This window comes from Micromonospora sp. NPDC085948 (genome assembly GCF_040686315.1).
Lineage (GTDB): Bacteria > Actinomycetota > Actinomycetes > Mycobacteriales > Micromonosporaceae > Micromonospora.
On record NZ_JBFBJW010000001.1, the window covers coordinates 556,373 to 613,564 of the forward strand.

The 57,192-nt window shown below is 71.6% G+C and carries 52 protein-coding genes, 1 tRNA gene and 1 pseudogene (2 of these 54 only partly in view); 19 read left to right on the forward strand and 35 right to left on the reverse strand.

All coding sequences use genetic code 11. The features are described 5' to 3' along the window. The 5 genes from AB0O48_RS02660 to AB0O48_RS02680 form a co-directional block, all read left to right on the forward strand. Positions 1–760, forward strand: the 3' portion of a protein-coding gene (locus tag AB0O48_RS02660) for a cytochrome ubiquinol oxidase subunit I (RefSeq protein WP_365062501.1). It extends 494 nt beyond the left edge of the window; the window shows 760 of its 1,254 coding nt (coding positions 495–1,254); its start codon lies off the left edge, out of view; its stop codon occupies positions 758–760. Positions 761–778: 18 nt separating this feature from the next. Continuing rightward, a complete protein-coding gene (locus AB0O48_RS02665; RefSeq protein ID WP_357241467.1) occupies positions 779–1,786 on the forward strand; it encodes a cytochrome d ubiquinol oxidase subunit II in 1,008 nt (335 codons plus the stop codon). After that, positions 1,783–3,459 (forward strand): thiol reductant ABC exporter subunit CydD, encoded by a 1,677-nt coding sequence (cydD, locus tag AB0O48_RS02670; protein ID WP_357241464.1) that lies wholly within the window; start codon positions 1,783–1,785, stop codon positions 3,457–3,459. The genes AB0O48_RS02665 and cydD overlap by 4 nt, the downstream gene beginning before the upstream one ends. Beyond that, positions 3,456–5,321: a thiol reductant ABC exporter subunit CydC gene (gene cydC, locus AB0O48_RS02675; protein ID WP_365062503.1), complete on the forward strand. Its 1,866-nt coding sequence runs from the start codon at positions 3,456–3,458 to the stop codon at positions 5,319–5,321. The genes cydD and cydC overlap by 4 nt, the downstream gene beginning before the upstream one ends. 69 nt (positions 5,322–5,390) lie before the next feature. Further along, positions 5,391–6,065: a permease prefix domain 1-containing protein gene (locus tag AB0O48_RS02680; protein WP_357241458.1), complete on the forward strand. Its 675-nt coding sequence runs from the start codon at positions 5,391–5,393 to the stop codon at positions 6,063–6,065. Positions 6,066–6,183: 118 nt separating this feature from the next. Here the strand turns inward: AB0O48_RS02680 and AB0O48_RS02685 are convergent, their stop codons facing one another. Further along, positions 6,184–6,525 carry a helix-turn-helix transcriptional regulator gene (locus tag AB0O48_RS02685; RefSeq protein ID WP_365062506.1) on the reverse strand — a complete coding sequence of 114 codons (342 nt, stop codon included), beginning with the start codon at positions 6,523–6,525 and terminating at the stop codon, positions 6,184–6,186. A 160-nt stretch (positions 6,526–6,685) separates the two neighbouring features. On the opposite strand from AB0O48_RS02685, the gene AB0O48_RS02690 reads away from it, so the two are divergent. After that, positions 6,686–7,645, forward strand: a complete 960-nt coding sequence (locus AB0O48_RS02690) for a DNA primase (protein WP_357241452.1) — start codon at positions 6,686–6,688, stop codon at positions 7,643–7,645. 39 nt (positions 7,646–7,684) lie between these two features. Next, positions 7,685–10,162: a transposase gene (locus AB0O48_RS02695; protein ID WP_365063255.1), complete on the forward strand. Its 2,478-nt coding sequence runs from the start codon at positions 7,685–7,687 to the stop codon at positions 10,160–10,162. A 254-nt stretch (positions 10,163–10,416) separates the two neighbouring features. Here the strand turns inward: AB0O48_RS02695 and AB0O48_RS02700 are convergent, their stop codons facing one another. The 4 genes from AB0O48_RS02700 to AB0O48_RS02715 all read right to left on the reverse strand — a co-directional run bounded on the left by AB0O48_RS02700 (position 10,417) and on the right by AB0O48_RS02715 (position 15,506). Further along, entirely contained in the window at positions 10,417–11,010 is a 594-nt protein-coding gene (locus AB0O48_RS02700) for an ATP/GTP-binding protein (protein ID WP_007455465.1), read from the reverse strand. Position 11,011: 1 nt separating this feature from the next. After that, the gene (locus AB0O48_RS02705; protein ID WP_124820399.1) at positions 11,012–11,386 is read right to left on the reverse strand and encodes a DUF742 domain-containing protein; all 375 of its coding nucleotides are present in this window, start codon (positions 11,384–11,386) and stop codon (positions 11,012–11,014) included. Between the two features lie 98 nt (positions 11,387–11,484). Then, on the reverse strand, positions 11,485–11,889 hold the full coding sequence (locus tag AB0O48_RS02710) for a roadblock/LC7 domain-containing protein (protein ID WP_030329023.1): 405 nt from the start codon (positions 11,887–11,889) through the stop codon (positions 11,485–11,487). Next, entirely contained in the window at positions 11,886–15,506 is a 3,621-nt protein-coding gene (locus AB0O48_RS02715) for a nitrate- and nitrite sensing domain-containing protein (protein ID WP_365062509.1), read from the reverse strand. The genes AB0O48_RS02710 and AB0O48_RS02715 overlap by 4 nt, the downstream gene beginning before the upstream one ends. Positions 15,507–16,009: 503 nt before the next feature. Here AB0O48_RS02715 and AB0O48_RS02720 point away from each other — a divergent pair. Beyond that, the gene (locus AB0O48_RS02720; protein WP_357241446.1) at positions 16,010–16,303 is read left to right on the forward strand and encodes a hypothetical protein; all 294 of its coding nucleotides are present in this window, start codon (positions 16,010–16,012) and stop codon (positions 16,301–16,303) included. A 6-nt stretch (positions 16,304–16,309) separates the two neighbouring features. Here the strand turns inward: AB0O48_RS02720 and AB0O48_RS02725 are convergent, their stop codons facing one another. Then, positions 16,310–17,383, reverse strand: a complete 1,074-nt coding sequence (locus AB0O48_RS02725; protein WP_357241443.1) for an adenosine deaminase — start codon at positions 17,381–17,383, stop codon at positions 16,310–16,312. 148 nt (positions 17,384–17,531) lie between these two features. On the opposite strand from AB0O48_RS02725, the gene AB0O48_RS02730 reads away from it, so the two are divergent. Beyond that, positions 17,532–18,380 (forward strand): putative RNA methyltransferase, encoded by an 849-nt coding sequence (locus AB0O48_RS02730; protein WP_365062512.1) that lies wholly within the window; start codon positions 17,532–17,534, stop codon positions 18,378–18,380. A 2-nt stretch (positions 18,381–18,382) separates the two neighbouring features. Here AB0O48_RS02730 and AB0O48_RS02735 read toward each other — a convergent pair whose 3' ends face one another. The 3 genes from AB0O48_RS02735 to AB0O48_RS02745 all read right to left on the reverse strand — a co-directional run bounded on the left by AB0O48_RS02735 (position 18,383) and on the right by AB0O48_RS02745 (position 21,309). Continuing rightward, positions 18,383–19,063 (reverse strand): DUF4272 domain-containing protein, encoded by a 681-nt coding sequence (locus tag AB0O48_RS02735; RefSeq protein ID WP_357241437.1) that lies wholly within the window; start codon positions 19,061–19,063, stop codon positions 18,383–18,385. Positions 19,064–19,174: 111 nt separating this feature from the next. Then, entirely contained in the window at positions 19,175–20,455 is a 1,281-nt protein-coding gene (locus AB0O48_RS02740) for a thymidine phosphorylase (protein ID WP_357241434.1), read from the reverse strand. A 149-nt stretch (positions 20,456–20,604) separates the two neighbouring features. Further along, positions 20,605–21,309 carry a cytidine deaminase gene (locus AB0O48_RS02745; protein WP_357241432.1) on the reverse strand — a complete coding sequence of 235 codons (705 nt, stop codon included), beginning with the start codon at positions 21,307–21,309 and terminating at the stop codon, positions 20,605–20,607. A gap of 89 nt (positions 21,310–21,398) precedes the next feature. Between AB0O48_RS02745 and AB0O48_RS02750 the strand changes: the two genes are divergently transcribed. Continuing rightward, positions 21,399–21,992 carry a TetR/AcrR family transcriptional regulator gene (locus AB0O48_RS02750; protein WP_365062515.1) on the forward strand — a complete coding sequence of 198 codons (594 nt, stop codon included), beginning with the start codon at positions 21,399–21,401 and terminating at the stop codon, positions 21,990–21,992. A 4-nt stretch (positions 21,993–21,996) separates the two neighbouring features. Beyond that, a complete protein-coding gene (gene gap / locus AB0O48_RS02755; protein ID WP_357241425.1) occupies positions 21,997–23,007 on the forward strand; it encodes a type I glyceraldehyde-3-phosphate dehydrogenase in 1,011 nt (336 codons plus the stop codon). 89 nt (positions 23,008–23,096) lie between these two features. Here gap and AB0O48_RS02760 read toward each other — a convergent pair whose 3' ends face one another. The 6 genes from AB0O48_RS02760 to AB0O48_RS02785 form a co-directional block, all read right to left on the reverse strand. Continuing rightward, positions 23,097–24,377, reverse strand: a complete 1,281-nt coding sequence (locus AB0O48_RS02760) for an ABC transporter permease (RefSeq protein WP_357572706.1) — start codon at positions 24,375–24,377, stop codon at positions 23,097–23,099. Positions 24,378–24,380: 3 nt separating this feature from the next. Next, positions 24,381–25,745, reverse strand: a complete 1,365-nt coding sequence (locus AB0O48_RS02765) for an ABC transporter permease (protein WP_357241419.1) — start codon at positions 25,743–25,745, stop codon at positions 24,381–24,383. Then, the gene (locus tag AB0O48_RS02770; protein WP_357572736.1) at positions 25,742–27,349 is read right to left on the reverse strand and encodes an ABC transporter ATP-binding protein; all 1,608 of its coding nucleotides are present in this window, start codon (positions 27,347–27,349) and stop codon (positions 25,742–25,744) included. Before AB0O48_RS02770 ends, AB0O48_RS02765 begins: the two co-directional genes overlap by 4 nt. A 187-nt stretch (positions 27,350–27,536) precedes the next feature. Further along, positions 27,537–28,604 (reverse strand): BMP family ABC transporter substrate-binding protein, encoded by a 1,068-nt coding sequence (locus AB0O48_RS02775; RefSeq protein WP_357242367.1) that lies wholly within the window; start codon positions 28,602–28,604, stop codon positions 27,537–27,539. A 277-nt stretch (positions 28,605–28,881) separates the two neighbouring features. Next, on the reverse strand, positions 28,882–29,223 hold the full coding sequence (locus tag AB0O48_RS02780) for a hypothetical protein (RefSeq protein ID WP_357242364.1): 342 nt from the start codon (positions 29,221–29,223) through the stop codon (positions 28,882–28,884). Positions 29,224–29,324: 101 nt separating this feature from the next. Then, positions 29,325–30,335 (reverse strand): hypothetical protein, encoded by a 1,011-nt coding sequence (locus AB0O48_RS02785; RefSeq protein ID WP_365062518.1) that lies wholly within the window; start codon positions 30,333–30,335, stop codon positions 29,325–29,327. 95 nt (positions 30,336–30,430) lie between these two features. Between AB0O48_RS02785 and AB0O48_RS02790 the strand changes: the two genes are divergently transcribed. The 4 genes from AB0O48_RS02790 to AB0O48_RS02805 all read left to right on the forward strand — a co-directional run bounded on the left by AB0O48_RS02790 (position 30,431) and on the right by AB0O48_RS02805 (position 34,478). Then, a complete protein-coding gene (locus AB0O48_RS02790; protein ID WP_365062520.1) occupies positions 30,431–31,036 on the forward strand; it encodes a TetR/AcrR family transcriptional regulator in 606 nt (201 codons plus the stop codon). Between the two features lie 149 nt (positions 31,037–31,185). Next, a complete protein-coding gene (locus tag AB0O48_RS02795) occupies positions 31,186–32,232 on the forward strand; it encodes a LacI family DNA-binding transcriptional regulator (protein WP_357241410.1) in 1,047 nt (348 codons plus the stop codon). Between the two features lie 32 nt (positions 32,233–32,264). Further along, positions 32,265–33,899 (forward strand): glycoside hydrolase family 13 protein, encoded by a 1,635-nt coding sequence (locus tag AB0O48_RS02800; protein WP_365062522.1) that lies wholly within the window; start codon positions 32,265–32,267, stop codon positions 33,897–33,899. A 207-nt stretch (positions 33,900–34,106) separates the two neighbouring features. After that, a complete protein-coding gene (locus tag AB0O48_RS02805; RefSeq protein ID WP_357572712.1) occupies positions 34,107–34,478 on the forward strand; it encodes a VOC family protein in 372 nt (123 codons plus the stop codon). A gap of 12 nt (positions 34,479–34,490) precedes the next feature. Here the strand turns inward: AB0O48_RS02805 and AB0O48_RS02810 are convergent, their stop codons facing one another. From AB0O48_RS02810 to AB0O48_RS02835, 6 genes and pseudogenes are all read right to left on the reverse strand, one after another. Then, positions 34,491–34,928, reverse strand: coding sequence for a hypothetical protein (locus tag AB0O48_RS02810; protein WP_357241401.1), 438 nt, complete (start codon positions 34,926–34,928; stop codon positions 34,491–34,493). An 80-nt stretch (positions 34,929–35,008) separates the two neighbouring features. Continuing rightward, positions 35,009–35,377 (reverse strand): GntR family transcriptional regulator, encoded by a 369-nt coding sequence (locus AB0O48_RS02815; protein WP_357241398.1) that lies wholly within the window; start codon positions 35,375–35,377, stop codon positions 35,009–35,011. A gap of 17 nt (positions 35,378–35,394) precedes the next feature. After that, positions 35,395–36,321: a YhjD/YihY/BrkB family envelope integrity protein gene (locus AB0O48_RS02820; protein WP_357241395.1), complete on the reverse strand. Its 927-nt coding sequence runs from the start codon at positions 36,319–36,321 to the stop codon at positions 35,395–35,397. Between the two features lie 79 nt (positions 36,322–36,400). Then, positions 36,401–36,982, reverse strand: a complete 582-nt coding sequence (locus AB0O48_RS02825) for a 2'-5' RNA ligase family protein (protein WP_357241392.1) — start codon at positions 36,980–36,982, stop codon at positions 36,401–36,403. Positions 36,983–36,995: 13 nt separating this feature from the next. After that, entirely contained in the window at positions 36,996–38,021 is a 1,026-nt protein-coding gene (trpS, locus tag AB0O48_RS02830; RefSeq protein ID WP_357368459.1) for a tryptophan--tRNA ligase, read from the reverse strand. A 204-nt stretch (positions 38,022–38,225) separates the two neighbouring features. Next, positions 38,226–39,203 (reverse strand): annotated as a pseudogene (locus AB0O48_RS02835) (hemolysin family protein); the annotation flags it as partial. A 249-nt stretch (positions 39,204–39,452) separates the two neighbouring features. Between AB0O48_RS02835 and galE the strand changes: the two are divergent. Together galE and galK are read left to right on the forward strand one after the other, a co-directional pair. Continuing rightward, positions 39,453–40,385: a UDP-glucose 4-epimerase GalE gene (gene galE / locus AB0O48_RS02840; protein ID WP_365063259.1), complete on the forward strand. Its 933-nt coding sequence runs from the start codon at positions 39,453–39,455 to the stop codon at positions 40,383–40,385. Then, a complete protein-coding gene (galK, locus tag AB0O48_RS02845; protein ID WP_365062527.1) occupies positions 40,382–41,551 on the forward strand; it encodes a galactokinase in 1,170 nt (389 codons plus the stop codon). Before galE ends, galK begins: the two co-directional genes overlap by 4 nt. A gap of 126 nt (positions 41,552–41,677) precedes the next feature. On the opposite strand, the gene AB0O48_RS02850 is transcribed toward galK, so the two are convergent. The 8 genes from AB0O48_RS02850 to AB0O48_RS02885 form a co-directional block, all read right to left on the reverse strand. Next, on the reverse strand, positions 41,678–42,931 hold the full coding sequence (locus AB0O48_RS02850) for a GTP-binding protein (protein WP_357242358.1): 1,254 nt from the start codon (positions 42,929–42,931) through the stop codon (positions 41,678–41,680). A 74-nt stretch (positions 42,932–43,005) separates the two neighbouring features. Beyond that, positions 43,006–43,917 (reverse strand): sulfate adenylyltransferase subunit CysD, encoded by a 912-nt coding sequence (gene cysD / locus AB0O48_RS02855; protein WP_357241383.1) that lies wholly within the window; start codon positions 43,915–43,917, stop codon positions 43,006–43,008. A 75-nt stretch (positions 43,918–43,992) separates the two neighbouring features. Beyond that, complete coding sequence (locus AB0O48_RS02860; RefSeq protein ID WP_357241380.1) at positions 43,993–44,823, reverse strand: inositol monophosphatase family protein; 831 nt, start codon at positions 44,821–44,823, stop codon at positions 43,993–43,995. 135 nt (positions 44,824–44,958) lie between these two features. After that, entirely contained in the window at positions 44,959–45,552 is a 594-nt protein-coding gene (pth, locus tag AB0O48_RS02865; protein ID WP_357241377.1) for an aminoacyl-tRNA hydrolase, read from the reverse strand. 88 nt (positions 45,553–45,640) lie between these two features. After that, a complete protein-coding gene (locus AB0O48_RS02870; RefSeq protein ID WP_357241374.1) occupies positions 45,641–46,330 on the reverse strand; it encodes a 50S ribosomal protein L25/general stress protein Ctc in 690 nt (229 codons plus the stop codon). A 334-nt stretch (positions 46,331–46,664) separates the two neighbouring features. Beyond that, positions 46,665–47,645: a ribose-phosphate diphosphokinase gene (locus AB0O48_RS02875; protein WP_030329105.1), complete on the reverse strand. Its 981-nt coding sequence runs from the start codon at positions 47,643–47,645 to the stop codon at positions 46,665–46,667. A 58-nt stretch (positions 47,646–47,703) separates the two neighbouring features. After that, positions 47,704–49,263 carry a bifunctional UDP-N-acetylglucosamine diphosphorylase/glucosamine-1-phosphate N-acetyltransferase GlmU gene (gene glmU, locus AB0O48_RS02880; RefSeq protein ID WP_357241371.1) on the reverse strand — a complete coding sequence of 520 codons (1,560 nt, stop codon included), beginning with the start codon at positions 49,261–49,263 and terminating at the stop codon, positions 47,704–47,706. Between the two features lie 110 nt (positions 49,264–49,373). Next, positions 49,374–49,445: transfer RNA gene (locus AB0O48_RS02885), tRNA-Gln, on the reverse strand. 434 nt (positions 49,446–49,879) lie between these two features. Here AB0O48_RS02885 and AB0O48_RS02890 point away from each other — a divergent pair. Together AB0O48_RS02890 and AB0O48_RS02895 are read left to right on the forward strand one after the other, a co-directional pair. Further along, positions 49,880–50,845, forward strand: a complete 966-nt coding sequence (locus AB0O48_RS02890) for an acyl-CoA desaturase (protein ID WP_357241368.1) — start codon at positions 49,880–49,882, stop codon at positions 50,843–50,845. A 221-nt stretch (positions 50,846–51,066) separates the two neighbouring features. After that, positions 51,067–51,762 (forward strand): TetR/AcrR family transcriptional regulator, encoded by a 696-nt coding sequence (locus AB0O48_RS02895; RefSeq protein ID WP_357241365.1) that lies wholly within the window; start codon positions 51,067–51,069, stop codon positions 51,760–51,762. 7 nt (positions 51,763–51,769) lie between these two features. Here the strand turns inward: AB0O48_RS02895 and AB0O48_RS02900 are convergent, their stop codons facing one another. The 6 genes from AB0O48_RS02900 to rsmA form a co-directional block, all read right to left on the reverse strand. Continuing rightward, positions 51,770–52,246 carry a DUF4383 domain-containing protein gene (locus AB0O48_RS02900; RefSeq protein WP_357241362.1) on the reverse strand — a complete coding sequence of 159 codons (477 nt, stop codon included), beginning with the start codon at positions 52,244–52,246 and terminating at the stop codon, positions 51,770–51,772. 206 nt (positions 52,247–52,452) lie between these two features. Then, complete coding sequence (locus AB0O48_RS02905) at positions 52,453–52,908, reverse strand: DUF4383 domain-containing protein (protein ID WP_357241358.1); 456 nt, start codon at positions 52,906–52,908, stop codon at positions 52,453–52,455. A 101-nt stretch (positions 52,909–53,009) separates the two neighbouring features. Further along, positions 53,010–54,815, reverse strand: coding sequence for an ABC-F family ATP-binding cassette domain-containing protein (locus tag AB0O48_RS02910; protein WP_357241355.1), 1,806 nt, complete (start codon positions 54,813–54,815; stop codon positions 53,010–53,012). A gap of 120 nt (positions 54,816–54,935) precedes the next feature. Continuing rightward, a complete protein-coding gene (locus AB0O48_RS02915) occupies positions 54,936–55,886 on the reverse strand; it encodes a 4-(cytidine 5'-diphospho)-2-C-methyl-D-erythritol kinase (protein WP_357572718.1) in 951 nt (316 codons plus the stop codon). Beyond that, positions 55,883–56,467: a Uma2 family endonuclease gene (locus AB0O48_RS02920; protein WP_357241348.1), complete on the reverse strand. Its 585-nt coding sequence runs from the start codon at positions 56,465–56,467 to the stop codon at positions 55,883–55,885. The genes AB0O48_RS02915 and AB0O48_RS02920 overlap by 4 nt, the downstream gene beginning before the upstream one ends. Before the next feature lie 32 nt (positions 56,468–56,499). Beyond that, a protein-coding gene (gene rsmA, locus AB0O48_RS02925; RefSeq protein WP_357241345.1) for a 16S rRNA (adenine(1518)-N(6)/adenine(1519)-N(6))-dimethyltransferase RsmA crosses the window boundary here: on the reverse strand, positions 56,500–57,192 show its 3' portion. 177 nt of this gene lie beyond the right edge of the window; only the last 693 of its 870 coding nucleotides appear in the window; its start codon lies beyond the right edge, outside the window; its stop codon occupies positions 56,500–56,502.

The window sequence follows — 57,192 nt, forward strand, 5'->3', positions numbered from 1 at the left end:
CACCGACTTCGGCGCGCTCCTCACCAACCCCACCCTCGGCATGGCGTTCGGGCACGTGGTGTCGGCCGCGTTGCTGATCGGCGGGATGCTGATGGCGGCGGTCAGCGCGTGGCACCTGATCCGGCGTACCCCGGACTTCGCGCTCTTCCGCACGTCGCTGCGGATCGGCCTGGTCACCTCGGCGTTGGCGATCAGCCTGGTGCAGGGCTTCGGTTTCGCCCAGTTCGGTCCGGTCGGCAGCGTGCAGCCGACCAAGTTCGGCGGCAACGGGCCGGAGGCCCAGGCGCAGATCACCGAGTGGACCGCTCGGTTCGGCCCCGGCGACTACACCCCACCGGTGCTGGCCAGCGTCGGGCTGGGCTTCATGATCCTGACCGGACTCACGCTCGGCTGTCTCTGGTTGCTGCTGCCCCTGCTCTTCCGCGACTGGATCGTCCGGCTGCGCTTCCCGCTCTGGCTGATCCTGCTGGCCCTGCCGCTGCCGTTCGTCGCGGTGATCCTCGGCTGGATCTCCCGGGAGGTGGGCCGGCAGCCCTGGGTGGCGTACGGGCTGCTCCCCACCGAGCAGGCGGTCTCCCCGGTCGGCGCCCCGGTGATGCTGGCCTCGCTCGTCGGTTTCAGCCTGCTGCTGGGGGCCCTCGCCGTCACCAACTGGGTGTTGCTCGCCCGGTACGCGAAACGCGGCGCGGTCGACCCGGCGCTCGGCCGCCCGCCGCTGCCGCCCGGCGAGCCGGCCTGTCCCGAACCCGCACTCGTCTGAGGATCTGAGGAGAAGACCGTGGACCTCGCCTGGTACGCCCTGCTCGGCCTCTTCTTCGCCAGCTATCTGGTGCTCGCCGGCTACGACTACGGCGTCGGACTGCTGCTCGCGCGGGGCGGAAGCCCGGCCGGGCGGCGGGCCTCGCTCACCGCGCTCGGCCCGTTCTTCCTCGGCAACGAGGTGTGGCTGGTGGCCGCCGTCGGCATCCTGTTCGGCGCGTTTCCGGTACTGGAGGGTGAGCTGCTCGCCGGCTGCTATCCGGCCGTCGCCGGCGCTCTGGTCGGCGTCATCCTGGTCACCGCCGGGGTGCAACTGCGCAGCCGGCACGCCGACGAGCGGATCCGCGCCCGCTGGGACCGCATCGTGACGATCGGCAGCGCACTCGCCGCACTGGGCTGGGGTGTGGTGCTCGCCGCGCTGCTCCAGGGCGTACCCCGTCAGGCCGACGGGCACGTCGCCGGGGTCTCGCACCTCGCCACCCCGTTCGCGGCCGCCGCCGGGCTGGCGATGGTCGCCCTGGTCGCCGTGCACGGTGCGACCTTCCTCACCCTGCGACTGCCGGCCGCCGAGGCCGCCGTGGTCGACCGCACGGCCCGCCGGCTGGTGCCGGTGGCGCTCACCGCGGTCGCGCTGGCCACCGTCGTGGGCCTGCTCTCCGCCCGGGTACGCGACGCGGTCCAGCGGCCGACGCTGGCCGTACTCCTGCCGGTGCTCCTCGTGGCGGCGCTGCTGGCGGCCCGCGCGGCGCTGGCGCGGCGGCGGCCGGGGTGGGCTCTGGTCGCCACCGGCGCGGCCCTGGCGCTGCCGGTGGTGCTGGTAGGCGCGGCCCTCTGGCCCTACGTGCTGGTGTCCACAACCGACCCCGGGGCCTCGCTGACGGTGGCCGACGCGGCCGCCAGCGCACCGACACTGCGGCTGCTGGGCTGGGTGGCGCTGCCGCTACTTCCGGCTCTACTAGGCTTCCAGGCGATGTGCTGGTGGGTATTCCGAGGACGGACCGACGGTAGGGCACCGGTGTACTGGTGAGCCGCCGTCCGTTCGACCCGCGTCTGCTGCGCCGGGTCCCCGCGGCCCGGCGCGATCTTGCCGTGCTCGCGGTGCTGGGTGTGGTCGCCGCCGGGTTGATCGTGGCGCAGGCCACCGCGCTCGCGTCGGTGCTGGCCACCGCCATCGACGGTCGGCTGGATCGGCAGGCGTTGGCCGGCTTCGTGATCGCGGTCGCGGCCCGCTCGGCGCTGGTCTGGGCGCAGGGCACGGTCTCGGCGCGGGTCGCCGCCACGGTCAAGGCCGCGCTGCGGGCCGACCTGCTCGGCGCGGTGGGCCGGCACGGCCCCGGCTGGGTGGCCGGGCAGCGGGCCGGTGAGATCGCCACCCTGGCCGGGCGCGGGTTGGACGCGCTGGACGCCTACTTCACCGGGTACCTGCCGCAGCTGGTGCTCAGTGTGACGGTGCCGCTGGCGGTGCTGGCCCGGGTCGTCTTCGCCGACTGGAGCTCGGCGGTGATCATCGCGCTGACCCTGCCGCTGATCCCGGTCTTCGGCGCACTGCTCGGCTGGCAGGCGCAGGCCGCCACCGAACGGCAGTGGCGGCGGCTGTCCCTGCTCGGTGGCCACTTCCTGGACATGGTCGCCGGGCTGCCCACGTTGCGCGCGTTCGGGCGCGCCCGGGCACAGACCGACATCGTGCGCCGGATGGCCGACGGGCACCGCGTCGCCACCATGAAGACGCTGCGGATCGCGTTCCTCTCCGCGCTGGTGCTGGAGCTGGTCGCCACCCTCTCGGTGGCACTTGTCGCGGTGCCGGTCGGCATCCGGTTGCTCGGCGGCGGGTTGGCCCTGCAGACCGCGCTGCTGGTGCTGCTGCTCACCCCGGAGGCGTACCTGCCGCTGCGGTCCGCCGGCAGCCGCTTCCACGCCAGCATGGAGGGGCTCGCCGCGCTGGACGAGGCGCTGACCATCTCGGCCGCGCCCGCCGCACCCCGCGCCGCCGAGGGCGCCACCACTCCCGACGCCCGGCGTGAGATCCGGTTCGAGGGCGTGACCGTGGCGTACGAGCGGACCACCGCGCTGCGGGACGTGACCCTGACCATCCGGCCCGGCGAACGGATCGCCATCATCGGACCCAGCGGCGCCGGCAAGAGCACCCTGCTCGGTCTGCTGCTCGGCTTCGTGACCCCGACCAGCGGTCGGGTCACCGTGGACGGGGTCGACCTCGCCACCGCCGACCCGGACGCCTGGCGTCGGCAGCTCGCCTGGGTACCGCAGCGGGCACATCTCTTCGCCGCCTCGCTGGCCGACAACATCCGGCTCGGCGCACCGGACACCCCACCCGACGTCCTGGCCGCGGCGGTGCGCGACGCCGCCCTGGACGACGTGGTGACCGGCCTACCGGACGGCCTGGACACCCTGCTCGGCGAACGCGGCCACGGGCTGTCCAGCGGGCAGCGGCAGCGGGTCGCGCTGGCGCGGGCCTTCCTGCGCGCCGCACCTGTGGTGCTGCTCGACGAACCCACCGCCCGGCTGGACACCGCCGCCGAGGCGGTGGTGCTCGACGCCACCCGCCGTCTGGTCGCCGGGCGGACCGCGCTGTTGGTCGCACACCGACCGGCGCTGCTCGCCGACGCCGACCGGATCCTGCGCGTCGAGGACGGCCAGGTCACCGAGTTGACACCCGAGCCGACCGGAAAGGTGTCCCGATGAGCGCGGCACCCGGGCCGGACCCGGCAGACACGACGCCGGCCGTCGACCCGACGCCGCTCGTGCCGGGCACCGCCGACACCGTGCCGCTCGTGCCGGGCACCGCCGACACCGCGCCGCGCGGGCGGGTCGCCGCCGAGCGGGCCGTGTTGCGGTTGGCCCGGCCGTACCTGGGCCGCCTCGTCGGCGCCGGGCTGCTCGCGGCGGCCACCGAGTTCGCCGGGCTGGCCCTGATGGCCACGGCCACCTGGCTGTTGATGAGCGCTGCCGGTCAACCCCCGCTGGACCGGCTCACCGTGGCGATCGTCGCGGTCCGGGCGCTGGCGATCAGTCGGGGCGTGCTGCGTTACACCGAGCGGCTCGCCGGGCACGACGCGGTACTCCGCATGATCACCGACGTCCGGGCCCAGGTCTTCGCCACCCTCGCGGCCCGCCGCAGCGCCGTACACCGCTCGGGAGACGTGCTGAGCCGGCTCGTCTCCGACGTCGAGGCAGTCCAGGACCTGCTGCTGCGGGTGTTGGTCCCGGGCTCGGCGGCGGCCCTGGTCGGTGTGGTGGCGGTCGCCGGGGCCGCGTTGATCTCGCCCCCGGCCGCCGGAGCGCTCGCCGTCGGCCTGCTGATCGCCGGCGTGGCGCTGCCCGCACTGGCCACCGCGGTCACCCGCCGCAGCGCTGCCGAGGTCGCCCCGCTGCGCGGCGCACTGGCCACCGACGCGATCGACCTCACCCACGGCGCTGCCGACCTGGCCGCGTTCGGGGCCACCGACGGTGCGCTGCACGCCGCCGAGGAGCGCGCCGGTCGGCTGGCCCGACTGGAACGACGGCTGGCCGCCACCGGGTTCGCCGTGGACGCGGCCGGGGTGCTGACCGCCGGGTTGACCGCCGCGGCGGTGGTGCTGGCCGCGCTGGCCGCCGACGTGCCCGGGGTGCTGGTGGGCGTCCTCGCCGTCGGCGCGCTGGCAGCCGTCGAGGTGACCCTGGCGCTGGTCGCGGCGGCCCGGCAGTGGACACAACTGCGGCCCGGCCTGGCCCGGGTGGCCACTCTGCTCGACGCCGGCCCGCCGAGTCGACCGGCCACCGACGGCAGCACCGACCTGGCCGGCCCATCCGAGCTGCGCTTCGATGACGTGACCGTGCGGTACCGGGCCGGCGCTGCACCCGCCCTGGACGGCGTCAGCCTGGACCTGCCGGCCGGGCGGAGGATCGCGGTGGTCGGCCCGAGTGGCGCCGGCAAGAGCACCCTGGCCGCCGTACTGACCGGCACCGTCCGGCCGGTGTCCGGCCGGGTCACGCTGAACGGTCAAGATCTGTCGGCGTACGCCGAGGAGGCCCTGCCCCGCGCGGTCGGCGGGCTGCTCGCCGAGGCGTACGTCTTCCATGCCACGGTGCGGGAGAACCTGCTGCTCGGACGGGCCGGGGCCGGCGAGGAGGAGTTGACCGCGGCCACCGCGGCGGCCGGCCTGCTCGAGTGGGTACGCGCCCAGCCGGCAGGTTGGGACACGCTCGTCGGCGAGGAGGGCGGGCAGCTCTCCGGCGGCCAGCGGCAGCGGCTGGCGCTGGCTCGGGCGCTGCTCGCGGCGCCGCCGGTGCTGGTACTCGACGAACCCACCGAGGGGCTGGACCCGTCCGCCGCGGACACGGTGCTCGCGTCCGCACTCACCGCCACCCCCGCCGGGCACTCGGTGCTGCTGATCACCCACCGGCTCAGCGGGCTCGCCGAGCTGGACGAGATCGTCGTCCTCGACAGCGGTCGGGTGATCCAGCGCGGTCGGCACGCCGAGCTGGTCGTCACCGACGGCTGGTACCGGGACCAGTGGCTGCTCCAGGCGGCGGCCGAACGGGGTTATCTGGCGCTCACGCCCTGACCGGGGTTCGGGGACGGACCAGGGTTCTCCCCGACGTCGGGGCTCCGGAGTCCGTGGCAGGGTGGTGGCATGCCGCGCTGTGAGGATGTGTCTGTCGACGAGCACCTGCGGGATCTGGCCGCCCGGTTGCAGGGGCCGGCGCGACTCAAGTCCGACCTGCTGACCGAGGCCCGGCACGGGCTGTTGGACGCCGTCGAGGCGTACGAGGAGAGCGGTGTGCCGCCCACGGAGGCGCAGCGCCGCGCGGTGGTCGAGTTCGGCTCACCGGCGCAGCTGCTCCCCTCCTGGCAGGCCGAGCTGGCGGTGGGCGCGCTGCGGGGCCTCTCGCTGCGGATGCTGGCCGTTGCCGGGGTGGGGGTGGCCGCCGGCGATCTGACCTGGCGTGGGGCGAGCTGGAGCGACGGCCCTCGCCCGCCAGCCGGTTACCTGCTGCTCTCCAACTCGGTCGACTGGATCTGGATGAGCACGCTGCTGCTCTCGGTGGCCGGTCTGCTGGTGGTCGCGGCGAGCGCCCGCTCGACACGGCCGGGCCTGCTCGTGGCGCAACGCGCGGTGGGCGCCGGCCTGACCGGCCTGCTGGCGCTCGCCATGGTGGCCGGCTGCGCCCTCTTCACCTGGTCCCTCAGCCTCTGGGATGCGGCACTGAGCTGGCCACCCATGATCATCGGCGCGGTGTTGGTGGGCGCTGCGTACTTCTCGCTGACCCGCGCGACGCGCGGCTGGCTGCTGGCCGTCGCCCGCTGACCCGCGCCGCCTGCCCTACCCCGCACGCTGGCCATGCCCGCCCGGCCGGCGCCGGCCGGACCGTTCTCGCCCGCGTCGGGCACGGCCCGGCCGGTCGACGCCAACTCGACGGACCGGGTCAGGCCGGGGTGACGGGTGGGCCGCCGGGATCGAGGAACCGGCCGACGGTCAGTTGGAACTCGTGCCAACCGGCGCGCTCTCCGGCCAGCGTGCGGCGGCCGGAGTCGGTGAGCTGGTACGTCCGCCGTTCCCGACCGTTGACCGTGCTCCAGGTGCTCGCCACGTGCCCCGCGCGTTCCAGGCGACGCAGCGCGGGATAGATCGTGCCGGTGGGCAGATCCAGGCTGCCATCACTGCGCTCACGCAGCGCCTCGATGATGGCGTAGCCGTGCTGCTCGCCCTGCTCCAGCACGGCGAGCAGCAGAGCGTCGAGATGGCCGTGCAACGACTGGGCCTTCATGCGTAGCTACGCTACTTGTCGATCGGCCCGTTCGCCAGCGCCAGCCGCCAGCAGGTCGAACCCGTGCGCCAGCCGGCCACCGGGGTGCGGGCATCGGTCACCCAGGGCCGCCGACTAGGGTATGTGCCCAGAGTCACTCGTCGGACAGAGACCCCGGCGGGTGGGCAACCCGAAGCACACGGAGGTCAGCGTGGCCCGCCAGTCGCCCCAACGGCCCGACGCCGACGAGCCCGAGCTCGACGACACCACCAGCGCGGCCGAGCCAGATGAGGCCGAGGAGACCGACCGCCCGTCGGCTTCGGTCGACCGGTCGCTCTGGGACGAGCTGCGCATCGATCCGGTGGAGATCGCCCTGCCCGCCGGCACCGGCTTCACGCTGCGGGCGTACCGGCCGGCCAGCTCGCTGACCCCGACCGACGTGACCGAACGCGACCAGGACGACCCGTTCCTGGCCCGCCGTCAGGTCGTCGAGGAGGAGGACGACGAGACCGTCGTCATCCTCGACGAGGACCTGGCCGACGAGTTCGCCGACAGCGACGAGGACGAGTCGACGCGCCGCCGCGACGCCACCACGGCCACGGCCGAGGACGAGGCGGAAGAGGCCGACGCGGACGAGGCCGACGACGAGGACGACGAGGAGGTGCCGGTCTTCCTCAGCAACCGGGGCAAGCTGCTGCTGTTCAAGACCCCCGAGTCGTTGGTCAGTTTCATCCGGTCCGGCGCTCCCAATGATCTGTCCCAACTGGACAGCTGGAATGAATTGGCCGAACGGGTGGAGCCGGCCGATATCGCTCCGCTCGACGAGGACACCTACGAACTCGACCTGGTCGTGGAGAACCTGCGCGGCGGTCACGACACCTGGGATTCGACCCTGCTGATCGAGGCCGGCGAGGTCGCACGTGACATCTCGTACGCATTGCGGCTGCCTGCGGTCCTGGACATGCTCTCCGCCGGTTCCAGCCTCGACGACCTGGACGAGGCGCTGCGGGCCACGGCCAACGGTGGGATCGGCGCCTTCATGGGTCGGCGGCGGCTGAAGAAGATCGGCGCGCAGACCGCGAGTTTGGGTTGGCGCACCATTGTCGGCAAGATCTCTGCGGTGGTGGACTGGCGCGACTGACCCGTACCGGGGAGCATCAGTTGCTGGCAGAGGAAAGACCTGTCCCGGGAGGAGGACGACGCCGTGGCGCTCGTGCGCGTTTACTGCGGTCTGGCCTCGGCGGATCCGGCTGACCGACCGGCCTCCGCCGGTTCGACGCTGACGTCCGCTGTGGTCGACGACGCAGGCCGTCTGCTGCATGTCTGCGAGATCAGCGACGACGCCGCTGGCTACGCCCAGCTCGTCGCGCTGCTCGTGGAGCGGTCAGGCGGGCCGAGCGGTGCGGCCATCGCCGCCGACAGCGACGACCACACGGTCACCTCGCTGCTGAGCGCGGCGGGTCGACCTTTGGCCATTGCCGACGACGACTCGGTGGACGACTTCGCCGAGCGGTTCGCCGACGACGACTCGTTGGAGGAGATGCAGTCGCCTCCGGCCGAACGACGGGCCGTCGGCCTGGCCCGCGCGTTGCAGGCGGGCGCGCTCTCCGCGGTCACCCTGCCGGCACCCCGGGACCTCGCCGGCTACAAGCAGGTGCTCGCCGCGCACGCCGCCCTGGCCAGCGGTCGACACTCCGCCGCCGTGGCGCTGCGTGAGGTGCTGCGTGAGCTCTACCCGGCGGCCCTGCGGGCGTACCCGGATCCGGCGGAGCCGGTCTCGCTGGCGGTGCTGGACGCGCTGCCCGAGCCGGGCATGCTCGGCGGCACCGTCGCCCGTGGCCGGGAGGTGTCGGTGGCGGCGGATGCGATCGCCGCGCACCTCGCCGCCGACGGGGTCGCCGACGCTGAGGAGATCAACGAGGCGGTCACCGCACTGCGGGTCGCCATCTCCGAGACGCCGCGCCGCGCCGCGGTCAACCGGGCGCTCACGTCCGCGGTGGCCGAGACGGTCCGCCAGGCCGTCGCCGCCGTGCGGGCCTGTGACGCGGGCTGTGAGGCGCTGGTGAGCGCGCTCGGCTCCCGGGTCAGCACGCCCGCCCAGGCGCCTGGTCGCCGTGCCGCTGCCCGTCGCGGCGAGTCGGTCGGCGAGTTGACCGGCCTGGCCGGCAACAACGCGGGGCTTACCGGCCTGGCCGGCACCGGCGCCGGTCTGCGGTCGGTCCGACCCACCCCGCCCGCGGTCGAGCCCGCGCCCGCCGTCGGACGGCGCAGCCGACCCGAGCCGATTCCCGGTAACGCACCGCTGGCGTCCCCCCGTCCACTCGGGCCGCCGCCGGTCGCCCCACCGCCGGTCACGCCTCCGCCGGTGGCACCCGCACCGGTGGCACCGGCAGCGATGGCCGGTCCGCCGACGCCCACGCTGCCCGGGCGCACCGAGCAGAGTTCCAACCGGATCGACGGTCCGACCAACCGACCGGTCTCGTCTCCGCCTCCCCCGCCGCCCGGGATCACTCCGATCGCACCCGCGCAGCGGGGCCTGGTGCCCCCGGCAGAGGCCGGTGAGCCGTTCCGGCCGACGCTGACCACCGCCGCGATCAACCACGCGCGCGCGGAACGGCAGCGTACGGTCATCCCACCCCGTCCGAAGACCAACGGCGAGCCCCGGCCGAGCCACCTGCAGCGCCCCGTCGACGAGCCGCCGACAGGCGGGTTCAGCGCCACCGATCTCAGCATTCCGGTGCCGACCCCCCGGCCTGGTCAGGAGTCGGCGCCGCCCGGCTCCCGCGCCAACTGGCCGCTCGTCAACAACCCGGAGGACCCGGCCGACAGTCCGCCGAAGAACCCGGCGGCCTACTCCTACGGCGGCGGCCGCGGCATCGACGCTGCCACCGACCCGGGTCGCGCCGACGGTCGGGTCACCCCGCCCTGGTTGGCGGACGACCTGCCCCAGGAGCCCCCCATGCTGCGGCTGGTGGAGCCACCGCCGCTCGCTGACCGGGCGCTGCGCGAGGGGCTCAACCCGCCCGCGGACCCGCACCTGGAGACGCCTCCACTGCGGTTGGTCGACCGGGAGCAGGCTGCCCGCAACAGCCGGGCAGCCGCACGGGCTGCCGAACACCGGCCACCGCCCCCGGTGGAGCACCGGCCTCCACCGCTGGAGCACCGGCCACCCCCGCTGGAGCACCGTCCGCCGCCGGTCGAGCACCGGCCCCCACCGGTCGCCGACGAGGGCGACGGCGACCTGCTGATCTTCGCGCAGGCCAAGTCGGCCTGGTTCGTGGGGCAGGCCGAGGAGACCGACCTGGACTGGTCGACAATGGCCGACACCGGGTGGCAGGCCGCCGAGCAGGCAGCTCGCCCCGCGGTGGGTGCCGAGACCAATGCCGGGCTGCCCAAGCGCGTGCCACAGGCCAACCTGGTCCCTGGTTCCCCGCTGCGCGAGGAGCGCCCATTGCGGATAGTGCGTGATGCGGCAAGCCTCGCGGAGAACACCACGGGCTACTTCCGCGGTTGGCGTCGAGGGCAGGAGATCGGCGGTTTCGCGGTAGGCGGTCGGCCGGGCCGCGAGGCAGCCGGCGGCTGGGACTTCAGCCGCGACCACGGCGACCGTGACGACGACCGGGAGTACGAGTACCGCTCCGCCGGCTACCAGTCCTGACCGTCAGCACTTTCCACCACACGAATCGCGCCCCCAGTCGGTCGACTGGGGGCGCGGTCGCGTCAGCGTGACGGGCCGGTGGACACGAAGACGCCGCCCCTCGAAGACCGCGGCAGAGACACGCCCCGAAGCGAGGCGGACATCTTCCAGATCTCAGGAGGGCGGCGTGTGGCGCCCGCCGGCACGAGCAGCACGACGGGCAGGGCGAAACGCCCGGTGGCGGCCGGAGCCACCACCGGGCCTGCGGTGCCCGATCAGGCCGGGGCCACCGCGCGCGTACGGCGCATGGTGAGCACGTACTCGACGAGCGAGATGAGCACGTGCTTCGTCGACTCCCGGTTACGGGCGTCGCACGCCACCACCGGCACGTCGCTCGAGATCGCCAAGGCGTCCCGAACGTCCTGCGGGTCGTGGTACTGCATCCCGTCGAAGCAGTTGATCGCCACCAGGTACGGGAGGCGTCGGTGCTCGAAGAAGTCGATCGCCGCGAAGCAGTCGGCCAGCCGGCGAGTGTCCACCAGCACGACCGCACCGATGGCACCCCGGACCAGTTCGTCCCACATGAACCAGAACCGGGTCTGACCCGGCGTACCGAACAGGTACAGAATCAGGTCACGGTCGATCGAGATCCGGCCGAAGTCCATAGCCACCGTGGTCGTCGTCTTGCCCGGCACCTGCCGGGTGTCGTCGACGCCCACGCCGGCGGAGGTCATGATGGCCTCGGTGGTCAGCGGCGTGATCTCCGAGACCGAGCCGACCAGCGTCGTCTTGCCGACGCCGAATCCACCGGCGATAACGATCTTCGCCGACGTCACGCGCCCACTCGGGTTCGGTGGGCGGTGCGACATGTCAGAGCCTGCGAAGTCCACTCAGCACCCTCTCCAGCAGTTCAGTGCCCACCGCGTCGTCGGAGTCGTCCAAAATGGTCGGCTCGTGGACCGCGACCAGGCCGTCCGTCGCCATGTCGGCGATGAGCACCCGGGCCACACCGAGCGGGAGCTGCATCCGCGCCGCGATCTCCGCGAGCGATTGCACACGACCGTCACACAGCGCGGCGATGTACTGGTGTTCGCGACCACCACCGTTGCCATTGGCAGCGGTGCGGCCGCGCACCGTCGTCTCGACGAGCGCCTCCAGCGCGATGTCGAGCCGGGGACGGGTACGACCACGGGTCACGGCGTATGGACGGACCAACGCTCCGGTTGGTTCGTCACGATCGGCCATCTCGCCGCTCACCTCCTTCGTACCCGATTCCGGCTCCCACCGGTGAAACCCGTCGTTGTCGTCGTTGCAGTCGTGCCGACCTCACGATCGGCGAGGCGTCAGCCCAGCATGCCCGCAGCCGCACGCGGCTGCGGGGTCAGCGCGTCGCCCACCCGGTCGACGAGCAGCGCCATCTCGTAGCCGACCTGGCCCACGTCGGAGCTGCGGGCGGCCAGCACGGCGAAGGACGATCCGTCCGAGATGGACATCAGGAACAGGAAGCCATTGTCCATCTCCACGACGGTCTGCAACACCGCCCCTCCCTCGAAGCAGCGGGCTGCACCCTGGGTCAGGCTGACCAGACCCGATGAGATCGCGGCAAGCTGATCCGCCCGGTCGCGCGGCAGATCCCGTGACGACGCGAGGAGTAGGCCGTCCGCCGAGACGGCGACCGCATGCGCGACGCCGGGCACCCGGTCGGCGAAGTTGGCCAGTAGCCAACCAAGATCCTGCGTAGTTGTCATCCTTCTTGCTCCTTCTGCCCGCTCCCGGCCACCGGGCCTGAGCCAGACTGCGAGGATTGCCCTCCCGGAGTCGCCTCCGGGCTGGTCGGGTTGTCCGAGGTGCTACGCCCTCGCTGCACGCCCCGGTGGTAGGCGGAGAGCAGTCCACGGACCGCCTCCGGGGAACGGCGCTGGACCGAGGTGGCGGGCTTCTCCACCGCACCCGGCACGAGCTGCGCCATCGGCTTGCGCTTCGGCAGGCCGGTAGTGGTGGTCTCGCTCACCGGCACCGCGCCGGCCGCTGCCGAGGCGGCACGCCAGCCATCGTCAGCTGCGGTCTGCCAGCCGTTGCTCTGCGGTTGGGGCCGGCGGTTCGGCAGGCTCTCGGCGAGGCTGGGGCGGGTGCCCTCGCTCGCTGTCGAGCCGTTGTCCCGCGGCGCTCCTCCGGCCATCGGAGTGTCTGCCATCGGTGTGTTACCTGTCGTCCCGGGTGGTGTCTTGTGGACTGTCCGACCGGTGGCCTCGACCGTGGCGAACTGCTGGGTCGCGGTGTCGCCGTTCGTGCTGGGCTGGGCACCAGTCGCGGACTCCTCCGAGCCCGGACGACGGGTACGGAACCAGGCCGACTCCAGCTCCCGGAAGATCGGCAGCTCCATCGTCTCGTCCGCGTACCGCTGCCGGTTCTGCGCCTGCGGTTGCTGCGGCGCCGGCCGGGTCTGCGGTGCCGGTGCCGGAGCGGGCGCCGGTACCGGCGGCTGGGCTGCGGCGGCCGGCTGCTCGCCGGGTCGCGGCACTCGCGGCAGCTCCGTCGTCATGTCCAGAGCGGCGGCGAACCGCTCGGGCACCGGCGGGGTCACCGCGTCCCGGTCGCCGCCCGGAACCGGCGGCCAGGCCGGCGGTGCGGGGGCGTTGGGCGCCTGCGCCGGTGGCGCGGATCGGGGTGCGAACCCGCTGAACGACTGGCTGGAGGCGGGTGGCACCGAGAACGGCTGACCCGGGTACGGCTGACCGGAGGCCGGCGACGCCGACACCGGTGACGCCGACACCGGCGGACCGCCGTACGGCTGACCGGAGGCCGGGGCGGCGGACACCGGCGGACCGCCGTACGGCGGGCCCGAGTACGGCTGCCCGGAGTACGGCTGGCCCGAGGCCGGCGAGGCGGAGACCGGCGCGCCGGGGTAGGGCTGGGCCGAGACCGGCGGCGCCGAGTACGGGTGCGTCTCGGGGCTACTCGGCAACTGCCGAGGAATTGACGGCTGCTGGCCGGTGGACGGGGTGTCGTCCCCGGAGCGGCGCTGCGGCAGTGGATCGATCGGCTGGCCGTTGGCCGGCCGCGGGGTGAAGCCGTCGCCGGCCGGCCGCGGGGTGAACCCGTCGCCGCCGTTGACACCGTTCGTCCCGGCCGCACCGGTCAGATCCGACCAGGCCGGCATCGAACCGTACGCACCGGTGTTCGCGGGGACGCCGGCACCGTTTCGCGACGCGGGCTCGAACGGTCGACCGCCGAGGGTGACCTGGTTGCCGGACTCGCTGGAGCGCGGGTGGTTGCCCAGTGCGGGCAGCGCGCCGAAGACCGGCGCCGGCCCACCGTGCTGGGGGCCGCCAGCCGCAGGCAGAGCCGGCGGCTGCTGCACCCGGCCGGAGAGCGCCCGGGGCACCAGCACCGAGGTGGGCAGGGTCACGTCGGCGACCGTGCCGCGGTCGGAGCCGGGGCGCAGTTCGACCCGGACACCGTGCCGGGACGCCAGCCGGGCGACCACGACGAGGCCCATCATCCGGGACACCGCCACGTCCACCTGCGGCGGCGTCGCGAGCCGCTCGTTGAGGTCCTGCAACTGCTCGGCGCTGATGCCGATGCCGCGGTCCTCGACGTAGAGGGAGGAACGGTCGCCGACCCGGCGGGCCTCGACCATCACCTGCGAGTCGGGCGGCGAGAACGCGGTGGCGTTGTCGAACAGCTCGGCGACGAGGTGCACCAGGTCGTTGACCGCGTGCGCGGCGACCTCGATGTCGCGGTCGATGACACCGAACTCGATGCGGGTGTAGTGCTCGACCTCGGACTGCGCGGCGCGCAGCACGTCGATGAGCGCGGCCGGCTCCCGCTGGACGCGGGTGGAGTCGGCGCCGGCGAGCACCAGCAGGTTTTCGTCGTTGCGGCGCATCCGGGTGGCGAGGTGGTCGAGCTGGAACAGCTCGGCCAGCCGGTCCGGGTCCTCCTCGCCGCGCTCCAGCCGGTCGAGGTGCCCGATGAGGCGGTCGACGAGGATCTGTGAACGGCGGGCCAGGTTGACGAACATGGTCGCGACGGAGGCGCGCAGCGCGGCCTGCTCGGCGGCCGTCCGGACGGCTTCCAGGTGGACCGCGTTGAACGCCTCGGTCACCTGGCCGAACTCGTCCTTGCTGCGGACCGGCAGCGGCTCGGCGATCTGGTTGGCCAACTGCACCGGGGAGAGTTGGCCGACGACCTGCGGGTCGCGCAGTCGGGCCACTGCCTGGGGCAGGCCGTACTGGGCGACGGACAGGGCACCCTGCCGCAGCTCACGCAGCGAACGGGCCATCGAGCGGGCGACCAGGTACGCGAAGAGGATGGCCAGCAGCAGCATGCTGAGCAGCAGGCCGGTCTCCACGAACACCTGGCGCTGGACGTCGGAGCGGAGGGTGTCGGCCCCGGTGACCACTTCGCCGTCGAGCTTGCTCTCGACGGTGCGGATCAGCTTGGCGTTGGCCGTCATGGCGGCCTCCCACTGGTCCGGTCCGAACGGCGCACCGCGCATGTCGCCGGTGGTGTTGCCGTCGATCCAGCCCGTGTAGTTCTGGGCCTCCCGACGGTCACCGCCCGCGACCGTCTGGTCGTGGAACTTCGCGTCCTCCGGGGTGGCGACGGCCTTGAAGCTCTGCAGCGCCTGCTGCTGGCCGGTGCCGCTGGCGATGTAGTCGGTGCGCAGCGCGGGGGTCAGGCGCTGACCACCCTTGACGCCCAGCGCGCGGTGCACCACGACCCGGCGTGCGGCGAGGAACTCCTTCTCCCGGGCGACCGCCGCGGCGGCGCGCATCCGGTCGCTCAGGTCGTTGTCGCCGGCGAGTTGCGTGGCCGAGTCCCGGATGGCGAGCAGGTCACTGATCAGACCCTCGTACGCCTGGACGGTCTCGGTGAGCGCGAGTTTGCCGTTGAACACCTGACTGCGGACGCCGGACAGGTCCTGGAGGTTCTGGTCGATGCCGTCGAGCAGCGTCTCGAGGCTGCCCGGCAGGTCCTCGACCTCGGCGCGTTGCTCCCGGTAGGGGCCAGCCTCCTGGTCCACCCGGGAGTTCACCCGGTTGTAGGCCTCCTGGTACTGCGCCGTCGGCTGCGTTCCGTCGGCAGCCAGCAGCAGCACGGCGGCGGTCCGCTCATCCTGCAAAGCGTCGACCAGGTCACCTGAATAACTCGACAGGTTGGCCAGGTCGCCAGCTCGGTTGGCATTGTTGAGCGTCTCCACGTGGTCGACAAGACCACTGGTGCCCACCACGACCGTGGCGATGGTCGGCACGATCATGATGAGACCGAGCTTGGACCAGATCGGCATGTCCCGGAGCCGGCTGGCCGGCCGGCGCAGCCGCGACAGGAAGGAGCCCGCCGTCTTTGGCCGTTTGCTCACGTCACCGCCCTCGCGATTACAGCTTGAACGCGTTGCCTCCGGGCAACGCCCAGCGACCGACCCGGCGGGTCGGACCCCCGAGATTCCATCACGCCCGTCGACAAGAAGAAAGCCCAGGTTGTCACCTACCGAAGGTGTGATGAGATGTTGATGCGATTTGATAGCAGTCCGTCTGGCCGGAGTAACTGAAGGTAATGAAACATCCGCACCGCGTTGTCCTGCTCGCCGGCCCTTCGGGGTCCGGGAAGTCGTACATAGCGCAGCAAACCGGCTTACCGGTGCTCTGCTTGGACGACTTCTACAAAGACGGCGATGACCCTACGTTGCCACGACGAAACGACCAGGTGGATTGGGAATCACCACAGTCCTGGGATGCCCCCAGTGCGGTGGAAATCATTGCTCGACTAGCTCGCGACGGTCGAGCCGATGTGCCGGTTTATGCGATCGGCGCAGATCGACGGGTGGCCACCCGGTCATTTGATCTCGCCGGATCGCCACTTTTCGTGGCCGAAGGGATCTTCGCGGCGGAGATTGTCGAGGAGTGCCGACGCCGAGGGCTGCTCGCCGGGGCGTACGCGCTGCGCCGGCCGCGCGGTGCGACCTTCCTGCGCCGGCTGGCCCGCGACCTGTCCGAGCAGCGAAAGGCGCCTGGGGTGCTGGTCCGACGCGGCGTGGCGCTGCTGCGGGCCGAGCCCGCGGTGCTGCGTCGGCAGACCGGGTTGGGTGCGGAGGCGGCCCGTGCCCGGGAGGTGCTGCGTCGGGTGGCCGGCCTGCTCGCTGGCCACCCGCACGGCTGAGCGGGATCAGGCCAGCAGTTCGGCGTACGCCGGCTTGATCACCTCATCGATGATCCGCAGTCGCTCGTCGAACGGGATGAACGCGCTCTTCATCGCGTTGATGGTGAACCACTGCAACTCCTTCCAGCCGTAGCCGAACGTCTCCACCAGCAGCGACATCTCCCGCGACATCGAGGTGCCGCTCATCAGCCGGTTGTCGGTGTTGACGGTGGCCCGGAACCGCAGGTCCCGCAGCAGGCCGATCGGGTGGTCGGCGATCGAGGCCACCGCACCGGTCTGCACGTTCGACGAGGGGCACAGCTCCAGCGGGATCCGCTTGTCCCGGACGTACGCGGCCAGCCGGCCGAGCGAGCCGTCGGGGGCGATGTCGTCGACGATCCGGACCCCGTGGCCGAGCCGGTCCGCCCCGCACCACTGGATCGCCTGCCAGATCGACGGCAGACCGAACGCCTCGCCGGCGTGGATGGTGAAGTGGAAGTTCTCCCGTTGCAGGTATTCGAAGGCGTCGAGGTGCCGGGTGGGTGGGAAGCCCGCCTCGGCGCCGGCGATGTCGAAGCCGACCACCCCGGCGTCCCGGTGCCGCACGGCCAACTCCGCGATCTCCTGCGAGCGGGCCGCGTGGCGCATCGCGGTGAGCAGTGTGCCCACCCGGATGGTCAGGCCCGCCTCGACGGCCTGGGCGGTGCCCTCGGCGAACCCGGCGAGCACCGCCTCGACGACCTCGTCCAGGGTCAGATCCTGCTCCAGGTGCTGCTCGGGGGCGAAGCGCACCTCGGCGTAGACCACCCCGTCGGCGGCCAGGTCCAGTGCGCACTCGCGGGCGACCCGACGCAGCGCGGACGGGGTCTGCATGACCGCCACGGTGTGCGCGAACGTCTCGAGATAACGCTCCAGGGACCCGGAGTTGGCGGCGTCCGCGAACCATCGTCCGAGCGCCTCGGGATCGGTGGTGGGCAACTCGTGGCCCACCACCGCGGCCAGGTCGACGATCGTCGCCGGCCGTAGCCCGCCGTCCAGGTGGTCGTGCAGCAGCGCCTTCGGAACCTTGACAATGTCCTCGTACCGGATAGTTGCGACCATCCTCAGACCCTAGCCAGCGACGGCGGTGACCGGGGGTGGCAGGTCGCCTGAGGTCCCGACCCGGCCCGGATCGGCCCGAACTAGGCTGAACGGCATGGAAGCACCGCGGTGAGGGGCCGCCCGCGACACCGCTCGGCGGCGGCCTGACGTGGACCCACGCATCCTCGACCGGTTGCGCTGCCCGGTCTGCGGCGACCCACTGGGGCAGGCCACCGACACGAGGGCGTTGCGCTGCCCGCGCCGGCACAGCTTCGACATCGCGCGCCAGGGCTACGTCAACCTGCTCACCGGTCGGTCCCCGCACGTCGGTGACACCGCCGAGATGGTCGCCGCCCGTGCGGAATTCCAGGCCGCCGGGCACTACGACGTCATCTCGGCCGCCCTCGCCGCCGCCGCGAGTCGGGCCGCGCCCGACGTCGGGGCGTACCCCCTGGTGGTGGATGCCGGCGCCGGCACGGGCCGCTACCTCGGCGCGGTGCTGGCGGCGCTGCCGGACGCCGTGGGTCTGGCCCTGGACGTGTCCAAGCCGGCGCTGCGCCGCGCGGCCCGCGCGCACCCCCGGGCCGCCGCGGCGCTCGCCGACACCTGGCAGCGGCTGCCGCTCGCGGACGCCTCGACCGCCGTGCTGCTGAACGTCTTCGCCCCGCGTAACGGCCCGGAGTTCCACCGCGTGCTCGACCCGGCCGGCACCCTGCTGGTGGTCACACCCGACACCGACCACCTCAGCGAGTTGGTGGGTGCCCTGGGCCTGCTGCGGGTGGATCCGGACAAGGCCGACCGGGTGACCGGCAGTCTGGGCGGGCACTTCACCGCGGTCAGCTCGGCGGTGCACCGGGCGGAGCTGGCCCTGACCCGGCCGGAGGTCGCCACCGTGGTCGGGATGGGCCCCAGCGCGTGGCACACCGATCCGGCCGCGCTCGCCACCCGGCTGGCCGCGCTGCCCGAACCGGTCCGGGTCACCGTGGCGGTGCGGGTGGACGCCTACCGACCCCGCTGAGCTCAGGTGGAGAGGTCGACCTCTTCCCAGCCGGGCGGCTCGTCGTGGTACGGCCCGCGCAGGATCACCGCCCACTCCAGCGCCCAGCGGCGCTGCCCGATCGCGTTCGCGTCGATCAGGCCCGGCGCCCGCAGGCCACCGCGCTCGGTCTCCAGGTACGCCCAGTCCAGGCAGTAGTGCAGGTCGAGCAGGGCGGCCGCGTCGGCCGGGTGCTGTGGCGCGGTGAGGATCCGGGACCGCCAGTGCGGGAACGTCTCTCCCTCGGCGATGTGCGGCAACCGCTCGACCAGGCGCTCGTCGACGGCGAGCGTCGGGTCGAGCTGCTTGCTCAACCCGAGCACCCAGGCCAGGGCGAAGAGCGCGTCGTGGTGCAGCACGAACGAGCGGTGGTCGCCCTTGCCGCCCATCACGAACTGCCACTCCGGCGGTGTGACCATCTCGACCAGGTGCGAGCCGAGCAGCCAGCTCATCGCCGCCTCCGGGGGCATCCCGAAGCAGCGCGCCAAGATCAGGTGCAGCACGGCGATCCGCGCCTCGATCTCCACAGTGGGGCGCAGGTCGATCTCGTCACCCGGCTCCCAGACCAGCGGGAACTGGGCCGGCGGCAACGGCAGACCGAGCCGGGACAGCTCGTCCAGGCTCGCCTCGCGCACCTCGCGTGGGTCGGGAGCAGCAACGGTCACGGCGGGTCTTCCTGTCTGCTCGCGCCGGCTCAAGGCCGGTTGTCCCCCCTTGGCCTGCGACAATAGCGCTACCAGGTGACCGGCACCATGGCACCCCGACCCCCGGTCCGGTCAGCCGATGCGCTCGATGACCAGCGGCGTCGCGGCCGCGGCGGTCGACGCGATCCGTACCGCGTCGGCGGCCTCGGCCAGCGCCGCCGGAATCCGCGTCGGGTCCTCGGCGCGCAGCTCGTAGAGGGGGTCACCGGCCCGTACCGGGTCACCCGGCCGCTTGTGCAACACCACACCGGCCGGCACGCTGACCGGGTCCTCCTTGCGAGCCCGACCCGCGCCGAGCCGCCACGCCGCAACCCCCATGGCGTACGCGTCGACGGCGGCGACGTGTCCGTCCCGCTCGGCCCGGACCACCTCGACCTCGTTGGCGGTCGGCATCGGCGCGTCCGGGTCGCCGCCCTGCGCACGGATCATCGCCCGCCAGGAGTCCATCGCCCGGCCGTCCCGCAACGCGGCCGCCGGGTCGGCGTCGGGCAGGCCGGCCGCGTCGAGCATCTCCCGGGCCAGGGCGAGGGTCAGTTCCACCACGTCGGCGGGTCCACCACCGGCCAGCACCTCGACCGACTCGGTCACCTCCACCGCGTTGCCGATCGCCAGACCGAGCGGGGTGGACATGTCGGTGAGCAGGGCGACAGTTCGCACGCCGTGCGCGCCACCCAACTCGACCATCGTGCGGGCCAGCTCGCGGGCCTGGTCGACGGACTTCATGAAGGCACCCGAGCCGACCTTGACGTCGAGGACCAACGCGCCGGTGCCCTCGGCGATCTTCTTGCTCATGATGGAGCTGGCGATCAGCGGGATCGCCTCCACGGTGCCGGTCACGTCGCGAAGCGCGTACAGCTTGCGGTCGGCGGGGGCGAGCCCCGCGCCGGCCGCGCAGATCACCGCGCCGACCTCGTCGAGCTGGGCGATGAACTCGTCGTTGCTCACCGTGGCCCGCCAGCCCGGGATGGATTCCAACTTGTCGAGCGTGCCGCCGGTGTGCCCGAGCCCTCGGCCGCTCAGCTGCGGCACGGCCGCGCCACACGCCGCCACCAACGGGGTGAGCGGCAGCGTGATCTTGTCGCCCACGCCGCCGGTGGAGTGCTTGTCGACAGTCGGCCGGCGTACCGCCGACAGGTCCAGCCGCTCACCGCTGGCGATCATCGCGGCGGTCCACCGGGCGATCTCCGGGGCGGTCATGCCGTTGAGCAGGATCGCCATGGCCAGCGCCGACATCTGCTCGTCGGCGACGACCCCCCGGGTGTACGCGTCGACCACCCAGTCGATCTGCGCGTCCGACAGCACCCCGCCATCCCGCTTGACCCGAATAACGTCAACAGCAGCAAAACCGCTCACTTTGTGGTTCCTTCTCACGTCGTCGTGCAGATCCAGACCGGCGGCCCGTGCCCAGGTCAGGGCGGGGGCCGACCGTGCCCGGCGGAGGGATCAAGCCTGACCGCCCGGAGCCGGGCACGGTCGGCCCCCGCCCCCAACCGCAACCACAATCAACCCCAGCGAACCGGGATCTCCAAAGGCGGCTCACCCTCGCCAGCCCAGAAGATCGTGCCGGTCGCGTCGACCACCACCACACGCGGTGTCCGGGCCAGACCCCAGGTGATCGCCTCGGCCGGGTCGTCCCAGCTCGGCGCCTCCTCCAGCACACCGGTCTCGGCACCGACGTCGTCGCCGGCCGACCGCTCCCAGTACGCCGTCCAGACCTGCTGCCCGGCGGACATGTCCGGATGCACGAAGACGGTGCCGCGCCCACGCCAGGCGGCCAGCCGCTCCGGGACCACCGGCACCGGCGTCTCCCCGGTGACGGCCTCCAGGTCCTCCACACCGAAGGCGTGCGGCAGCAGCTCGGCCATCCGCAGCGGGCGGGTCTTGCTCTCGATCAGGCACTCCGGCCCGCCGTGCTCCCAGAGCAGCTGCCGGCAGCGACCGCACGGCATCAGCGGCTCACCTGTCGCGTCGACGCAGGACAGCGCGACGAGTCGACCGCCACCGGTGGCGTGCAGGCTGGAGACCACCCCGCACTCGGCGCAGAGGGTCACCCCGTACGCGGCGTTCTCCACGTTGCAGCCGACCACCACGCGGCCGTCGTCGACAAGCGCGGCCGCGCCGACCGGGAACGTCGAGTACGGCGCGTACGCGTGCCGCATCGCGTCGGTGGCGGCGGCCCGCAAGCGCGCCCAGTCAATGTCGGTCATGCCACCATTCTGCCCAAGCAGCCCAGGTCAGGAGCGGGCAGGGCGGGGTCCGCAGGCGGACTGTACCTACTGGTATGTACAGTGACGCCATGGACTCGCGACAACTACTCGTCGACACGATGGGGCAGCTCATGTGGGAGCGCGGCTACGCCGACACCAGCCCGCGTGACGTTCGCGAACGGTCCGGCGTGGGCCAGGGCAGCATGTACCACCACTTCCCGACCAAGCGGGATCTCGCGCTCGCCGCACTTGAGCGCAACGTCGCCGACCTGCTGCCGGCCGCGTCCGAACTCGACGGTCCGGGCGACCCGATGGCTCGGATCGAGGCATACCTGATGCGTCCCCGCGACGCCCTCAAGGGCTGCAAGGTCGGCCGGATGACCCAGGACCCGCAGGTCCGCGAGGACCCGGTGCTGCTCGCCCCGGTGGCGCGCGCGTTCGCCCAGGCCCGCGCCCGCTGGGTCACGGTGCTGCGCGAGGCCGTCGCGGCGGGCGAACTGCGGGACGACCTCAACCCCGAGCAACTCGCCAACACCCTGATGGCCGTCCTACAGGGCGGCTACGTGCTCGCGATCGCCCAGCAGGACCCCGGCCCGTTCGACGATGCCCGCGAAGGCGCTCTCAGCCTTCTTCGGGCGGCAGCACCAGCCGGGCTCGCCCACGAGAACAACAGGAGGAACTGAAGCCATGACGGTACGCATCGGCATCAACGGGTTCGGACGGATCGGGCGCACCTACCTGCGCGCGGCCCTGGCCAACAACGCCGACGTCGAGGTGGTCGCGGTGAACGACCTCACCGATGCCCGCACGCTGGCCACCCTGCTCGAGTGGGACTCGGTCTCCGGCCATCTGGACGGCGTCGCCTACGACGGCGACGCGATCGCCGTTCAGGGCACGCGCATGAGGGTCTTCGCGCAGTCCGACCCGGCCACCATCCCCTGGGGGGACGTCGGCGCCGACGTCGTGATCGAGTCCACCGGCCACTTCACCGACGGCGGCGCGGCGGCGGCCCACCTCAAGGGCGGCGCGAGGAAGGTCATCATCTCGGCGCCGGCCAAGGGGGACGTCCCCACGTTCGTTCTCGGAGTGAACGACGAGAGCCTCGACCCGGACAGCCACGACGTCTTCTCCAACGGCTCCTGCACCACGAACTCGCTGGCACCGCTCGCGAAGGTGCTCAACGACTCGTTCGGCATCGAGTCGGGACTGATGACGACGATCCACGCCTACACGGGCGACCAGCGGCTCCACGACGCGCCACACTCCGACCTGCGCCGCGCCCGCGCGGCGGCCCTCTCGACAATCCCGACGTCGTCGGGCGCGGCGAAGGCGATCGGCAAGGTCATCCCGGAGCTCGACGGGCGCCTCACCGGCGCCGCACTGCGCGTACCTGTCGCGACGGGCTCCATCACCGACCTCACCGTGGTCCTCCGCCAGCGCGCCGACGTCCAGGACGTCAACGCGGCGTTCCGCGAGGCGGCCGCATCCCCGGGGCTGCGGCGCTACCTGCAGTACTCCGAGGCGCCCCTGGTCTCGGCGGACATCGTCGGCAACCCCTACTCGTCGATCTTCGACGCGCCGCTGACCGAGGCAGTCGGCAACCAGGTCAAGGTGTTCGGCTGGTACGACAACGAGTGGGGCTTCTCCAACCGCCTCGTGGAGTTCTCCGAGCGCATCGGAGCGACGGCGGCGGCCTGACGCACCACGGCGTACCCGGGACGTGTCCGGGTGGGCGAGCGCGCTGCGGCGTGCCCGGCGGGACGTCCCGCCGGGCACGCCTTCGCGCGTCAGCCCTTGATGTACGGCTTGCCGTCGGCGGCCGGTGCCCGAACCCGGCCGACCAGCCCGGCGACCGCCAGGATCGTCGCCAGGTAGGGCAGCATGGCCAGGAACTGGCTGGGGATCGAGCTGCTGATCGCGCCCAGGTAGGTGGCGAGCTGGTCGGCGAACCCGAAGAAGAGCGCGGCGAGCAGCGCGCCGGTCGGGTTCCACCGGCCGAAGATCAGCGCGGCCAGGGCGATGAAGCCCTTACCGCCGATCATGTTCTTGGTGAACGAGTAGAGCGCCAGCGTGTAGGAGGCGCCGCCGATGCCGGCGACCACCCCGGCCAGCAGCACGTTGCGGTAGCGCACCCGCAGCACCTTGACGCCGAGCGTGTCCGCGGCGATCGGGTGTTCGCCGACCGAGCGGGTCCGCAGACCCCACCGGGTCCGGAACAACCCGATGTGGATCACCAGCACCAGCAGCAGGCCCAGGTAGAGGAAGATGTTGCCGCGGAACAGCGCCGGCCCGAGCACCGGGATGTCCTTCAGCAACGGGATCTCCCAGTTGCTGAAGCGGGGCGCGCTGTTGTATCTCGCCGCGTCGGTCTGCATCAGCCGCTCGTAGAGGAACCCGGTGACGCCGACCGCCAGCAGGTTCAGCACGATGCCCATGACGACCTGGTCGACCAGGTAGCGGATCGCGAAGACGGCCAGCAGCAGCGAGATGAACGCGCCGCCGATGGCGGCGGCGACCAGTCCCACCCAGACGCTGCCGGAGATGCTGCCGAAGAGCGCGCCGCTGAAGGCGCCCATCAGCAACTGGCCCTCGATGGCCACGTTGACCACGCCGGAGCGTTCGCAGAGCACCCCGGCGAGCGCACCGAAGATCAACGGTAGGGCCAGGATGAACGTGCCCCGGATGATGTTGACCAGCGGCATGAAGTTCTGCCCGGCCGGCGCGGCGGAGACCTGCCAGCAGAGGAACGAGAGCACGAAGCCGACCAGCCCGACGCCGAGCACCGGGAGGAACCACCGCTTCGGTACCCCGGCGAGCAGCGCCGCGCCGGCGGCGATCGCGATGATCCCGAACAGGATCGCCCCGATCGTGCCGTTGATCTCCAGTGCGGCGCCGGCCGCGTCGTCGCTGAGGGTGAATCGGGCCTGCTGGTCGGTGGCGAGCGCGCCGAAGAGCACCGCGGCCAGCAGGCCGAGCCCCAGCAGTGTGAGGCCGACCTTGCGGCTTCGCGTCCAGAAGCCCTCGTCGACCGGGGCGACCGCGATGTCGGGGACAGCCATGGTGGACATGAGTTACCAGCCCTTCGCCAGGCTCGTCTGCAACCGGGCGGCGCGCGCGGCCCGGAGCTGGAAGATCGCCTTCACCAGGGCCGGCGCGGCGATGAAGATGACGATCAGCGCCTGGAGCACGGTCACCAGCTCCAGCGAGATCCCGGAGTACGACTGCATCCGGTTGCCGCCGGCCTGCAACGCCCCGAACAGCAACGCGGCCAGCAGCACCCCCCAGGGCTTCACCCGCCCCAGCAACGCCACCAGGATGCCGTCGAAGCCGATCTGCGCGACCACCAGCGGGGTCAACGCGCTGGCGGTCGAGCCCAGCACCATGTTCGAGCCACCGAGGCCCGCCAGGATGCCGGCGAAGACCATGATCAGGATGTACGTCCGCGTGACGCTGATGCCCGCGGTGCGGGCGGCGTCCGGGTTGGCGCCGACCGCCCGCAGCTCGAAGCCGAGCGTCGAACGGTTCAGCAGCCAGGCGACCCCCCAGGTGGCCAGCACGGCGATCAGGATGCCGGCGTGCACCCGCAGGTTGTCGCCGAGCAGTCGGGGCAGCTGGGCGGAGGTGTCCACCGCCTTGCTGATCGCGTCGGTACGGTTCGGGTCCTGCACGCCGTTCTGCACGATCAACCAGGTGAGGAAGTACGTGGCGACGTAGTTGAGCATGATCGTGTTGATCACCTCGTGCGCGCCGGCACGGGCCTTGAGGATGCCGGGGATGAAACCCCAGATCGCTCCGCCCAGAGCGCCGGCCAGCACCGCCACCAGCAGGTGCAGGCCGGGCGGCAGGGGCAGCAGGAAGCCGGCCAGGGCCGCCATGATCACACCGATGGTGGCCTGACCCTGGGCGCCGATGTTGAACAGGCCGCCCCGGAAGGCCAGCGCCACCGACAGGCCGGTGAAGACGAGCGGCGCGGCGTAGGTGAGCGTCTCCGAGATCGGCGCGAGCACGGCCTGCCAGCTACCGGTGCCGTTCACCCAGCCGGAGAACGCCTCGGGGTCGAAGACCGAGCCCTTGAACAGGTTGGCGTACGCCTCGCTGACGAGCGTCCAGCTGGAGTTGATCGCGTCGGACGGTCGGGAGGTGATGTACGAGTACGTGGACAGCACGGTCGGATCAGAAATGATCATCAGCACCGCGCCGACCACGATCGCCAGCACCAGCGACAGCAGGGTCACCGTGAAGGTGTTGGCCGCCCAGAGGTTGTCCATGAACAACCGGCCCAGACTCGGCTTCTGCTCCGGCGTGGACGTTGAGCCGCCCGGCTCGGTCGCCACCTCGGCCCGTTCGGTGTTGCCGAGCGTGTTCTGCGCGGCCTGCGCCTCGCTCGCCGGCTCCTTGTCCGGCGAGCCGGGCTGCGGGGTTGGGGGGTTGGTCATGCCTCGTCCTCGCTCGCGGAGCCCGGGTCGCTCGCCGGGCTCCCGTCGGTGGCCGGCCCGTCGCTGGGCACGGCGTCCGGGTCGCGCTCGTGGGCCGCGTCCGGGCTGATGCCGGCCATCAGTAGGCCGATCTCCTCGCGCGGGGTGTCCGGGCCGACGATCCCGATGATCCGACCGCGGTACATGACGGCGATCCGGTCGGCCAGCCCGATCACCTCGTCGAGCTCGCTGGAGACCACCATGACGGCGGTGCCGATGTCCCGCTCGCGGATGATCTGGCTGTGGATGAACTCGATCGACCCGACGTCGACGCCACGGGTCGGCTGGGCGGCGATGAAGAGCTTCAGGGGCCGGGACAACTCCCGGGCCACGATCACCTTCTGCTGGTTGCCGCCGGAGAGGGTGCCGACCGCCGCGTCGGCCGATGAGGTACGGACGTCGAACTGCTCGATCCGCTCCTTCGCCGAGGCGGCGATCGCCTCCGGCTTCAGCGCGAGCCCGGCACCGAACGGCGGCCGGTCGTAGATGTCCAGCACCAGGTTCTCCGCGACGCTGAACTCCTTGACCAGGCCGTCCACGCTCCGGTCCTCGGGCACGTAGCCGACGCCCGCGCGGAGCACCTTCTTGGGCTTCCAGCCGTCGATCCGGTCCCCGACCAGGCTGACCGTGCCGGCGAGCACCGGGCGCAGGCCCATGATCGCCTCGATCAGCTCGGTCTGACCGTTGCCCTGTACGCCCGCCACGCCGAGCACCTCACCGGCGCGCACGGTCAGGTCGATGCCGTCGACCGCGCGGATCTGCCGGTCGTCGTCGACGACGAGCCCGGCCACCTCCAGCACCGGGTCGCCCGGCGTGGCCGGGGTCTTGTCCACGGTGAGCCGGACGTTGCGCCCGACCATCAGGGCCGCCAGCTCGTCCCGGCTGGCCTGCGGCGAGGCGGTGCCGACGGTCTTTCCGCGTCGGATCACCGTGATCCGGTCGGCGATGGCCTTGACCTCGCCCAGCTTGTGGGTGATGAAGACGATCGACTTGCCGGCCGCCTTGAGCGACCGCATGACCGTCAACAGTTCCTCGGTCTCCTGCGGCGTGAGCACGGCGGTCGGCTCGTCCAGGATGAGCAGGTCGACGTCGCGGGTGAGCGCCTTGACGATCTCGACACGCTGCTGGATGCCGACCGGCAGGTCCTCGATCACGGCGTCCGGGTCGACCCGCAGGTTGTAGCGCTCGGACACCTCGGTGACCTCGCGCCGGGCGCGACGGCGGTCCAGGAAGCCGGCGATGCCGCCCCGGGTCTGCTCGGCGCCGAGCATGATGTTTTCGGCGACGGTGAAGACCGGCACCAGCATGAAGTGCTGGTGCACCATGCCGATCCCGGCGCCGATCGCGTCGGACGGGCCCTTCAGCTTCAACGGCTTGCCGTCGACCAGGATCTCGCCCTCGTCGGGCTGGTAGAGCCCGTAGAGCACGTTCATCAGTGTCGACTTGCCCGCGCCGTTCTCGCCGAGCAGGGCGTGAATCTCTCCAGGCTCCACCGTCAGGTCGATGTGGTCGTTGGCGACCAGATCACCGAACCGCTTGGTGATGCCGCGCAGTTCGAGTCTCAGCGCAACCTCCTGGAGTGCGAGCGATGGTGCAGCCTAGCTGCCGTCGACCCGACCGGAGCGGCCGGTTGACGTGGTGCGCGATCGGCCGCTCCGACCCCACGGTCACCCGCGGGGCCAGAGCGGCCGGTCGGTCGTACCTGTCCCCCGCCGACCCCCCGATGATCTCATTGGAGGGGCCAGCCGGTCGTCACTTGGTCGGCTGGGCCTTCGAGGTGACGGTGATGGTGCCGGCGGCGATGTCCGCCTTGATCTTGTCGACCTCGGCCTTCAGCTCGGCCGGAACCTTGCTGTCGAAGTCGTGGTACGGGGCGATCGAGACACCACTGTTGGCCAGGGTGCCGACGAAGCCCGGCTTGGCCGGCAGCTTGTCGCCGGCGGCGGCCTTGACCACCGCCTCCTTGACGGCGTCCGGGATGTTCTTCACCACGGTGGTGATGATCGCCGAGCAGTCCGGGGTGCTCTCGCAGCCGTCGACGTCCACCCAGATGGTGCTGTACTTGCCACCCGAGGCCTTGGCCGCGGCGGTGGTGCCGAGGCCGGAGCCGCCGGCGACCGGCATGATGATGTCCGCGCCCTGGGCGACCAGCGCGTCGGAGACCTTCTTGCCCTCGTCCTGCTTGGCGAAGTCGTTGGTGAAGGAGCCCTTCTGGGTCTCCTTGTTCCAACCCAGCGCCTGGACGTTCTTGCCCTTGGTGGTGTTGAAGTACTTCACACCGTCGACGAAGCCGTCCATGAAGATGGTGACCGGCGGGATCGGCAGACCACCGTAGGTGCCCACCTTGCCGGTCTTGGTCATTCCGGCGGCCAGGTAGCCGGCCTGGAACGCGGCCTGCGCGGTGTCGAACTGCATCGGGTAGACGTTCTCCAGCTCGGAGCCGGAGTCCACGATGCCGAACTCCTGGTTCGGGTTCGCCGTCGCGATCTTCTTGGTGGCGTTGGCCATCAGGCCACCGACCGCCAGGATGAAGTTGCACTTCTGGTTGACGTACTGCGTCAGGTTCGGCTCGTAGTCGGCCTCGGCCTTCGACGCGACGAACTTGATGTCGATGTTGTCGTTGGCGGCCTTGGCCTCCTGCAGACCCTTCCAGGCCGAGGTGTTGAACGACTTGTCGTCGATGCCGCCGACGTCGGTCACCATGCAGGCGCTGAACTTCTTGGCGCCACTGCCGGCGTTGTTGTCATCCTTGGGGGCCTCGCCACAAGCGGCGGCGGTGAGCGCGAGCCCACCCACCGCGAAGATCGAGGCGATCCGCATCCCACGCACCGAGCGCAAGACGTCTCCTTCCCATTGCTCACCGCGCCTAGTGCGGTGGCAGCCCATCAGCCGACCTGCGGTGTGCCGCCGGCTGTCCCACGTTACGGACGGGAGCGTACGCCCGCGCCCACCCACCGGCCGACAATCGTGCACGACTGTTGAGCGCCTGTTACCCGGGTGTAACCCTTGCGTGGGGCAAGTCACGCTTCGTGCTGGTAAGCGAGTCCCAGGGCGTCCGCAACGTCCGGATTTTCGGGGCCGGTCCCCCCCTCGGACGTTACCGCCAAAAGACCGCGACCGCCGCGTTGACCAGGGTCAGACCGACGATCGCGAGGAAATGACCACGGTTTACCACGTCCCGCTTCCGGGAGAAGAAGACCATGACGAAGATCAGCAGCGCGATGACCAACTTCGTCACAAGTTTCGCCGGCGCCGGCTCGTCGCCGTCGCGCAGCGGCGCGGAGAGGCCGAGCCCGGTCAGCAACTGGATCACCGCCCCCCAGAGCATCGCCGGGTTGATCCGGATCCGGCCACTGAGGTACTGGGCGATCGAGCCGCCGAGCAGCAGGGCGAAGCCGATCAGATGGACATAGAGGAGGATGAGTCGCAGTGCTTCCACGTCGCTCATCCTTCCCTATCAACGACAGTTTGTAGTAGGGGGGCGCGCCGACCCGGCACGCCCCGCCCGACGAGCAGGCACCCGGCCTGCGGCCGGACCGATCAGGCCGCGGCCACCGCGGAGCGCTCGGCCGCCGCCGGACCGCCGACCACCGGCGCCGATCCGGCCCGCCGGGCGAGTAGCACCAGGAGCAGCCCCGCCACTGCGTACCCGGCGAGGATCGCCACCGCCTGCCCGGCACCGGCGCCATCGAAGAAGGCGGCGGAGCGCAGCGCGGTGCCGCCCGCGCCGACCGGCAGCCACTGCCCGATCTCGCCCCAGGGCTGCGGCAACAGTTCGGGAGCGGCGGAGACAGCCGAGAGCGGGTTGCCGACCAGGAACACCAGCAGCGCGCCGAGGCCGATCCCCGGCCGGCCGAGCACCGCACCCAGCCCGGCGACGGTGGCCGCGGCGGCGAGTGTGAAGAGGCCGATCATGCCCCCCTCGGCGAGCCGGCTCCCGTCGATCACGCCAAGCCAGTCGTGCAGCACGACAACCCCCGCCACCCCGGCGAGCACGGCGTAGGCCGCCAACCCGGCCAGCCGGGCGGTCCGCCCGCGCACGAGCAGGGTCAGCAGCGCACCGGCCAGCAGGCTGGTCATGGCGAACGGCAGGAAGCCGGCGGCGAATCCGGCACCCCGGGGGTCGTCCGGATCGGCGGGGACCACCGACACCACCGGGACCGGCCGGCCGCCGGAGACCTGCCCGGCCGCCTCAGCGAGAAGTACGGCGACCATCGGGCTGGCGGCCGGCGCGGTGTGCAGGGCCACACCGTCCGGGCCGGCGACGAAGGCCGCGTAGACCTCGCGGTCGCGCAGCGCCCGGTCGGCCGCTTCGGCGTCCGGCAGGGTGGTCACCACGAACGCGCCGGGCCGGGCCGCGGCGAGCCGGCCGCCCAGGTCTCCGGCCACGGGTGCCGGCCCAGCAACGGCGATCGGCAGGTCGCGGGGGGCGAGGTTGGCCGCCGGAGCGGCGAAGAGCGGTACGAGCAGCGCCTGCACCGCCACCGCCAGGAGGGCGACCAGGAGGGCGAGCTGCAACGGCGAACGGCTGCGGGTGGGTGACGGGGGCATGGCAATCTCCTAAAACGAACGCTCGTTCTTTGTAGAAGAGTGCGCCGCGAGCCGCCGCTGCGTCAAGAACGAGTGTTCGCTTTACACTGTGCGACGTGCCACGGGTCTCCGAAGAACACCGCACCGCCCGCCGCCGGCAGATCGTCGAGGCCGCCCGCCGGTGCTTCCTGCGGGAGGGCTTCCATCGCACCTCGATGCAGGACGTGATCGCCGAGGCCGATCTCTCGGTGGGCGCGGTCTACCGCTACTTCCCGAGCAAGACCGACCTGATCAACGCGATCGCCGAGCAGGCGATCGGCGGCGCGGGTCAGGTGCTCACCGAGCTGACCCGGCAGGACCCGCCACTGCCGCTGCTGGCGGTGCTCGACCGGGTGCTGGCGTACGTCGAGACCCAGCTCGACGAGGATGGTGCGCTGCGCATCGCGATCCAGGTCTGGGGCGAGTCGCAGCGCGACCCGGCACTGGCTGCCTTCGTCGCCGACACGTACACGGGCTTCCGTGAGCACTTCACGGCCCTGGTCCGGCGGGCCCAGCGGTCCGGCGAACTCCCCGCCCACGCCGACCCGGAGGCCACCGGGGCTGCGCTGTTCGGCCTGGTCCCGGGCTGGTTCATCCAGCGCCTGCTGACCGGCGTCCCGGACCGCGCGACCTACCTGACCGGAGTGGCGGCCCTGCTCGGCGCGACCCCGCGATCGTCCTGAACCCCCGCGTCGAACCTTCGCACCGACCAGCAGGGGCGCGAGCCCGAGCTCAGCTCTCGCATGCTGCGGGGGCACAGCAAGGCGTTGCAGATTATGGAAGGGCTTGCAGAGCACGCGGCAAGAACTTGCCGGTGGGCTAAAGTGCCGCCATGCGCGCTCGACTGTCCGACATCGCCCAGCAGGCCGAAGTCAGCGAGGCCACGGTGTCGCGGGTGCTCAACGACCGCCCCGGCGTGGCGCCGGAGACCCGGCAGGCCGTCCTCACCGCACTGGACGTGCTCGGCTACGAGCGCCCGGCCCGGCTGCGCAAGCGCAGCGCCGGGCTGGTCGGCCTGGTGGTGCCGGAGCTGGACAACCCGATCTTCCCCGCCTTCGCCCAGGTCATCGAGTCGACCCTGGCGCAGAGCGGGTTCACCCCGGTGCTCTGCACCCAGACCGCCGGCGGCGTGACCGAGGACGAGTACGTGGAGATGCTGCTGGACCGGCAGGTCTCCGGCATCGTCTTCGTCTCCGGTCTGCACGCCGACACCGCCGCCAACCACGACCGCTACCGGGCGCTGCTCGCCCGGCCGCTGCCGGTGGTGATGATCAATGGACACGTGCCGGACGTCGGCGCCCCCTTCGTCTCCTGTGACGACCGGGAGGCCGCCGAACTGGCCGTCGCCCACCTGGTCGCGCTCGGGCACCGACGGATCGGCCTGATCACCGGCCCGGACCGGTTCGTTCCGGTGCAGCGCAAGGTGTCCGGCTGGCGCTCGGCGATGACCCGACTCGCCGGTGTGGCGGAGGCCAACCTCGGCCCACTGGCCGAGCTGTCGCTGTTCGGTGTGGAGGGTGGCGAGGCGGCGGCCGGCCGGCTGCTCGACCGCGGCGTCACCGGCATGGTCTGCGGCTCCGACCTGATGGCGCTCGGCGCGATCCGGGCGGCCCGCCAACGCGGCCTCCGGGTGCCCGACGACGTCTCCGTGGTCGGCTACGACGACTCGCCGCTGATGGCGTTCACCGACCCGCCGTTGACCACCATGCGGCAACCGGTCACCGCGATGGCGGTGGCCGCCGTCCGCGCCCTGGTGGACGAGATCAACGGGTACGGCGCTCCGCACTCGGAGTACCTGTTCCGCCCGGAGCTGGTGGTGCGCGGCTCCACCGCGGTCGCGCCGAGCACCGCGCGTCTGCCTTACGCAAGATCTGCTTGACTCTTGCAGCTCCGGGGCGGCATATTGCTCCGATGATCAGCACCGCCACCCCGTCGCACACCGATGATCACCGCTGGTGGCGTTCCGCGGTCGTCTACCAGGTGTACGTCCGCAGCTTCGCCGACAGCGACGGCGACGGCACCGGCGATCTCCAGGGCATTCGGCAACGCCTGCCGTACCTGCGCGACCTCGGGGCGGACGCGCTCTGGCTGACACCCTTCTACACCTCCCCGATGATCGACGGCGGGTACGACGTCGCCGACTACCGGGACGTCGACCCGATGTTCGGCACCCTCACCGACTTCGACGCGATGATCACCGACGCGCACGCCCTCGGTCTGCGGATCATCGTCGACCTGGTGCCCAACCACACCTCCCACGCGCACCCGTGGTTCACCGCCGCCCTCGCCGCCGGCCCCGGCTCGCCGGAGCGGGCCCGCTACCTCTTCGCCGAGGGCCAGGGCACGCACGGCGAACTGCCCCCGAACGACTGGGAGAGCATCTTCGGCGGCCCCGCCTGGACCCGGGTCGCCGACGGCCAGTGGTACCTGCACCTGTTCGACCCCGCCCAGCCGGACCTGAACTGGCGTCACCCGGAGGTCCGTGCCGAATTCGAGGACGTGCTGCGGTTCTGGCTGGACCGGGGCGTGGACGGATTCCGCGTCGACGTGGCACACGGCATGATCAAGGCCGAGGGGCTGCCGGACGTCGGCTTCAGCACGACGACCACCGGCCAGCGCCAGGTCGAGCTGCTCGGCAGGGGCCGGCTCCCCTACTTCGACCAGGACGAGGTGCACGAGATCTACCGCGCCTGGCGACCCATCCTGGACAGCTACCCCGGGGGTCGGATGGCGGTCGCCGAGGCGTGGGCCGAGACGCCCCAGCGCCTGGCCCGCTACATCGGTCCGGACGAGTTGCACCAGGCCTTCAGCTTCGACTTCCTCGACGCCACCTGGTCGGCCGACTCGTTCCGCAAGGTGATCGACACGGCTCTGGCCGAGGCGAGCGTCGTCGGAGCGCCGACCACCTGGGTGCTGTCCAACCACGACAAGCAGCGGCACGTCACCCGCTACGGCGACGGTGTCGAAGGGCTGCGCCGAGCCCGCGCCGCCAGCCTGCTGATGCTCGCCCTGCCCGGCTGCGCCTACCTGTACCAGGGCGAGGAACTGGGCCTGCCGGAGGTCCTCGATCTTCCGGACGAGTTGCGCCAGGACCCGGCGTTCCTGCGCACCGGCGAGAGCCGCGACGGCTGCCGGGTGCCCATCCCGTGGAGCGGCGAGCTGGCCCCGTACGGCTTCGGCCCGGCCGGCAGCGAGCTGAGCTGGCTGCCCGCCCCGGCAACCTGGCGGGCACTGTCCGTCAGCGCGCAGACCGGCGTGCCCGACTCGACGTTGGAGCTGTACCGGACCGCGCTGCGGATCCGCCACCAGCACCCGGCCTTGGCCGACGAGGCCGACGGGATCACCTGGCTGGAGAGCGAGCCGGGCGTGCTGGCCTTCACCCGCATCGCCGGCGACAGCACGCTGATCTGCGTGGTCAACCTCAGCGGCACGCCGGTCAGGATCGACGGGTACGGTCAGCCGCTCGTCGCCAGCGACGCCCTCACCGGACCGGACGGCGACCACCTGCTGCCGATTGACGCGGCTGCCTGGTTACAACGGCGCTGAACGGGTAACAACCACTCGACCTGGTCGTTCGTTGTGCCCCGCGCCGACGGGCGGCTGGGCTACCGACCCCTTGTGGTGGGGGGTGAGGTGTCACCGGCGCCACGCGGAGTTCGCTCCGCGTGGCGCCGGTGTCCGTGTGGCCGCTGTCGGTGTGGCGCGCACCCGTCGTGGGTACCGCATCGGACACCGTCGCTACGGAGGTGACCGATGGGGGTACGGATCGCGCAGTGCACGCTCGATGTCGAGGATCTGGACGTGATGGTCACGTTCTGGTCCGCGGCGCTCGGCTACGAGGTCGAACGGGGCGACGACGGCAGCGCCAGGCTCTGGCCACCGGGGCGGACGCCGGCCACCGCCCCCACCGTGTGGTTGCAGGGCTCGGGCACCGCCAAGCGGGGCAAGAACCGACTGCACCTCGACCTGGTCGCGGACGCGGACCCCGAAACCGAGGTACGACGGCTGCTGAGCCTCGGTGCGCGGCACGTCGACGTCGGGCAGACCGGGACCGAACGGTTCACGGTGCTCGCCGACCCGGAGGGCAACGAGTTCTGCGTGCTGGACGGTCCGCCGACCCGCTGACGGCCCCCGCTGTCACTTCGCGGTGAGCAGCGCCGCGATCCGGGTGAAGCCGTCGCGTACCTCGGCCTCGTCCGGCGGCTCGGTGGGCGCGCCGTGGCCGGCCTCGTCGGCGGCCGCGTCCAACTCCTCGTCGATCACGTCCTCGAAGTCGCCGTACAGGTCGGCGCCCTCGACCTGGCGGGCCTCGTCCTCGGCGGCGACCTGCGCGGCGGCGATCTCACTGCGGATCTCGTCGGCGGACAGTGCCGGCAGCAACGGCTCCACGACCGCCATCAGTTGCTCCTCGGCCACCACCGCCTCGGCCAGCGCCAACGCGTGCGGCCGCTCGTACGGCCCGCAGACCACCGGCTCCCACTCGTCGAGGTCACCGAGCGGACCGAAGGTGATGATCCAGGGCAGCCCGAGGAGCGGCGAGTCGGCCGGCAGGTCCAGTGTCATGAGTGCGCCCACCGGCTCATCATGGTCCGCGAACGCGAGCGTCGGCGGCTTTCGGCTCAGTTTCCGCCCGTCCGGTGGGCGGTCGGCGACGGTCAGCCGGGGCGGACGGCGTCCAGAGCGGCGCGGACCAGGGCGAGCGCGGTGGCCGGCGGCACGCCGAGCCGGGCCGCCTCGGCCGCATAGCCGGCCGCCGCCCGCTGGAGCCGGTCGACGGCGTCGTCCCGCCCGGGGGCGACGAACGTGCCGTTGCGCCCCCGGGTCTCCAGCAACCCCGCCGCCTCCAACTCCCGGTACGCCCGGGCCACCGTGTTCGCGGCCAGCCCGAGGTCGGCGGCGAGCTGCCGGACGGTGGGCAGTCGACACCCGACCGGCAGCCGACCGTCGCCGATCAGCTCGGCTAGTTGCCCCCTGACCTGCTCGTACGGCGGCACCGACGAGTCCGCGTCGACCGAGATCAGCATCTGTACGCCTTCCGTCCTCAGCTCGCACCGCCTGGCGTACCGGGATCGGTGTCCTCGTCGACCACGCCCGCCGGGACGGCGGCCTCCGCCAGGTCCACGACCCGACCGTTCCTGCTGGTGGCGAGGAGCGCGGCACCGAAGAGCACCAGTTGGTTGAGCAGATAGAGGTACAGCAGCAGCCCGACGGCGCCGGCCACCACCGTGTACGCCGGATTCCGCTCGGTACGCACCACGTAGTACCGCCCCACCGTGTTCAACAGGGTGATGCCGACGGCCACCAACAGCACCACCGGGCGCAACCGGGACCGGCTCATCCGCAGCCGGGGCACCGCGAGGAGCAACGCGGTGGCGAGGACCGCGTTGACGAGCACGCTGAGCACCGCGCTGATCGTGGTGAGACCCACCGACCCGGTGCTGCGCAGCAGGAAACGCAGAAACGACTCCAGCGCGTCCACCGCCGCGACCGAGAGGCCGAGCAGCACGAAGATGCCGATCATCACGCCCAGGTCGACCAGCCGCCGGATCACCAGATTGCCCGGCTGCTGGTTGAGGTCGTACATCAGCCGCTGCGAGGAGCGGATGGCCTCCACCCAGCCGATCCCGGTGAAGACCAGGATGACCAGGCCGACCACACCGACCGTGCCGCTGGAGTTGGCGATCTGCTCGGCGTCCAGGAAGGGCAGGTTCTCCTTGAGGAAATCGGCTGCCGCCGCACTGACGTCGTCGTTGTCCTCCAGGATCGCGCCGAAGATGGAGAACGCGACAAGGGCGAGGGCGAACACCGCGAAGAAGCCGTAGTAGGCGATCGCGGCGGCCAGCCGCCCGGCCAGCACCTCGCCGTACAGGGTGCCGGCGCGCCACACGTGATCGAAGAGCCCCGACCGGTGGCGCGCGGCGCTCACCCAGCGGTCGATGCCCGCTTCGATCCAGCCGATCACGTTCACGCGATCATCCTCGCCGATCTCCCACCGCCGTAGTGGCAACCGGCTTCCGATGCGCACCGACCGGCGCGTCGCCGACGGTTCAGGTGCCGAGGCGGAAGTCCCGACGCGGCTGCCACCGGGCCTCCCCGCTGTGCGAGAAGAGAGTGAACGCATCGACCTCGAACATCGCGGAGAAGTCGGCCAGATCCTCGTACACCCGGTCCAGTGTCTCCGGTGCCACGTCCTGCGCCACGGTGACGTGCGGATGGTACGGGAAGCGGGCCTTGCGGTGTAGGTCCGGCGTCGAGGTGATGGCGGCGGCCAGCAACTCACACTCGCTGATGCCGGCTGCCACCGCGACGAACACCACCTGGGTGACCGGACGGAACGTACCGGTGCCCCGCAGGTGCAGCGCGAACGGCAGGTGCGTGGCGGCGACGGCGGCCAGGTGCCGCTCGACGGCGGGCAGGCTCGTCGTCTGGATCTCGGTCGGCCCGAGCAACGTCACGTGCGCGGGCACCGCGAGTGGGTCGCCGGCCTCGACCCGGCGCCTGGTGAGCTGGGCACCCCAGGGCTCGGGAATGTCCACCGCGATGCCGATCTGGATGGTGTCGCCGGTCGGCGGCACCCCGCCACTGCGATCCACGCTTCGCGCCGCCCCTCCGGCCACCGACCCGTTCATCTGTCCCGCGGAGCTACTCGCCGCGCACGGGCGGGAAGAACCCGACCCGCTCGTACGTGGACCGCAAGGTCTCCGCCGCCACCGCGCGGGCCTTCTCCGCGCCGGCGGCGAGCAGCTTGTCCAACTGGGCCGGGTCGTCGAGGTACGCGCGGGTGCGCTCCTGGACGGGACGGACGAACTCCGCCACCACCTCGGCCAACTCCTTCTTCAGGTCGCCGTAGCCTCGGCCGGCGAACGCGGCCACCAACTCGTCGATGCCGCGGCCACTGAGCGCCGAGTGGATGGTCAGCAGATTGGACACCCCCGGCTTCGTCTCGGCGTCGAAGACGATCTCCCGACCGGTGTCCGTGACCGCCGACCGGATCTTCTTCGCGGACCGCGCCGGATCGTCCAACAGGTCGATGATGCCGGCCGGTGAGGACGACGACTTCGACATCTTCGCCGTCGGGTCCTGCAGGTCGGTGATCTTCGCGGTGTCCTTGACGATGTGCGGGGCGGGCACCGTGAACGTTGGGCCGAACAGCGAGTTGAACCGCTGGGCCAGATCCCGGGACAGCTCCAGGTGCTGGCGCTGGTCCTCGCCGACCGGCACCGCGTTGGCCTGGTAGAGCAGGATGTCGGCGGCCTGCAGGACCGGGTAGGTGAACAGCCCGACGCTGGCCCGCTCGTTGCCCTGCTTCTGCGACTTGTCCTTGAACTGGGTCATCCGGCTGGCCTCACCGAAGCCGGTGATGCAGCCGAGCACCCAGGCCAACTGCGGGTGCTCGGGCACCTGCGACTGCACGAACAGGGTGCTGCGCTCCGGGTCGAGCCCGACCGCGAAGAGCTGGGCGGCGGCCACCCGGGTCCGTTGGCGCAGCAGCGCCGGGTCGTGCCCCGCGGTGATGGCGTGCAGGTCGACCACGCAGTAGAACGCGTCGTGGGTTTCCTGCAACGCCACCCAGTGCCGCACCGCGCCCAGATAGTTGCCGAGGTGGAACGAGTCGGCCGTCGGCTGGATGCCGGAGAAGACGCGGGGACGGGCGGGAACGTCGGACATGGCGATAATTCTGTCAGCAAGCAACCGGGTCCGTCATGACGGGCCGGCGGGTCGGCCGTGGCCCGCCGGTGTCGGGGTGCTGACCTCGGGTGGCGCGCCCGGACCGACCCGGCGCGTCGGCCCGTCCGGCAACCCGTGGCGCTGTCCGGCCACCGTCTCCCGCGCCGGCCCGACACGGTGCTCGCGGCGCTGCTCGGTGTCCTGCTCGCGGCGCTGCTGTTCCGGCACCCGGACGGCGGAGACCGCGAGCCGGGCCACCCGCCGGCCGTCCAGCGCGAGGACCCGCAGCAGCCAACCGCCCGGGGGAGCGGCCGGATCCGGCCCGCCGACGTCGGCCGACTCACCGGACACCGGCACCTCGTCGCCAGTGACCGGCAGCCGACCCAGCGCCGCCATCACGAACCCGCCGACCGTCTCGTACGGCCCGGCGGGTAAAGCCACCCCGGTCCGTTCGGCGAAGTCAGCGAGGTTGAGGCGGCCGTCCACCACGGCCGGCAGGCCGGTGTGCACCGGGTCCGACGTGGTGTCGTACTCGTCGCGGATCTCGCCGATCAACTCCTCGATGAGGTCCTCCAGCGTGACGATGCCGGCGGTGCCGCCGTACTCGTCGACCACCACGGCCAGGTGCTGGCCTTCCCGGCGCATCTCGGTCAGCGCGGGTAGCACCCGTTTGCTTCCGGGAAGTCGCTTCACCTCCCGGGCCAGTTCGCCGACGGTGGCACACGAGTCGGCGTCCGGCCGCAGCAGCACGTCCCGGAGGTGCACGAAGCCGACCACGTCGTCGTGGGTGCCGTCGGTGACCGGGTAGCGGGTGTGCGTTTCGGCGCGGACCAGCCGGGCGGCCTCGGCGATGGTGAGCCGCGCCGGGAGGAAGACGACCTCGGTGCGCGGCATCATCACCTCGCGGATCAGGCTGGCGCCGGCCACCAGGACCTCGTCGATGATCCGCCGTTCGTCCGGGTCGAGCACGGTGTTCGCCGCGACCAGGTCCCGCAACTCGGCCTCGGTGATGCGCTCCCGGCCGGCCGCCGGTCCGGCGCCGAGCAGGTCGGTGACGAGTCGGGAGGCGCCGTCGGCGGTGCGGACCAGCACGCGGGCCACGGCTCGGGCGAGCGGCCCGGGGTCGCGGCGGGGCCGCACCCGCACGCGTCGCCGGAGCCCGGTACGGGCCGCTTCCCGCATGACAGAGATGGTAGACACCGTTCGCTCACCGCACCGGGGATCGGGCGGAGCGGACCGCCTATGTTCGGGTCTGTTTAATCATGAGAGTTTATGATGGAATGAGGATGGCGGTGCCGTCGGTACGGGCACCGACCGCCACCCTAGGGTGATCAGCGAAGGCCCCGTCCCGGGCGGGCCAGGCAGGAGGCAAACGACGTGAAACTGCTCGTCACCGGGGGGGCCGGCTTCATCGGCAGCGTAGTGACCCGGATGCTGCTCGACGCGGGTCACGAGGTGGTCGTCCTGGACGACCTGCGCACCGGGCACCGCGAAGCGCTCGCCCCGGACGCGACCCACGTCGAGGCGTCCATCCACGACGCCGCCCGCGTCCTCACCGCCGACGCCGGCTTCGACGGCGTGCTGCACTTCGCGGCCCTGATCGCCGCCGGCGAGTCGATGGTCAAGCCGGAGCTGTACTGGCAGAACAACACCGTCGGCACACTCGCCCTGATCGACGCGGTCCGGGCCGCCGGGGTGCCCCGCATGGTCTTCTCCTCCACCGCCGCCGTCTACGGCAACCCCACCGAGCTGCCGATCCCGGAGAGCGCGGTCAAGGCACCCACCAACACGTACGGCGCCACCAAGCTCGCCGCCGACATGGTGCTCACCTCCGAGACGATCGCGCACGGGCTGGCCGCCGTGTCGCTGCGCTACTTCAACGTGGCGGGCGCCCACCTCGACGGCGACGTCGCGCTCGGTGAACGACACGACCCGGAGACACACCTGATCCCGATCGCGCTGGAGGTCGCCGCCGGCCGGCGGGAGAAGCTCCAGCTCTTCGGCGACGACTACCCCACCCTGGACGGCACCTGCGTCCGCGACTACATCCACGTCGCCGACCTGGCCCGCGCGCACCTGCTGGCGCTGGGGGCGGCCACCGGCGGGCAACACCGGATCTACAACCTGGGCAACGGCAACGGTTTCACCAACCGCCAGGTCGTCGACGTGGTCCGCGAGGTCACCGGGCACCCGCTGCCGGTCGAGGTGGCCCCGCGCCGCGAGGGAGACCCGGCCGAGCTGGTCGCCTCCTCCGCGTTGGCCCGCGACGAGCTGGGCTGGGTGCCGCAGAAGCCGACCCTGCACGACATGGTCGGTGACGCCTGGGCCTTCTACCGCACGCACATCCTGGAGCAGCAGCCGTGACCGACCCCACGCGCGCCGTGGAAGACCGGGCCGCCGCCGGCTTCACCAGGCAGTACGGCGGCCAGGCCGCTGGCCGCTGGGCGGCTCCCGGCCGGGTCAACCTGATCGGCGAGCACACCGACTACAACGAAGGGTTCGTGCTGCCCTTCGCGCTGCCGTTGCGTACGGTCGTCGCCGCCGATCGGCAGGACGCGGAGCAGTGGACGGTCTGGTCCGAGCTGTCCGGCGAGACGATCACCTTCGGGGCGGACGACGTCGCCGAGGCGGGTCGGGTGACCGGCTGGGGCGCGTACGTCGCCGGGGTGGTCTGGGCGCTGCGCGAGGCCGGTCACCGGGTTCCGGGCGCACGGCTGGCCATCGCCTCCGACGTACCGCTGGGCTCCGGGCTCTCCTCCTCGGCGGCACTGGAGTCGGCGGTGCTGGCCGCCCTGCTCGACCTGGGTGGGCTGGAGCTGCCCGCGGAACTACAGCCCCGGCTGGCGCAGCGGGCGGAGAACGTCTACGTGGGCGCGCCGACCGGAATCATGGATCAGTCCGCCGTGATCCGCTGCCGTGCCGGGCACGCCCTGTTCCTGGACTGCCGCGACGAGTCGGTCGAGCAGATCCCGTTCGACCTGGACGCCGCCGGGCTGGCGGTGCTGGTCATCGACAGTCGGGCGCCGCACCGGCACGCCGACGGTGAGTACGCTGCCCGCCGCCGCTGCTGCGAGGCCGGGGCCAGCGCGCTCGGCGTCCCCGCGCTGCGGGACGTGGGCGTCGACCAGCTCGAGACCGCGCTGGCCCAGCTCGACGACGAGGAGACCCGCCGACGGGTCCGGCACGTGGTCACCGAGGACCAACGCGTACTGGACACGGTGGCTCTGCTGCGCGCGGCCCGGGTGCGCGACATCGGCCCGCTGCTCACCGCGTCGCACGTCTCCATGCGCGACGACTTCGAGATCACCGTGCCGGAGATCGACACGGCGGTCGAGGCGGCGTTGGCGGCCGGCGCGCTGGGCGCCCGGATGACCGGCGGCGGCTTCGGCGGCTGCGTCCTGGCCCTGATCGAAGCCGACCGCGCCGACGAGGTCACCGCCGCCGTCGAGGCCGCCTACGCCGAGCGAGGTTTCACCGCCCCCGGCACCGTGACGGTCCTTCCCTCCCCCGGCGCCACCCGCCTGCCGTAACCCTGCCCACCCACACCCACTCGGGTTGATCAAGAGGTTTGCGTCAAAATCCGGGCTCGGACTGACACAAACCTCTTGATCACCGGACGGATGGACAGGGGCTGGGGTGGGTTGGGGTGGGTTTGGTTAGGTGGCTTCGACGATCATGGCGGCGCCCACCGTGCGGTTGGTGGCCTCGTCGATGATGACGAAGCCTCCGGTGGTGCGGTTGCGCCGGTACTCGTCGGCGAGCAGCGGCACCGTCGTCCGCAGCCGCACCCGGCCGATCTCGTTGAGCCGCAGTTCGTCGGCCGACTCGTCGCGGTGCAGCGAGTTGATGTCCAACCGGTAGTGCAGCCCGCGCACGATCGCCCGCGCCGACCGGGTGGTGTGCTTGATCGCGTACCGACCGCCGACCCGCAACGGGGCCGTCTCGTCCATCCAGCAGACCATCGCCTCGATGTCCTGGGCCACCGCCGGCGCGTTGTTCGGCCGGCAGATCAGGTCACCCCGCGAGATGTCGATCTCGTCGGCCAGCCGTACCGTCACCGACATCGGCGGGAACGCCTCCGCGACCGGCCCGTCGGCGGTCTCCACGGCGGCGATCCGGCTGGTGAAGCCGGACGGCAGCACCATCACCTCGTCACCCGGCTTGAGCACGCCGGAGGCCACCTGACCGGCGTAGCCGCGGTAGTCGGTGACCGTGGTGGACTGCGGACGGATCACGTACTGCACCGGGAACCGGACGTCGACCAGATTGCGGTCGCTCGCGATGTGCACCCGCTCCAGGTGGTGCAGCAGCGACGGGCCTTCGTACCAGGGCATGTTCTCCGAGCGGGTGACGATGTTGTCGCCGCGCAACGCGGAGACCGGCACCACGGTCAGGTCCGGTACGTCGAGCTTCGCGGCGAACGCGGTGAACTCGTCGGCGATCCGCTCGTAGACCTCCTGCGACCAGTCCACCAGGTCCATCTTGTTGACACAGAGGACCAGGTGCGGCACCCGCAGCAGCGAGCACAGGAACGCGTGCCGGCGGGACTGCTCGACCAGGCCCTTGCGGGCGTCCACCAGGATCAACGCCAGGTCCGCGGTCGACGCCCCGGTGACCATGTTGCGGGTGTACTGGATGTGCCCCGGGGTGTCGGCGATGATGAACTTGCGGCGCGGGGTGGCGAAGTACCGGTACGCCACGTCGATGGTGATGCCCTGCTCCCGCTCGGCCCGCAGACCGTCGGTGAGCAGTGCCAGGTTCGTGTACTCGTCACCACGGGCCGCGCTGACCGCCTCCACCGCAGCCAACTGGTCGGTGAAGAGCGACTTGGTGTCGTAGAGCAGCCGACCGATCAGTGTCGACTTGCCGTCGTCCACGCTGCCGGCGGTCGCGAAGCGCAGCAGATCCATCGCCCGGGCCTCCGGCCCGGCCCCGGTAACAGCCCGGGCCTCCGCATCCGCGGACGCCGCGATCTCGGTGCTCATCAGAAGTAGCCCTCCCGCTTGCGGTCCTCCATGGCGGCCTCACTGACCCGGTCGTCACCACGGGTGGCGCCGCGCTCGGTGATCCGGGTGGCCGCCACCTCCTCGATGACCTTCTCCACGGTGTCCGCGTCGGAGCGGACCGCCGCGGTGCAGGAGGCGTCGCCAACGGTGCGATAGCGCACCTGCGCCTTGAACCGCTCCTCACCCGCGCGGGGTCGGAAGAACTCGTTCACCGCGTAGACCATGCCGTCGCGCTCGATCACCTCGCGCTCGTGCGCGTAGTAGATCGAGGGCAGCGGGATCCGTTCCCGGGCGATGTAGTGCCAGACGTCCAACTCGGTCCAGTTGGACAACGGGAAGATCCGGATCGACTCTCCGGGGTGGTGGCGGCCGTTGTACAGCGACCACAGCTCCGGCCGCTGGTTCTTCGGGTCCCACTGGCCGAACTCGTCGCGGAAGCTGAACACCCGCTCCTTGGCCCGAGCCTTCTCCTCGTCGCGGCGGGCACCGCCGAACAGCGCGTCGAAGCGGTGTTTCTCCACCGCGTCCAGCAGCACCGGCGTCTGGATCCGGTTGCGCATCCCGTCGCCGGACTCCCGGACCATGCCGCTGGCCAGCGCCTCCGGCACGCTCGCGACCACGAGCTGCAACCCCAGCTCGGCGACCCGCTGGTCGCGGTATTCCAGGACCTCGGGGAAGTTGTGCCCGGTGTCGACGTGCATGACGGGGAAGGGGATGCTGGCCGGGGCGAACGCCTTCTGCGCCAACCGCAGCATGACGATCGAGTCCTTGCCGCCGGAGAAGAGCAGCACCGGGCGTTCCATCTCGGCGACCACCTCGCGCATCACGAAGATGCTCTCCGCCTCCAGGGCGTCCAGGTGGGAGACCCGGTAGGCGGCGGGGGTGGTCATGACACCGGCTCGATTCGCTCGCTCATCCGATTTCCAGACCTTTCCGGTCGGACATGTCAAGAAAGTGCGCTCAGGCTACCCGGAATGTCTTTGCAGCGCTGCAAGCAACCGGTTGGCGAGATCCTTGCGACAGACCAGCAGGTCCGGCAGGCGCGGATCCGCCTCGTTGTATTTCAGCGCAGAACCATCGATCCGGGAAGCGTGCAGTCCGGTGGCCGTCGCCACAGCCACCGGGGCCGCCGAGTCCCACTCGTACTGCCCACCCGCGTGGATGTACGCGTCCACCTCGCCGGTGACCACGGCAGCGATCTTCGCGCCGGCCGAGCCCATCGGCACCAGATGCGCCCCGACGTCCTCGGCCAGGTCGGTCAGGAAGACGGGCGGTCGGCTCCGGCTGGCCGCCAGGCGGATCTTCCGCTCGCCGGCCGTCGCGGCCTCCACCGTCATCGGCGGGTACGCCGGCGGGTAGTCCGTGCCCAGCACCCGGTGCTGCGCCGGCAGCCCCACCGCCCCGGCGACCAGCCCGTGTGGACTCGGCGCGCTACGCGCCCAGAGCGCCACGTGCACCGCCCAGTCGGAGCGGCCCTCCTCGGAGAACTCGCGGGTGCCGTCCAACGGGTCGATGATCCACACCCGGTCCGAGGTCAACCGCGACACCGCCCCGGCGTTCACCTCCGCTGCCCAGGCCAACCGCGAGCCCTCGTCCTCCTCGGAGAGCACCGCGTCGCCCGGCCGCCACTTCGCCAACTCCGTGCGGATCAGGTCGTGCGACACCTTGTCCCCGGCCGACTTCAGCGCGCCAGTGTCGGCGAAGCCCATCTCGGCGCGCAGGTCGAGCAGCGCCTGCCCCGCGCGGGACGCCAACCAACGGGCGAACGCGCCGTCGATCATCGGAGGACTGGTCATCTGCCCGCTCCTGTCGCCTCGCCGCGACCCGTGCCCGCACGGACCGATTCGCCGCGACCCGCGTCGGCAGGCGCGGCACGCCGAAAGGCGCAGACTACCGGCCAACCGTTTCGGATCCGGTACGCCTCGCCCGGCTCAGCCCCCGTGGTAGAGGTTCTGCGTCGGCTCCACGCCCTTGACGATCACCGACTCCACCACGTCGGCGGCCCGGTCGACCAGGAAATCCAGCTCCTTGCGCTCCGCCGTGCCGAAATCCGACAGCACGTAATCCGCCGGGTCCTGCCGCCCCGGCGGTCGGCCGACGCCGAACCGGACCCGGGCGTAGTCCTTCGTCCCCAACGACTTCGACATCGAGCGCAGGCCGTTGTGCCCGCCCTCACCGCCGCCGAACTTGATCCGCACCTGACCGAAGTCGATGTCCAGCTCGTCATGGACCGCGATCACCTGCGTCGTCGGCACCTTATAGAACTGGGCCAGGGAGGCCACCGGCCCGCCGGAGAGATTCATGTACGTCAGGGGCTTCGCCAGCACCAGCTTCGGCCCGCCGAATCCCAGCCGCGCCTCGGCGACCTCGGCCACCGCCCGCTTGTGCCGGCCGAACCGCGCGCTCAACCGCCCGGCCAGCAGGTCGGCCACCATGAACCCCACGTTGTGCCGGTTCCCGGCGTACTCCCGACCCGGGTTGCCCAGGCCGACCACCAGCCACGGTCCCGCCGCCTCGTCCGTCACGACCCGTCCCTTCCGACGCTCATCCCACCCGATACGCCGACAGGCGCCCCCGAAGGTCCGGGAGCGCCTGTCGCAAAGCTGGAACTGATCAGGCCTCGGTACGCGCCTCGGTGGTCTCGCCGCCCTCGGCGGTGTCCGCACCCTCGGAGCCCTCGGTGGTCTCGCCAACCTCGGCCTCAGCCTCGTCGGTGGCCACCTCGACCTCGGGCAGCGTCGCCTCGAGCTGCTCGGCGGTGGGGGCAGCGGTCACCGATGCGACGGTCAGCTCCGAGTCGGCGACCAGCTCGACGCCGGCCGGCAGCTCGACGTCGGCGGCGGTGACCTGGCTGCCCGCCTCCAGGCCCTCGATCGACGCCTCGAGGTGGTCCGGAACCTTGGTGGCGTCCGCGGTCACGGAGAGGGTGTCGTGGTCGTGCACGATCAGGGTGTCGCGGGCGGCCTCGCCGGTCAGCTGCACCGGAACGTCGACGGTGACCTTCTCGCCCCGGCGGACCAGGATCAGGTCGACGTGCTCGAAGGTGTCCCGGATCGGGTCCCGCTGGATCGCCTTCGGCAGCGCCAGCACCTGCGTGCCGTCGGTGATGTCGATCGCGAAGAGCTGGTTGGCACCGCCCTTGCGGATCGCCGCGGCGAACTCCCGCGACGGCAGCGCGATGTGCTTGGGCTTCTCGCCGTGACCGTAAAGCACGGCGGGCACCAAGCCGGCCCGGCGGGTACGGCGGGCACCACCCTTGCCGAACTCGGTGCGGGGCTCGGCGCTGATCTTTACCTCGGACACGGGGAAACTCCTGATGCTTTTCGCTGCGGCGGCTTGTCGTCTTGCGGTGCTGGGGCGAGGGGCTCGCTGGGGCTCATGCGTCATGAACGACTGCCCGGAGCACCGCGTCGATGACGGTGCCTCCGTGCGGCGCTTTTCAGCGGCCCGCCGGGCACCCTCGCCGTGGCAACCGCACCAGTCTACCCGAGCTGTTTCCAGGGTTTCCGGCAGTCCCCGTTCACGGCTCCAGACCGGCGCGTCGACGGCGTTCCCATCGGCGTGCCAGCCCCGTTTCCCACCAGACTGCCAGCTTTGTACCCGTCGGCGCGTCGAATGACGAAACGGGGCGCACCCCTCAGCTCAGGCCACCGAAGAGGGTGGTCACCGACCCGTCGTCGAAGACCTCCCGGATCGCCCGCGCCAGCAGCGGCGCGATCGACAGCACGGTCAGCTTGTCCAACTGCTTCTCCGGCGGCAGCGGCAACGTGTTGGTCACCACGATCTCGCTGATCGAGCTGTTCTTCAGGCGCTCCGTGGCCGGGTCCGACAGCAGCGCGTGGGTGGAGGCGACCACGATCTCCGCCGCCCCCGACTCCTTGAGGATGTCCGCGGCCTTGGCGATCGTGCCACCGGTGTCGATCATGTCGTCGACGATCAGGCAGACCCGGCCCTCCACCTCGCCGACCACCCGGTTCGCCACGACCTGGTTCGGCTTCATCGGGTCGCGGGTCTTGTGGATGAACGCGAGCGGGCAACCGCCCAGCCGGTCGGTCCACCGCTCGGCCACCCGCACCCGGCCCGAGTCCGGTGCCACCACTGTCATCGGCCGGCCGGCGTACTTGTGCTCCACGTACTCGGCCAGGATGTCCATCGCGAAGAGGTGGTCCACCGGGCCGTCGAAGAAGCCCTGGATCTGTGCGGTGTGCAGGTCGACGGTGAGGATGCGGTTGGCGCCCGCGGTCTTCAACAGGTCCGCCACCAGCCGGGCCGAGATCGGCTCCCGGCCGCGGTGCTTCTTGTCCTGCCGGGCGTACGGGTAGAACGGCAGCACCACGGTGATCCGCTTGGCCGACCCCCGCTTCAGCGCGTCCACCATGATCAGGGTCTCCATGACCCAGGTGTTCACCCCGTGCGTGACGGACTGCACCACGAAGGCGTCCGACCCACGCACCGAGTCCTTGAACCGTACGAAGATCTCGCCGTTGGCGAACTCGTAGGCGTCGGCCGGCGTCGGCGCGACGCCGAGCACCTCGCCGATCTCCTTGGCCAACTCCGGAAAGCCACGTCCGGAAAAGAGCATCAGGCTTTTGCGGTTTTCGGCGACGATGCTGCCCATGGGCCCGTCTGCTCCCGTTTTGTCGGCGGTACCCGACCCGGTGGTGGTGGGTCGGGGACTATTCGGTTGCAGTATCTCCCGCGCCGGATGTGCCGCCCACCGTCTCGGTCACCCCGTGCATTGCCTCACTGTCGCTTGCGGCGCCGGCCCCCTCCGACGCACCCTTCGCGTCGCCGGAACGCCGCGCACCCTTCGCGTCGCCGGCCCGCTGCGCGGCCTCGGCCGCCGGCGTACCGGCCCGCCGCTTCGCCACCCAGCCCTCGATGTTGCGCTGGCGCGCCCGGGCGACACCCATCGCGCCCGCCGGCACGTCGTCCACGATCACCGAGCCGGCCGCCGTGTACGCGCCGTCGCCCACCTCGACCGGCGCCACGAACATGTTGTCCGCGCCCGTCCGGGCGTGGCTGCCGATCACCGTGCGGTGCTTGTTGACCCCGTCGTAGTTGACGAAGACCGACGCCGCGCCGATGTTGGTCTGCTCGCCGATCGTCGCGTCACCCACGTACGTCAGGTGCGGCACCTTCGAGCCGGCGCCGATCTCGGAGTTCTTCACCTCGACGAACGTGCCGACCTTCGCCTTGTCGGCGAGCCGCGCGGCGGGCCGCAGGTACGCGTACGGCCCGACGCTGGCGCCCGCGCCGACCTCGGCGCCGACGGCGTGGCTGCGGACCACCGACGCGCCGGGGCCGACGATCGTGTCGACAAGCGTGACGTCCGGCCCGATCGACGCGCCCGCACCGACCACCGTCGCGCCACGCAACTGGGTGTTCTGGTCGACCACCGCGTCGCGGTCCAGGGCCACCGTCACGTCGATCCAGGTGGTCACCGGGTCGAGCAGGCTCACCCCGGTACGCATCCACACCTCGTTGACCCGGTCGCGCAGCAGCCGGCGCAGCGCCGCCAACTCCACCCGGTCGTTGCAGCCCAACGTCTCGACGTGGTCGACGGCCATGTGCACAGCGACCGGCTCACCCGCGGAACGGAGCAGGCCGAAGACGTCGGTCAGGTACTCCTCGCCCTGGTCGTTGTCGGTGGAGAGCTTGCTCAGCGCCTCGCGCAGCCGCACCGCGTCGAACGCGTAGATGCCGGCGTTGATCTCCCGGATCGCGCGCTGTGTCGCATCCGCGTCGCGCTCCTCGACGATCTGCTCCAGGCGGCCGTCCGCGTCCCGGACGATCCGCCCGAGCCCGGTCGGGTCGGGCACCTCGGCGGCCAGCACGGTGGCCGCCGCAGCCGCCTCCTCGTGCGCGGTCACCAGCGCGCCGACCGTCTCGGGACGCAGCAGCGGCACGTCCCCGTTGATCACCACAACCGTGCCGGCGCCGTCCGGGACGGCCTCCAGCGCGATCCGCACGGCGTGTCCGGTGCCGAGCTGCTCGGCCTGGAGCACGGGCGTGGCGTCCGGAGCGACAGCGGTGAGGTGCTCCCGAACCTGGTCGGCGCCGTGCCCCACCACGACGACGGTCCGGTCCGCGGCCAACGGCGCGGCGGCGCTCAGCACGTGACCGAGCAGCGTCCGACCGAGCAGGGGGTGCAGCACCTTGGGCAGTGTCGACTTCATCCGCTTGCCCTCACCGGCGGCGAGTACGACGACGGTACGAAGGTGGGGCTGGGGCACGACGTGGCTCCCGTCGGGACGGCGGACACTTCCGCGGCCATGCTAGCCGCGAGGCCCGGCACCTTCCCCTCTTACCCCCACCTGACCCTAAAACGGACGTAGGTGGGCAGCTCGGCCGCCAGGGTTCGAACCTGAAATACGGGTACCAAAGACCCGGGTGTTGCCAATTACACCACGGCCGATCAGCGACGCGAGGGCATCGCGCGGGGGATGCTACCCCGCCGCTACACCTTAGCGCCCCGGTCGCCGGACGCCATCGCTCATCCCTCCGCCCCGGCGAGCGCTGATCAACCCAGCCCCACTGCGGTCGGGCCATCCAAGCCCTGAGCCACCGCCGCCATCACCCCGGCGATCATGGAGTTGTCGCCCAACACGCCGACGACACGCGCGGACAACTTCATGATCACCGCGTGGGGTGGGGGTGGGCGGGGTGGGGCGGGCGGGCTGTCCCCGCCGCACCCGGGGCACTCGGCCCACCGTCTACACGGCACTTGACCTGCGAGTTCGGCGAGCTGCGCGAGAGTTGTTCGAAACTTCCCCGTGCGATCTACCGGGCCGTAAGTTACGGTGACGTAGGCGTAGCTTCGTGATCGTCACCGTCCCCCTGCGAGGTCTCATGTCCACCACCCTGCTCGATCCGAACCCGGCCCCCAGCGGTCCGAAACCACTCACCGACGGCAGCCAGGCCCCCGGCATCCTGGCCGCCCTCTGGGCCTTCGTGGTGATTCCCTTCGTCGCCCTGCTGATCGCCGTGCCGGTGGCCTGGGGAGGCTGGCTGGGCTGGACCGACGTGGTCATCGGCCTGGTCTGGTACGTCGTCTCCGGGCTCGGCATCACCGTCGGCTTCCACCGCTACTTCACGCATGGCTCGTTCAAGGCCAAGCGCTGGCTGCGCGTGTCGCTGGCGGTGGCCGGGTCACTGGCGGTACAGGGCGAGATCATCCAGTGGGTCGCCGACCACCGGCGCCACCACGCGTTCTCCGACCTGGAGGGTGACCCGCACTCCCCCTGGCGCTTCGGCACCAGCTTCTGGGCGTTGACCCGGGGCCTGTTCCACGCACACGTGGGCTGGTTGTTCCGCCGAGAGCTGTCCAACCGGGAGCGTTTCGCCCCGGACCTCATCGCCGACCGGGACATCAGTCGGGTCGACCGCCTCTTCCCCGTGCTGGTGGTCATCTCGCTGCTCGGTCCGGCGCTGATCGGCGGCCTGGTGACCTGGTCCTGGCAGGGGGCGCTCACCGCGTTCTTCTGGGCCGGGCTGGTCCGGATCGGCCTGCTGCACCACGTCACCTGGGCGATCAACTCGGTCTGCCACGTCTACGGCGAGCGCCCGTTCGCGATGCGCCAGGGCGACCGCGCGTCGAACTTCTGGCCGCTGGCGATCCTGTCGTTCGGCGAGAGCTGGCACAACCTGCACCATGCCGACCCCACAAGTGCCCGGCACGGTGTGCTGCGTGGCCAGGTGGACATCTCCGCCCGGGTGATCTGGTTGTTCGAGAAGACCGGCGCGGCGACGCAGGTGCGCTGGCCGAAGCCGGAACGCCTCGCCGCGAAGCTGGTGAAGCCGGTCGCACCCCGATAAAACCGGGCGGTACGCCGGGTTGCCGCCTGGCAGGATGGCCGGATGACCGAGCCACGCGGGGGGACCGGACGGCTCGGCAGACGGGGGTCGCACCCGATCCGGGTACGGTCGGACGGCGGCAGGGCGGCCGGACCGCCGGCCAGTGAGGCGACGACGTGAACGGGCACAGCGGAGGCACCATTCCACGGCAGGGCGTCACCGAGCGCCAGCGAGGCGGCGACATGCCTGAGGTCACTGATGGTGAGGGTGTCGGCGGCCGGCGGGTGACACCGCCGGTCCCGGCGCCAAAACCCAAACCCGCCTCCCGAGTCCGCATGTCGGCGGCCCAGCGACGCGAGCAGTTGATCGCGACCGGTCGGCAGCTCTTCGCCGAGCGCGGTTTCGACGCCACCTCCATCGAGGAGGTGGCGTCCCGCGCCAAGGTCTCCAAACCTGTGGTGTACGAGCACTTCGGCGGCAAGGAAGGTCTCTACGCGGTGGTGGTGGACCGGGAGGTCCGGGCCCTGCTGGACCGGATCACCACGGCATTGACCGCCGGGCACCCGCGGGAGCTGCTGGAGCAGGCGGCCTTGGCGCTGCTGACCTACATCGAGGAGGAGACCAGCGGTTTCCGGGTGCTGGTCCGCGAGTCGCCGCTGATGTCCGGCACGGCCACCTTCAGCAGCGTGATGAACGACGTCGCGCACCAGGTCGAGCACATCCTGGGCGCCGAGTACAAGAGCCGGGGGTACGACCCGAAGCTTGCCGAGCTCTACTCGCAGGCGCTCGTCGGCATGGTGGCGCTGACCGGCCGCTGGTGGCTGGAGGTGCGCAAGCCGCGCAAGGAGACGGTGGCGGCACACCTCGTCAACCTGGCCTGGAACGGGCTGTCGCACCTGGAGGCGAAGCCGACGCTGATCACCGCCCGGCGGCACTGACCAGTCGTCAGCGTCGGTGCACGTCGGCCACCGGGTGTTTGCGGTTCGTCAGCTCCGCCTCGGCGTGTTCCGGTGGGCCGATCTTGTCGTACAGGCCGGTGCCCAGCAGGATCAGGCCGAACAGCATCGACACGATCACCGTCGACATCGAGAAGTTGAGGAAGTTCGCACCGGTCTGCAGCACCGACATCATCAGGATGCTGGTCACCAGGAACACCACGCCGGCCGTGAGGTTCATGTAGTGGCCGAGGTTGGTGCGCCGGGACGCCCCGATGATCAGGACGACTCCGAAGACCACCGAGGCGAGTGAGAAGGCCAGGTTGGTACGCAGCCCGAGGGCCCAGGTGCTGCTGCGATCGAACAGCGGGTCGCCGATCGTCTCGGCGACACCCCAGACGCCGAAGACCAGGATGTAGACGCCGATCAGACCGGAGAGGACCCGGTAGAGCGGCCGTGCCGGATGGTTAACCGGAAAGTGCGGCATACCCAACCCCCTGATTGACCGTTTCAGGAGGAATTGTCACCCAAGGTAAGACCAACTGTCCGAAGAACCCCAAAGCCGAAAGGGTCCGCCAAAGGCTGGACCCGGTCAGGTTTTCGCCGGAGCCCGAGCTGCGCAGGGATCAAGCCTGACCGCCCGGAGCAGCTCGGGCTCCGGCGAAAACCCACAACCGCAACCAAGCAACAAACTCAGAGAACGAGCCGAGCCTTCCGGAAAGCCTCCGCCTCGTCCTCCGACCCGACCTTGCCGTACATCCCGACCATGAGCAGCACCAGGGCGACGGTCATCACGACCATGACGGTGACGATGCTGAAGTTGAGGATGTTGGCGTCGGTCCGGATGAAGGCGAGGCTGGCCAGGCTGATCACCATCAGGGCGTACGACAGCCACTGGTTGATCGCCACGTCGATGTTGCGGCCGAGCGCGATGCCGACCAGCACGACGAGCCCCAGCAGCACGCTGAGCAGCGAGAAGCCGAGGTTCGTGCCCTGGCCGAGGACCCGGGTGTCATCCTGGGCGAGGATCTCGTTGCCGGTGCTCGCGATGATGCCGAGCACACCGAAGACCACCAGGTACAGACCGGTCAGCCCGCCGATCGCCCGGTAGATCGGCCGCGCGGGGTGGTTGACGGGGGTGTGGGCCATGTCTGAGTCTCCAACGCCGTGGGGTAGGTGTCGCCGACGATTGTCCCGCATGTGGCGGTGTGACGCCGCACACGGCCCCCGGGCCGGTGCGTCCGGCCCGGTCAGCTCTCGGGAAGCTCCTCGGCGAGCGTCATCCAGGTTTCCTCGATCCGCTCCCGCTCGGCGCGCAGATCCTTGAGCTGAGCGTCCAGGTCGGCGACCCGGGCATAGTCGGTGGCGTCCGCCGCGAGTTGTCCGAGCAGGGTGGTCTCGCGCTGGTCGAGCTTGCCGAGCTGCCGTTCCAGGCGGGACAACTCCTTGCGGGCCTGGCGGACCTCGGCGGCGGACATGCCGCCTCCCGAGGCGGGCGCGGAGGTCGAGGTCGAGGTGACGCCCGCCCGCGAGAAGCCGGCTCGCTCCGCGGTCCGGGCGAGGTATTCGTCGACCCCGCCCGGCAGGTGCACCAGCCGGCCGTCGCCGAACATCCCGTACGCGGTGTCGGTGACCCGCTCGATGAGGTAGCGGTCGTGGCTCGCCACGATGATCGTGCCGGGCCACGAGTCGAGCAGGTCCTCCAGCGAGGCGAGGGTGTCGGTGTCCAGGTCGTTCGTGGGCTCGTCGAAGAGCAGCACATTGGGCTCACCGGCGAGCAGCCGCAGCATCTGCAACCGGCGGCGTTCGCCACCGGAGAGGTCACTGACCGGGGTCCAGAGCCGCCGGTCGTCGAAGCCGAACACCTCGGCGAGCTGCGCGGCGGAGACCTCCCGGTCGCCGAGCTGCACCCGGCGGGCGACCTCCTCGACGGCTTCGAGGACCCGCAGGTGCCCGGGCAGCTCGCTGAGCTCCTGCGACAGGAACGCGGGCCGCACGGTGGAGCCGGTGCCGAGGCGACCACCGTCGGGGCGGGTGATGCCGGCGAGCATCCGCAGCAGCGTGGTCTTGCCGGCGCCGTTGGCGCCGAGGATGGCGATCCGGTCTCCCGGGCCGACCAGCCAGGTGACGTCGCGCAGGATCTCCTTCGGGCCGGCGTGCAGCTCGACGTTCTCCAGGTCGTACACCTGCTTGCCGAGCCGTGAGGTGGCCATGCGCTGCAGCGACATGGTGTCGCGCGCCGGCGGCACGTCGGCGATCAGCGCGTTCGCGGCGTCGATGCGGAACTGGGGCTTCGACGTCCGGGCCGGCGGTCCACGGCGCAGCCAGGCGATCTCCTTGCGGAGCAGGTTCTGCCGGCGGGCCTCGGTGGCGGCGGCGACGCGCTCGCGCTCGGCGCGGGCGAGGGTCCAGGCGGCGAAACCACCCTCGTAGGCGCGGACGGTCTGGTCGGCGACCTCCCAGGTGTTGGTGCAGATCGCGTCCAGGAACCACCGGTCGTGGGTGACCACGACCAGGGCTCCCTTGCGCCCCACCAGGTGCCGGGCCAGCCAGTCGACACCGCCGACGTCGAGGTGGTTGGTGGGCTCGTCGAGGATGAGCAGGTCGGAGTCGCGAACGAGCAGCGCGGCGAGCGCCACCCGTCGCCGTTCGCCACCGGACATCGGGCCGACCGGCTGGTCGAGGCCGAGGTGCGGCATGCCGAGGCCGTCGAGGATGCCCCGGACACCGGCGTCGCCGGCCCACTCGTGCTCGGCGCCCATGCCCTCGTTGAGCCAGGCGGTGCCGAGGACGACGTCCCGGACGGTGGCATCCGGCGCGAGGGTGAGCTGCTGCGGCAGCCACAACACGCGGAGGTCGCGGCGGTGGGTCACCCGGCCGTCGTCGGGGTCCTCCTGCTTGGTGAGAAGCCGCAGCAGGGTGGACTTGCCGGCGCCGTTGAGGCCGACCACGCCGATCCGGTCGGCGTCGTCCAGGCCGAGCGAGACGTCCGTGAGCAGTCGCCCTGCCGCGCCGTACCCCTTGGACACCCGGTCCAGATTGACGATGTTCGCCACGTTCCACCCTTCATGATCAAGGCGTCCGGGTGCCGGCGGGCACCTGGACGCCTGCCCCAAGGGTACGCGGACGCCCCGGGCACCCGCGCCGCGCGCCCGCAGGCCGGGTGGGACGCGCCGTCAGCCGACCCGGGCGCCGGCGACCGGACCGCGCGCGACCCGCGCCTGACGGCACACGCCGGCAGCGGTCAGCTCGGCGGCGATCCGCTCCGCGTCGGCGGCGTCGGCGGCGAGGAACACGCAGGTCGGCCCGGAACCCGAGACGATGCCGGTGAGCGCACCGGCCGCCTCACCCGCCTTGAGCGTGTCGGCCAACGCCGGGCGCATGGCCAGCGCGGCGTCCTGGAGGTCGTTGCCGAGCATCCGGGCCAGCACCCGGGGATCGCGCTGGCGCAGCGCGCCCAGCAGCCCGTCGGTGCTGCCCAACGGGTCACCGGCGGCGCCGGCGTCGCGGAGCCGATCCAACTCCCGGTACGCGGCCGGGGTGGACAGGCCGCCGTCGGCGAACGCCACCACCCAGTGCCAGGAGGTGGGGCGGACCAGCACCGGGCTGATCGCCTCGCCCCGGCCGGTGCCCAGCGCGGTGCCGCCGTAGATCAGGAACGGCACGTCGGAGCCCAGGTCGGCGGCGATCCCGGCCAACTCGTCGCGGGACAGCCCGGTGCCCCAGAGCGCGTCGCAGGCGACCAGGGCGGCGGCCGCGTCGGCGCTGCCACCGGCCAGCCCACCGGCGAGCGGGATCTGCTTGCGCAGGTGCAGTCGGGCGTGCGGCAGCACCCCGGCGTACCCGGCGAGAGCGTGCGCGGCGCGGATCACCAGGTTGCTGTCGTCGAGCGCCAGCTCGCCGGTGCCCTCGCCCTCCATGGTCAGGGCGAGCGTGTCGCCCCGGCGGGCCGTCAACTCGTCGTAGATCGAGATGGCGTGGTAGACGGTGTTCAGCTCGTGGTAGCCGTCGCGACGCAGCGGACCCACCCCGAGGTGCAGATTGACCTTCGCGGGCACCCGGACCTTCACCGGCCCGATGGCCCCGAGCCGCTCGTCCTCGCCGTCCGGTCGCCAGGCCTCGGTCACGGGGTGATGTCCCGCACGTGCAGGCGGATGTCGAACGGCTTGGCCACGATCAGCTCCTCGGCAGAGTCGGCGGCCAGCTCGTAGCGGCCGTCGACCAGGTCGTACGCGTACACGTGCACCGGATTCTGCTCGATCCGCCAGTAGTGCGGGATCCCGGCATCGGCGTAGTCCGCAGGCTTCTCCAACCGGTCCCGCCGACGCGTGCCGGGCGAGACGACCTCGACGGCCAGCATGACCTGCTCAGCATCGAAGTAGTGGCTGGTGCCAACGAGGGGACGGCGCAACAGCACCACGTCCGGCTCAAGGGTGTTGCGGTGGTTGATCGCCACTCCGATGGCGGTAGCTGGCGACAGATCCAGCGGGGCGTGCTGTCGCAGCCACATCCAGAGCAGGCTGCTGATGTTCTGGTGGTCATAGGTGGGGGAAGGGACCACGACGAGGACTCCGTCACGTAGCTCGACGCGGGGGGCGTCGTCGGGCAGGGCCAGCACGTCCTCGATGGTGTGGTTGGCCAGTCGCTGCCGGACCGGATCCGGACCCCATATCCCCTGGGCGGTGGGCTCGATCGGCTGCGCGGTCACTCGTACACCTCCTCGGCGGGCACGGCGTCAGCCTACTTCGCGGTACGCGTACCGGCCGGAGCCGACGCGGCGATGGCGGCGAACTGCTCGACGGTCAGCGACTCCCCCCGGGCGCCGGGGTCGACACCGGCCGCGGTGAGCGCGGCGGCGGCCCGGTCCGGGCCACCGGCCCAGCCGGCCAGGGCGGCGCGCAGCGTCTTGCGGCGCTGCGCGAACGCCGCGTCGACCACGGCGAAGACCTGCTTCCGGGGTACGTCGGCGCGGGGCGGCTCGTGGCAGGTGAAGGCGACCAGGCCGGAGTCGACGTTGGGCACCGGCCAGAACACGTTCGGCGGCACCTTGCCGGCGCTTCGCGCGTGGGCGTACCAGGCGAGCTTGACCGACGGGATGCCGTACACCTTGGAGCCGGGACCGGCGACGAGCCGGTCGGCGACCTCCTTCTGCACCATCACCAGGCCGTGCCGCAGGGTGGGCAGCACGGCGAGCAGGTGCAGCACCACCGGCACGGCCACGTTGTAGGGCAGGTTCGCCACCAGCGCCGTCGGCGGTGGGTCGGCCAGCTCGGCGGCGTCGACGCGCAGCGCGTCGGCGCGGTGCACGGTCAGCCGGCCGGCGTCCGCGCCGGCGTGCCGGGCGACGGTCTCCGGCAGCGCCCCGGCGAGCACCGGGTCGATCTCCACGGCGTGCACGTGCCCGGCGACCGGCAGCAGGCCCAGGGTCAGCGA

Coding starts and splice junctions, on each gene's coding strand:
- cydC (WP_365062503.1), top strand. CDS start 3,456: ATGAGCGCGGCACCCGGGCCGGACCCGGCAGACACGACGCCGGCCGTC.
- AB0O48_RS02680 (WP_357241458.1), top strand. CDS start 5,391: ATGCCGCGCTGTGAGGATGTGTCTGTCGACGAGCACCTGCGGGATCTG.
- AB0O48_RS02685 (WP_365062506.1), bottom strand. CDS start 6,525: ATGAAGGCCCAGTCGTTGCACGGCCATCTCGACGCTCTGCTGCTCGCC.
- AB0O48_RS02700 (WP_007455465.1), bottom strand. CDS start 11,010: ATGTCGCACCGCCCACCGAACCCGAGTGGGCGCGTGACGTCGGCGAAG.
- AB0O48_RS02705 (WP_124820399.1), bottom strand. CDS start 11,386: ATGGCCGATCGTGACGAACCAACCGGAGCGTTGGTCCGTCCATACGCC.
- AB0O48_RS02710 (WP_030329023.1), bottom strand. CDS start 11,889: ATGACAACTACGCAGGATCTTGGTTGGCTACTGGCCAACTTCGCCGAC.
- AB0O48_RS02725 (WP_357241443.1), bottom strand. CDS start 17,383: ATGGTCGCAACTATCCGGTACGAGGACATTGTCAAGGTTCCGAAGGCG.
- AB0O48_RS02745 (WP_357241432.1), bottom strand. CDS start 21,309: ATGACCGACATTGACTGGGCGCGCTTGCGGGCCGCCGCCACCGACGCG.
- AB0O48_RS02750 (WP_365062515.1), top strand. CDS start 21,399: ATGGACTCGCGACAACTACTCGTCGACACGATGGGGCAGCTCATGTGG.
- gap (WP_357241425.1), top strand. CDS start 21,997: ATGACGGTACGCATCGGCATCAACGGGTTCGGACGGATCGGGCGCACC.
- AB0O48_RS02760 (WP_357572706.1), bottom strand. CDS start 24,377: ATGTCCACCATGGCTGTCCCCGACATCGCGGTCGCCCCGGTCGACGAG.
- AB0O48_RS02765 (WP_357241419.1), bottom strand. CDS start 25,745: ATGACCAACCCCCCAACCCCGCAGCCCGGCTCGCCGGACAAGGAGCCG.
- AB0O48_RS02775 (WP_357242367.1), bottom strand. CDS start 28,604: ATGCGGATCGCCTCGATCTTCGCGGTGGGTGGGCTCGCGCTCACCGCC.
- AB0O48_RS02785 (WP_365062518.1), bottom strand. CDS start 30,335: ATGCCCCCGTCACCCACCCGCAGCCGTTCGCCGTTGCAGCTCGCCCTC.
- AB0O48_RS02795 (WP_357241410.1), top strand. CDS start 31,186: ATGCGCGCTCGACTGTCCGACATCGCCCAGCAGGCCGAAGTCAGCGAG.
- AB0O48_RS02800 (WP_365062522.1), top strand. CDS start 32,265: ATGATCAGCACCGCCACCCCGTCGCACACCGATGATCACCGCTGGTGG.
- AB0O48_RS02805 (WP_357572712.1), top strand. CDS start 34,107: ATGGGGGTACGGATCGCGCAGTGCACGCTCGATGTCGAGGATCTGGAC.
- AB0O48_RS02815 (WP_357241398.1), bottom strand. CDS start 35,377: ATGCTGATCTCGGTCGACGCGGACTCGTCGGTGCCGCCGTACGAGCAG.
- AB0O48_RS02825 (WP_357241392.1), bottom strand. CDS start 36,982: ATGAACGGGTCGGTGGCCGGAGGGGCGGCGCGAAGCGTGGATCGCAGT.
- trpS (WP_357368459.1), bottom strand. CDS start 38,021: ATGTCCGACGTTCCCGCCCGTCCCCGCGTCTTCTCCGGCATCCAGCCG.
- galE (WP_365063259.1), top strand. CDS start 39,453: ATGCTGCTCGACGCGGGTCACGAGGTGGTCGTCCTGGACGACCTGCGC.
- AB0O48_RS02850 (WP_357242358.1), bottom strand. CDS start 42,931: ATGGATCTGCTGCGCTTCGCGACCGCCGGCAGCGTGGACGACGGCAAG.
- cysD (WP_357241383.1), bottom strand. CDS start 43,917: ATGACCACCCCCGCCGCCTACCGGGTCTCCCACCTGGACGCCCTGGAG.
- AB0O48_RS02860 (WP_357241380.1), bottom strand. CDS start 44,823: ATGACCAGTCCTCCGATGATCGACGGCGCGTTCGCCCGTTGGTTGGCG.
- AB0O48_RS02875 (WP_030329105.1), bottom strand. CDS start 47,645: ATGGGCAGCATCGTCGCCGAAAACCGCAAAAGCCTGATGCTCTTTTCC.
- AB0O48_RS02890 (WP_357241368.1), top strand. CDS start 49,880: ATGTCCACCACCCTGCTCGATCCGAACCCGGCCCCCAGCGGTCCGAAA.
- AB0O48_RS02895 (WP_357241365.1), top strand. CDS start 51,067: ATGCCTGAGGTCACTGATGGTGAGGGTGTCGGCGGCCGGCGGGTGACA.
- AB0O48_RS02900 (WP_357241362.1), bottom strand. CDS start 52,246: ATGCCGCACTTTCCGGTTAACCATCCGGCACGGCCGCTCTACCGGGTC.
- AB0O48_RS02905 (WP_357241358.1), bottom strand. CDS start 52,908: ATGGCCCACACCCCCGTCAACCACCCCGCGCGGCCGATCTACCGGGCG.